Below are 57,533 nucleotides of genomic sequence, written 5' to 3'. Positions count from 1 at the left end.
AAGGTCGTCTGCCCCGGCTTGATGTTGAGTTTTTTCTCAAGCGCGGCCTGAATCCCCTGGTAGCCGTTGATATGGCACACCACGCTGTCGCAATAGCGGATCACGTGGCGACCTACCGGCTGGCGGAAGATCTGGCTGTAGAACGTGGCAACACCTTCTACATCGCTTGCCGGAATACCCAGCACATCAGCGATCGCGTAGATCGCCCCATCCGGCACCCAGCCACGCTGTTTCTGAACGATTTTCAGCGCTTCAATGGACGCCGCACGCGGGTCTTCGTAGTGGTGCTTTTCGTGCTCAATCGCTTCACGCTCAGCCGCACTCAGCTCAAAAGCCTCGGTTTGTGGTTGTTGATTCTCGTGCATAATTAGCGGTCCACATCTGACATAACAAAATCGATACTACCCAGATGGACGATTAAGTCGGACACCAGGCTGCCACGTACCGCTACCGGGATCTGCTGCAGGTGCGCATAGCTCGGGGTGCGGATACGGGTACGGTAACTCATGGTGCTGCCATCGCTGGTCAGGTAGTAACTGTTGATACCCTTAGTCGCTTCCACCATCTGGAAGGACTCGTTTGCCGGCATAACCGGACCCCACGAAACCTGCAGGAAGTGGGTGATAAGGGTTTCGATATGTTGCAGCGTGCGCTCTTTCGGCGGCGGCGTCGTCAGCGGGTGATCCGCTTTGAACGGGCCTTCCGGCATGTTATTGAGGCACTGCTCAAGGATGCGCAGACTCTGGCGCAGCTCTTCAACTTTCAGCATCACGCGGGTATAGCAGTCGGACACGCCGCCGCCAACCGGGACTTCAAAGTCAAAGTTTTCGTAGCCAGAGTACGGACGCGCTTTACGCACGTCGAAATCAATACCGGTCGCGCGCAGCGCAGCACCGGTACAACCCCAGTCCAGCGCTTCTTTCTTACCGTAAGCGGCAACGCCCTGCGAACGGCCTTTCAGAATGGTGTTACGCAGTGCGGCTTTCTCGTAAGAATCCAGACGTTTTGGCATCCAGTCGAGGAAGTCACGCAGCAGCTTGTCCCAACCGCGCGGCAGATCGTGTGCCACACCGCCGATACGGAACCAGGCCGGGTGCATACGGAAACCGGTGATCGCTTCCACCACGTCATAGATTTTCTGACGGTCGGTAAAGGCGAAGAATACCGGGGTCATCGCGCCGACGTCCTGAATGAACGTGGAGATGTACAGCAGGTGGCTGTTGATACGGAACAGTTCGGACAACATCACGCGAATCACGTTGACGCGATCCGGCGTGGTGATACCAGCCAGCTTCTCAACGGCCAGTACGTAAGGCATTTCGTTTACGCAGCCGCCGAGGTACTCAATACGGTCGGTGTACGGAATGTAGCTGTGCCAGGACTGACGTTCACCCATCTTTTCAGCGCCACGGTGGTGGTAGCCGATGTCAGGTACGCAGTCGACGATTTCTTCGCCATCAAGCTGCAGCACAATACGGAAAGCACCGTGAGAAGACGGGTGGTTAGGACCGAGGTTGAGGAACATGAAGTCCTCGTTTTCGGTACTACGCTTCATACCCCAATCTTCAGGTTTGAAGGTCAGCGCTTCCATTTCCAGATCCTGTTTGGCTTTAGTCAGCTCAAACGGATCAAATTCGGTCGCACGCGCCGGGTAGTCTTTACGCAGCGGGTGACCTTCCCAGGTATGCGGCATCAGCAGACGCGTCAGGTGCGGGTGACCTTCGATATCGATGCCAAACATTTCCCAGGTTTCACGCTCGTACCAGTTGGCGTTCGGGAACAGTTTGGTGAAGGTCGGTACGCGCAGATCGTTTTCAGACAAAGCCACCTTGAGCATGATATCGCGATTGCGTTCAATGGAAATCAGGTGATAGAAAACGGAAAAATCCGCGGCAGGTAACCCTTCGCGGTGCGTACGCAGACGTTCGTCCATGCCGTGTAAGTCAAACAGCATGACGTAAGGTTTCGGCAGTCTCTTTAAGAAATCGCCAACTTCCAGTAATTGTTCACGCTTGACCCAAACAACGGGTACCCCGGTGCGAGTCGCCTGAACGGTAAAGGCATCCGGCCCAAAACGGTTGCGCAGTTCGCCAATGACCGGGTCATCAAGGTGATCCCGTGTTTGCCATACGGCGTCTTGCGCGGTTAAGTCGGTCATATTGTTCACCATTGCAAATGGTCCGTGGTGGTCGGCAGTGCTTCGCGCTATTTATGTAGTGATAAGCGAAGGAAGTGCTGCTGCCGACAGGCGCAAATTAAATCTCGTCTGGTGTACGAAGATTCGTTACAGCAATACGTTCGCCGCGTTTACGCTCGCGTTCTGACTGCATATTGGCGCGATAAACGCCCTGATCGCCAACCACCCAGGAGAGCGGACGGCGTTCTTTGCCAATGGAATCTTGCAGCAGCATCAGAGCCTGCATATACGCTTCTGGGCGCGGCGGACATCCCGGGATGTACACATCGACCGGAATAAATTTATCAACGCCCTGCACCACAGAATAGATGTCGTACATACCGCCGGAGTTGGCGCATGCGCCCATGGAAATAACCCATTTCGGTTCCAGCATCTGATCGTAGAGGCGCTGAATAACTGGCGCCATTTTGGTAAAGCAGGTTCCGGCTACGACCATCAGGTCAGCCTGACGCGGCGATGCACGCAGTACTTCCGCACCAAAACGGGCCACATCGTGCACGGCGGTAAACGAGGTCACCATCTCAACGTAGCAGCAGGAAAGGCCAAAGTTATATGGCCAAATTGAGTTTTTACGGCCCCAGTTAACCATGTCATGCAGTTTGCCCATGAACACGTTTTTGTTAACTTCTTGTTCCAGGGGGTCGGTTACGATCTCCTGTTTTTGCAGGGGGTAACGGTCGTTCTCACCGTTAGGATCTATGCGGGTGAGCGTATAATCCATCTTAATGCCTCGCGGTTAGCGTTGACGATTAGCGATACTGTTCGTTTCCGGGTTCATACGCTCGCGGCGTGAACGCGCGGGCGTCCAGTCCAGCGCGCCAATACGCACCAGATAAACCAGACCTGCCAGTAACACAAAAATAAAAATTGCAGCTTCCACAAAGCCAATCCAGCCGCTTTCACGGATAGAAGTTGACCATGCGAACAGATACAGCGCTTCAACGTCGAAGATAACGAAGAACATGGCTACCAGATAAAACTTGGCAGACAGGCGCAGGCGGGCGGTGCCGACCGAGTCGATACCTGATTCAAACGGCACGTTTTTAGATCTCGCGCGTGCGCGACCCCCTAAAAACCAGCCGCCGACGAGCATCAGGCAGCACAGGCCAATGGCAACGATAAGAAAGATAGCGAATGCCCAGTGATGAGCGATGATTTCAGTGGATGTTGACATACTCATTGCTTACTCATCAAAAGTAGCGCCAAATTCTCTGCTCTTTTCGGCAGATGAACGCCACATCGATTCATGGGGAGGAATAAAAAAAACCTTACAATCACTGTGAAAAATCATTTTATACAGCTAATTGATGGGGTTTTTTACTCCTTTCTATAACCTTTTGTCAACTTTAACAAAAGTTTCCTCACATTATTTTACACTGTTCCAACCTCATTAACATAAAGTGCTCTTTAGACCTATTTCGATTGCATCATCGGTCATTTTTAATGTTGTTGAATCGTGTCCGTAGTGAAGTAAAAAAGATAATACACGTCTATTTTGACAGGAATTCACCCAGATGCCTCCCCCTAAATGGGAGTATTTTCTTGATCTGTGACACGCTTTTGTTAATTCACCATAAAAAACAGCAACAATTTCTCTAGTTTTTTAACATGGAAACATTTAACAACTCAGCTGATTATTTTTCATCCTATTGTCAGTCAGTTTTTTTACCTGCTGATTTTGTTAAGTTTTAGTATATGAATGAACAGAAAGCAGTAATATTTGCATAAAAAAAGAGCCGCTGGATGTTTTTTCATCATCAGTGGCTCTTTTTTACACTTACATTTTAAAACGTTTTTTTGTGACGCTTTACTCAAAGTCGCCTTCAACAATCAGCGAGTCATCTCCCCCTTCAGGGGTAAACTGATTGTATTGCCAAGGATTTTGATATGTCTGCATCGACTTAAAGATAACCTGAGCTAATTCATTTTGCGTGGCCGGATCGCTGCACAGCAGATACTCGGTATCAGGCAGAGGTGGCAATCCGTCTGCCGCACCCAGTACGCGTAAATCAGGGCTCATCATTTCGACAGGACGGGCAGTAACGCCCAGCCCTGCTTTTACCGCCGCGCGGACCGCAGGCAATGTTGAAGCGACATAGGCCAGACGCCACGGGATCTGTGCTGCATTCAACGTCGCTAGCACGATATCGCGAAACGGGCTGGGATCATCCAGCAGAACTAGCGGCACCGGTTCCCCTTTTTGCAGGATATATTCGGCTGCGCAATACCAGTGCGTCGGTGAAGTCCGCAAATTCAGGCACTCAAAATCGCCAGGTCGGTTAGTGGTGACCACTAAATCCACTTCTTGCGACTTAAGCATCTCCACCATGTAGGCATTGCGTTTCACTCTTACATCCAGTGCAAGTTTCGGATAAACCGAACTTATACGGTTAAGCAGAAAAGGGAGTATGGTATCGGCGGATTCGTCAGAAGCACCGATAGTTAACACCCCCTGAAGATTGTTAAACATCAATGATGAGCATGCCTCATCATTAAATCGCAGTATTTTCCTGGCGTAACCCAACAACTGGATACCATGTTCGGTCAGCAGTTTGTTGCGTCCATGGCGCGCGAACAACTCTTTCCCCACAAGTTGTTCAAGACGCTGCATTTGCTGACTTACCGCAGACTGAGTTCGACATACCGCAGCTGCCGCAGCCGCAAAGGTATTCAGGTCGGCAACAGCAACAAAGGTTCTCAGCAGATCGAGGTCGAGGTTAATTATCGGACGATTTGCATTTATCATAGTTTTTCACTTACTCGCGGGTCATACCGGGTTAATGCTGTGCATTCAGAATCAAACAACTCCATTTGTAATGTGCCTCCCTTCAGTTTCGCTTAGTGTAACCAAGTGAAAATAAGGATGTATTTGGTTTAACAAACGAAACAATTCTCTTTCTGAGCTATTTTAATACCCATGATATTCATCGGAATATAGCAACGAGAAAGAGCCGTATTTTTAGCTGCTGGATGATTCTGACTAATGGGAAACATGTAAATTTTGTAAATTTAAAAAATAGTTAACGAACAATAATTTACACATTAAAAACTAACTTTTCAGGATGTTAGGAACAACCAACAAACATTTGAATTATCGTAAAATTCGTACTACACACCATTTCATAGGAGTTATCTTAACCTAAAACCACTATATTTATAAGTGTTATCGCGAATAATTCCGGGCAAATTGGTGTTATGTCAGTGCAACGGTTTTCGTATTATTGGCCCACTCAATTTGATGTCGTTTAAATAATAAATAATAATTAATTAAGAATCTCTCAATTCATTAATTATGCTTAACAATGGATTCACACCGCATCACGCAGGGATCAGACCGATAACAGATTTCGCAGGCAAAACCTCAGTATTTTCGAAATACGCCATTCAGCTGAGATCTCGGCTACCTTTTTCTTTACAGGCCTAACTTTTTTATGCCAGACAAATCACCATGCCAACACTAACAAAGCAAAATATAAACCACTAAAAACACAACAACCCAGATTATTACTCTACAAAAATCATATTATTTAGTTATTAACAGTGAATTATAATCCTCCTGCTTTCCAAAATCTTCTACTAGAGACCCTTCAAAACTCACCGTCGTGGGAGTACATTGTGCTGGGCTGACTTCCACGGCAGGGAGTGGCATTCACAGCTAAAAAGGTCAACGTTCATGTCCCCCATTGAAAAATCCAGCAAATTAGAAAACGTCTGTTATGACATTCGCGGCCCGGTTCTGAAGGAAGCAAAGCGCCTGGAAGAAGAAGGCAACAAAGTTCTGAAACTGAACATCGGCAACCCTGCGCCTTTCGGGTTTGAAGCGCCAGATGAAATTTTGGTGGATGTGATCCGCAATTTGCCAACTGCGCAAGGATATTGCGATTCCAAAGGCCTTTATTCAGCCCGCAAAGCAATCATGCAGCATTACCAGGCCCGTGGGATGCGCGACGTAACCGTGGAAGATATCTATATCGGTAACGGCGTATCTGAATTGATTGTGCAGGCCATGCAGGCATTGCTAAACAGTGGGGACGAAATGCTGGTTCCTGCACCTGATTATCCACTGTGGACGGCGGCGGTTTCGCTCTCTGGTGGTAATGCCGTGCACTACCTGTGTGACGAATCGTCAGACTGGTTCCCGGACCTGGATGATATCCGCGCCAAAATTACGCCGCGTACCCGTGGGATCGTCATCATCAACCCAAACAACCCTACTGGCGCGGTGTATTCTAAAGAGCTGCTGATGGAGATTGTTGAGATTGCCCGCCAAAACAATCTCATCATCTTTGCGGACGAGATTTACGACAAAATTCTTTACGATGACGCCGAGCACCACTCAATTGCGGCAATGGCCCCTGACCTGCTGACTATTACCTTTAACGGCCTGTCAAAAACCTATCGTGTTGCCGGTTTCCGCCAGGGCTGGATGGTACTGAACGGACCGAAGAAACATGCCAAAGGGTATATCGAAGGCCTTGAGATGCTGGCTTCTATGCGCCTGTGTGCCAACGTTCCGGCACAACATGCCATTCAAACCGCACTGGGTGGATATCAGAGCATCAGCGAATTCATCATGCCTGGCGGACGTCTGTATGAGCAACGTAACCGCGCCTGGGAACTGCTTAATGACATCCCCGGCGTCTCTTGCGTAAAACCGCGCGGTGCGCTGTATATGTTCCCGAAAATTGATGCTAAACGCTTCAATATTCATGACGACCAGAAGATGGTACTCGACTTCCTGTTGCAGGAAAAAGTACTGCTGGTCCAGGGGACGGCATTCAACTGGCCGTGGCCGGATCATTTCCGCATCGTCACGCTACCGCGTATTGACGATATCGAAATGTCGCTGAGTAAATTTGAGCGTTTCCTGTCAGGGTATCGCCAGCTGTAACCACGCAAAGTGCTGCCGGGTTTGCATCCGGTAGCACTCTCTGCGCAAAATACCGTTACTGAAGTCACTGAGTAAGGGTCGTTATGAAGCAGAGCCACTTTTTTGCCCACCTCTCCCGTCTGAAACTCATTAACCGCTGGCCGCTGATGCGCAACGTGCGCACCGAAAACGTGTCCGAACACAGTCTGCAGGTTGCCATGGTTGCCCATGCGCTGGCCGCAATTAAAAACCGTAAATTTGGTGGTCAGGTTAATGCTGAGCGTATTGCCCTGCTGGCGATGTATCACGATGCGTCAGAGGTGTTAACCGGCGATCTCCCTACCCCAGTGAAATATTTTAACTCGCAGATTGCTCAGGAATATAAAGCGATAGAGAAAATTGCCCAACAAAAACTGGTCGATATGGTTCCTGATGAGCTGCGCGATATTTTTGCGCCACTCATTGATGAACATGCCTTAAGCGAAGAAGAGAGGTCGATTGTTAAACAGGCCGATGCCCTGTGCGCGTATCTGAAGTGCCTGGAAGAACTCTCCGCCGGTAACAACGAATTTCTGCTGGCGAAAACACGTCTGGAAAAAACGCTGGAGTCACGACGAAGCGAAGAGATGGACTACTTTATGGACGTGTTCGTCCCGAGTTTTCACCTCTCATTAGATGAAATCAGTCAGGATTCTCCATTGTAAGTTTGCGACAACGTTACCTTTGTAGGCCGGATAAGGCGTTAGCCGCCATCCGGCACATAAAAATCAAAACGGAAACAGCATCGGGATCATCACCACGCACACCACCATCACAATGATGGTAAACGGCACGCCAATTTTTACGAAATCGCTAAAGCTGTAGTTACCCGGCCCGAGCACCAGTGTGTTTACCGGTGAAGAAACTGGCGTCATAAAGGCTGCGGAAGCCGCCATCGCAATCACCATCGCAAAAGGATACGGCGAAACGCCCATAGACTTTGCTGCCGCCAGCGCAATCGGCGCCATCAGTACCGCCGTCGCAGTGTTAGAGATAAATAACCCAATGGTCGCGCACAGCACGAACAGGCAGCCCAGCATCATATACGGGCCGTACCCTCCACCAACGTCTATTAACCCTTTAACCACCAGATCAACACCGCCCGTTTTCTGTAATGCCAGCGCAAAGGGCATCATTCCGACAATCAAAATAATACTTGGCCAGTGAATGGCTTTATAGGCGCTTTCGGCATCAATGCAACGGAATTTTCCCATCAGCAAACAGGCGATAATCGCGGCAACCGTATTAGGAATTTCATCGGTGAGCATTAACGCGACCATCAGCACCAGACAGAAAATCGCATGCGGCGCCTGGCTGTGCGCCGGGGAGGCTTCACTAACTTCCACGGGCATATTCAGCACCACGAAATCGCGCCCTTTTTGCCCCAACAAAGTGATGAGTTTCCAGTTCCCCACCACCAGAATAATATCGCCCATCAGCAGCGGCTCATTGACGACCGCCCCGTCCAGCGCCGCACCATCACGCTTCAGTCCGACGACATTCAGACCATAACGTGTGCGAAAGGCGATTTCCCGTACCGTTTTGCCGATCAATTCCGATTCAGGGATCAATGAAATCTCGGCCATACCCACATCAAGCGCCTGCTCAGAGAAGTATTCGCCACGCAGCACCATTGGCTCCAACAGTTGCTCGCTGCAAAATTCACGCAGGTCAACGTCGGCCGCTGACATATCGATCAGCAATACGTCACGGGCACGAAACTCAGAAACCCCGTTAACATCAACAATCACGCGGCGAAAACGCCGCCAGCGTTCAACACCAATCACGTTTGCCCCGTAGCGCTCACGCAATTTCAGGTCATCCAGACGTTGGCCAATCATGGGAGAACCCGGGCGAATCGCCAGGCGACGAGCACGCCCTGTCAGGCGATATTCTTTAATCAGGTCGCGAAAGGTCCGGCGCTTCCAGCCGTCTCCCGGCAGCCCGGAGTCTTCGCCTTTCAGCATAAAACGCATCACCAGCATATAAATTATGCCGAGAACCAACACCACCAGCCCCAGTGGGGTTACGCTAAAAAAGCTAAAACCGTTAAGTCCTTCACGTAACAATTCACTGTTGACGACCAGGTTCGGCGGCGTTGCCACCAGCGTCATCATGCCGCTTATCAATCCGGCAAAGCTCAATGGCATCATCAGGCGTGAGGGGGAGATTTGCATGCGCATGGAAACGCTTAAGACAACCGGAATAAAGATGGCGACCACACCGGTCGAACTCATGAAGGCACCAAGTCCGGCTACGGTTATCATCAGCAACACCAGCATTTTGACTTCACTACTACCGGCGACCTTCACCAGCCAGGCACCCATTACCGTCGCCACGCCGGTACGCACCAGGCCGTCGCCGATAATGAATAAAGCCGCTATCAAAATAACGTTAGGATCGCTGAACCCGGAAAAAGCCTCTGTGATGCTCAATGTTCCGCTCAGAACAAAGGCAATAATGACCAGCAAAGCGACCGCGTCCATACGCACTCTGCCAGTTGCAAACAAGACGACGGCAATCGCCAGCAATGAGAGAACCCATATCAATTCACCGTTCACAACATATCCTTGTTAAATGAGAGGGATGGACTGATTCTGCCATAAAAAAGCCCCAACAATCTGGGGCTAAATCATGATCAGGTATTTCTTATAACGACCACATTTCCGTTGGGTTGTTTGGTCACAGAAATATGTTCCAGACTGGTCAGCGAAAAATCAACTTCGTCCAGACGCGGCGTATCCGCTGGCGCGTTAACCGCGATGACATGGCACCCAGCCGCCAGTCCTGAAAGCACCCCGGCGGGGGCATCTTCCACCACTGCACATTCCTGCGGTGCCAGGCCCAGAAGCTGAGCGCCTAACAGATACGCGTCTGGTTCTGGTTTCCCTCTCTTTACCCGCTCGGCGGTGACAAACACTTCAGGAGCAGGAAGCCCAGCAACACGATGGCGCGCCCGTGCGACCGGCATGGAGCCGGAGGTCACAATCGCCCATGGAATACCCGCTTTATTGAGATGGTTGAGTAAATCAACAGCCCCCGGCAGCGCGGTGATCCCGGCAGTTTCCGTCGCTTCGATCTGCTCCAGACGGGTAAATTCCGCGGCGATCTCTGCCTCAGACTTGCCCACCATAAAGTGTCGCAGGGAGGTAATGGCCTGCTTACCATGAATAAAGCCGAGTACCTCGGCGTGATCGAGGCCGAAGCGATCGGCCCAGTTGCACCACGCACGCTCTACTGCGGGTAAGGAATCGACCAGCGTTCCATCCAGATCAAACAGAAAACCTTTGCACTGCACGCTCGCCCCCTCAGGCATTAATGATTTGGTTAATTTCATTCGCGCTCAGGTGATACTGACGCGGGCAAGAGTGCCAAACATTCAGCATACGCTGATATTTTTCCCACATTGGGGTCTGGGCGTTGAAGCCATGCGTACCCGCATCAAAGTGGGTGTAACGACCTTCCACATTGACCATAAAACGAACATACCCGAGGAAACGGGCTTCCGTTGCAGCGTCAAAACCGAGGAAGGTCACGCGACGCTCATCAATAGCCTGTGCATCCTTAAGATTAGTCCAGGACACATGTAATGCGTGATACATCTCCATAATATCGATAATCGTACGACAGGTTTCTTCCGTCAGCTCACCAAACTCACGATCCAGCTCACGCATCTGCAAGCCGTAACCGCGTTCAATAATCGTCTGCAAACGACGATAACGCTCGGCGTTAGTTGGATCGAGCATAGTCATCATTTTGTACTGATTCGACAAAATCAGACGTTGAGCGTTGGTCATTTCCATTTGGGACTCCTGTATCACTACTACTGCGATGAAAAAAAAGAAGGCATCATGTGCCTTCTTTTATATGCGTAATCAGGGGTCAATTACAAATCATCAAGGAAAGTTTTATCCAGTTGTTTGAAGGCGCGCTTAAGCGTGTCAGCCAGCGCCTGGTAATCCGGCTTTCCTTCTACCGGAGAGAGCGCCTGCCCAGCTTCTTGCAATTTACCCCGAACTTCGTAGAACCAATTGAGAATTGAAGGCGGCAGCGGCGTTACAGAACGTTTTCCCAGCCACCACATCCCCTGCATCGGCAGGCTAAGCGCAAACAGCGCAGTCGCTACGGCCGGGCCCAACTGCCCCCCTAACGCAATTTGCCAACATAAGGTGAAGACGGCGATAGGCGGCATAAAACGGATCGCGTAACGCGTCATGCGGATCACGCGGTTCTCAACAAACACGGGCGCAAGGCGCTTTTCCATTGGCCACGTCTTTGCATAGTGCTGCCCCCGGCGAAACAAGCTAAAAAAATTGACGGAGCGATTATCCGGTGTCGACATGGCGGTTACCTCAACTTCACATATAAAAATTAAAAAATTTGTGCAAAACAACAACTATAAGGGACATCGTTCAAAACATTTTGTCTTTGATACCCACATTCAGGTATCCTGTGCCGGCCTGTAAGGCCTGTAGTCCAAAATCATTGAGTCGTCAAATTGGCATACATTATGCCATTGCCTGAAAAATACGCAAAATGACATAGACTCAAAGGTATTTATTCCATCGTGCCCAAAAAGACTATGGCGCATGATGTTAATCATAAACGTCGGTGTCATCATGCGCTACGCTCTATGACTCCCTGACGTTTTTTTAGCCACGTATCATAAATAGGTACTTCCATGTCGAGTAAGTTAGTACTGGTTCTGAACTGCGGTAGCTCCTCACTGAAATTTGCCATCATCGATGCAGTAAACGGTGAAGAATACCTCTCTGGTTTAGCCGAATGTTTCCATCTCCCAGAAGCACGTATCAAGTGGAAAATGGACGGCGGTAAACAAGAAGCGGCTTTAGGTGCAGGCGCCGCTCACAGTGAAGCGCTGAACTTTATCGTTAACACTATTCTGGCACAAAAACCAGAATTGTCTGCGCAATTGACCGCTATTGGTCACCGTATCGTACACGGCGGTGAGAAGTACACCAGCTCTGTGGTTATCGATGATTCCGTTATTCAGGGCATCAAAGATTCTGCCTCTTTCGCACCGCTGCATAACCCGGCTCACCTGATCGGTATCGCAGAAGCGCTGAAATCCTTCCCTAATCTGAAAGACAAAAACGTGGCTGTATTCGACACCGCGTTCCATCAGACTATGCCGGAAGAGTCTTACCTCTATGCTCTGCCGTACAGCCTCTACAAAGAACACGGCGTTCGTCGTTACGGCGCACACGGTACCAGCCACTTCTTCGTCACTCAGGAAGCGGCAAAAGTACTGAACAAACCGGTTGAAGAGCTGAACATCATCACTTGCCACCTGGGCAACGGCGGTTCTGTATCTGCTATCCGTAACGGTAAATGTGTTGATACCTCCATGGGTCTGACCCCACTGGAAGGTCTGGTGATGGGTACACGTTCCGGTGACATCGACCCGGCGATCATCTTCCACCTGCACGATACCCTGGGCATGAGCGTTGACCAGATCAACAAAATGCTGACCAAAGAGTCCGGCCTGCTGGGTCTGACCGAAGTCACCAGCGACTGCCGTTATGTTGAAGATAACTACGCTACTAAAGAAGACGCTAAACGTGCAATGGACGTTTACTGCCACCGTCTGGCGAAATACATCGGTTCTTACACTGCGCTGATGGATGGTCGTCTGGATGCAGTTGTCTTCACCGGTGGTATCGGTGAAAACGCAGCGATGGTTCGTGAACTGTCTCTGGGCAAACTGGGCGTTCTGGGCTTTGAAGTTGACCACGAACGTAACCTGGCCGCACGTTTCGGCAAATCTGGTTTCATCAACAAAGAAGGTACCCGTCCTGCGCTGGTTATCCCAACCAACGAAGAACTGGTTATCGCGCAAGACGCGAGCCGCCTGACTGCCTGATTTCACACCGCCAGCCTAGCTGGCGGTGCTGTTTTGTAACCCGTCTAAATTGGCGGTAACGAAAGAGGATAAACCGTGTCCCGTATTATTATGCTGATCCCTACCGGAACCAGCGTCGGCCTGACCAGCGTCAGCCTTGGCGTGATCCGCGCAATGGAACGCAAAGGCGTTCGTCTGAGCGTCTTTAAGCCGATTGCTCAACCGCGTGCCGGTGGCGATGCGCCAGACCAGACTACCAGCATCGTCCGCGCTAACTCTTCTCTGCCAGCCGCCGAGCCGCTGAAGATGAGCCACGTTGAATCTCTGCTGTCCAGCAATCAGAAAGATGTGCTGATGGAAGAGATCATCGCGAACTACCACGCGAACACCAAAGACGCTGAAGTTGTACTGGTTGAAGGCCTGGTCCCAACCCGTAAACATCAGTTCGCGCAGTCCCTGAACTACGAAATCGCGAAAACGCTGAACGCGGAAATCGTCTTCGTTATGTCTCAGGGTACCGACACCCCAGAACAGCTGAACGAGCGTATTGAACTGACTCGCAGCAGCTTCGGCGGCGCGAAAAACACCAACATCACCGGCGTAATCGTTAACAAACTGAACGCACCGGTTGATGAGCAGGGCCGTACTCGCCCGGATCTGTCCGAGATTTTCGACGACTCTTCCAAAGCGAAAGTGATCAAAGTTGATCCGGCTAAACTGCAAGAATCCAGCCCGCTGCCGGTTCTGGGCGCGGTGCCATGGAGCTTCGATCTGATCGCTACTCGTGCAATCGATATGGCGCGTCACCTGAACGCCACCATCGTTAACGAAGGCGATATCAACACCCGTCGCGTGAAGTCTGTGACGTTCTGCGCACGCAGCATTCCGCACATGCTGGAACACTTCCGCGCAGGCTCCCTGCTGGTAACTTCCGCAGATCGTCCTGACGTGCTGGTTGCAGCATGCCTGGCGGCCATGAACGGCGTGGAAATCGGTGCCCTGCTGCTGACTGGCGGCTACGAAATGGACGCGCGCATCACTAAACTGTGCGAACGTGCATTTGAAACCGGCCTGCCGGTATTCATGGTAAACACCAACACCTGGCAGACCTCTCTGAGCCTGCAGAGCTTCAACCTGGAAGTTCCGGTTGACGATCACGAGCGCATTGAGAAAGTCCAGGAATACGTTGCTAACTACATCAACGCTGACTGGATTGAATCCCTGACTGCGACCTCTGAGCGCAGCCGTCGTCTGTCTCCGCCAGCGTTCCGTTACCAGTTGACCGAGCTGGCGCGCAAAGCGGGCAAACGCGTTGTTCTGCCGGAAGGCGACGAACCGCGTACCGTTAAAGCAGCAGCCATCTGTGCTGAACGTGGTATCGCAACCTGCGTACTGCTGGGTAACCCGGATGAGATCACCCGCGTTGCAGCCTCTCAGGGCGTTGAACTGGGCGCTGGCGTAGAAATCGTTGATCCAGATGTGGTTCGCGAAAGCTACGTTGCTCGCCTGGTCGAACTGCGTAAAAACAAAGGTATGACCGAAACCGTTGCCCGCGAACAGCTGGAAGACAACGTGGTTCTCGGTACCCTGATGCTGGAGCAAGACGACGTTGACGGCCTGGTTTCTGGTGCAGTACACACCACCGCGAACACCATCCGTCCGCCGCTGCAGCTGATCAAAACTGCGCCGGGTAGCTCCCTGGTGTCTTCCGTGTTCTTCATGCTGCTGCCGGATCAGGTTTACGTTTACGGCGACTGCGCGATCAACCCGGATCCGACCGCAGAGCAGCTGGCAGAAATCGCGATTCAATCCGCTGATTCCGCAATTGCCTTCGGTATCGAACCGCGCGTAGCGATGCTCTCTTACTCCACCGGTACTTCTGGTGCAGGTAGCGACGTAGAGAAAGTTCGCGAAGCAACCCGTCTGGCGCAGGAAAAACGTCCTGACCTGATGATCGACGGTCCGCTGCAGTATGACGCCGCCGTTATGGCTGACGTAGCGAAATCCAAAGCGCCGAACTCTCCGGTTGCAGGTCGCGCTACCGTGTTCATCTTCCCGGATCTGAACACCGGTAACACCACCTACAAAGCGGTACAGCGTTCTGCCGACCTGATCTCCATCGGGCCGATGCTGCAGGGTATGCGCAAGCCGGTGAACGACCTGTCTCGTGGCGCGCTGGTAGACGATATCGTCTACACCATCGCACTGACCGCGATCCAGTCTTCCCAGCAGCAGTAATCTGCCGAGTGTGCCGGATCTCTTATCCGGCAACACATCTGCTTATCAAACCGGAAATAGCTGATATTTCCGGTTTTTTTATGTCTGTTTCCCCTTTGGCATAATCTGAAATATTTGCCTGAATGCGCTGCATCAATGAATAACCATTCTTCTGTTCGCATACTTACTCTCTTTTGCGTTGCAACAGGGATAGTCTTTCATGTCAGCAGTAACAGAATCACAGCCAGCTAAAAAATGGGCGATGCCCGACACGCTGGTGATTATTTTTTTCGTCGCCATTTTAACCAGTCTGGCAACATGGGTTGTTCCCGTCGGGATGTTCGATAGCCAGGAAGTTCAGTATCAGGTTGATGGACAAACCAAAACCCGTAAGGTGGTTGACCCCCATTCCTTTCGTATTCTGACCAACGACGCAGGTGAAGAGCAGTATCACCGGGTGCAGTTATTCACCACCGGAGATGAACGCCCAGGCCTGATGAATTTCCCGTTTGAAGGATTAACCTCCGGCTCGAAATTCGGTACCGCTGTGGGCATCATTATGTTTATGCTGGTCATTGGCGGCGCATTCGGCATCGTTATGCGTACCGGCACCATTGATAACGGCATCCTGGCGCTCATTCGCCATACGCGGGGCAACGAGGTCCTGTTTATCCCAGTGCTGTTTATTCTCTTCTCCTTAGGCGGCGCGGTGTTTGGCATGGGGGAAGAGGCTGTTGCCTTTGCCATTATCATCGCGCCTTTGATGGTACGGCTAGGTTACGACAGTATCACCACCGTTCTGGTTACCTATATCGCGACTCAGATTGGTTTCGCCAGCTCATGGATGAACCCATTTTGCGTGGTGGTCGCGCAAGGTATTGCGGGAGTACCGGTGCTCTCTGGTTCCGGGCTACGCATCGTGGTCTGGGTGATCGCTACACTAATCGGGCTGACCTTCACGCTGGCCTATGCGGCGCGTATCAAAAAGAATCCGCTTTTGTCCCGGGTACATGAATCCGACCGCTTCTTTCGCGAGCAGCAGGACGAGGTCGTGGAACGACGCTTCACGCTGGGCGACTGGTTAGTGCTACTGGTGCTGACCGCGGTGATGATTTGGGTTGTCTGGGGCGTTATCGTCAACGCGTGGTTTATTCCTGAGATCGCCAGTCAGTTCTTCACGATGGGTCTGGTGATTGGCATTATCGGCGTCGTGTTCCGGCTCAACGGCATGACGGTCAACATCATGGCCTCCTCATTCACTGAGGGTGCACGAATGATGATTGCCCCTGCCCTGCTGGTTGGTTTTGCCAAAGGCATTTTACTGCTGGTCGGTAATGGAGAGGCGGGTGAAGCCAGCGTGTTAAACACTCTGCTGCACAGCATTGCCAATGGCATCAGCGGGCTGGATAACGCCATCGCGGCGTGGTTTATGCTATTGTTCCAGGCAGTATTTAATTTCTTCGTCACTTCCGGCTCTGGTCAGGCCGCGTTAACCATGCCGCTACTGGCACCGCTGGGCGATCTGGTTGGCGTAAACCGTCAGGTCACGGTCCTGGCCTTCCAGTTTGGCGACGGATTCAGTCATATTATCTATCCGACGTCAGCATCTCTGATGGCTACGTTAGGCGTTTGTCGGGTGGATTTTCGTAACTGGCTGAAGGTAGGTGCTACGCTGTTGGGACTGCTGTTTATTATGTCCAGCGTGGTGGTGATTGGCGCGCAGATGATGGGTTACCATTAAAAAGTGTGCGTCCGGCCTACTCGATTTCTCGACGCAGTAGGCCGGATGAACAGAGTTTACTCAGCTTCTTCCTGCTTTTCGGCTTTCGCCCCTTCATTCTTGGCGTTGCGGGTCATCCACAGCGCCAGGGCTTTCAGGGAGTCCGGTGTAAATTCGTCGCAGCGCGCGGTAATTTCTTCCGGCGTCAACCAGCAAACTTCACTGACCTCATCTTCCTGAAGCGCAAACGGTCCGTGGGAAACGCAGCTAAACAACCCACCCCATACGCGACAGTTCTGGTCTTCAAAGTAAAACTGACCATGCTCGGCAAACGGCACGCCCGCAATCCCCAGTTCCTCTTCTGCTTCACGACGCGCTGATTCCAGCATCTGCTCGTCAGCCTGAACCACACCGCCTGCGGTGGCATCCAGCATGCCGGGCAAAAAATCTTTTGTCTCAGTGCGACGTTGAACCAGAATTTTGCCCATACCATCATGCACAACGATATACGTTGCACGATGGCGTAAGCGTTGCGCCCGCATTTGTTCCCGGCTGGACTGTGCAATGACTTCGTTGTCTTCATTCACAATATCCACCCATTCAGTACTTGCCAAACGACGCTGTTCCACCATCAGGAAACCTTCTTTTTTCTGGCGCTCTTACGGCGCGTTTATGTTTGTGGGGTAAATTACGGATTAATCTCGACCTGTGCAATAACACTTTGATCATTGAGTGCCATTACGCTGAGAACATTATCATCCAGAATCCCGTAACTTGCCGCAAAGCCCCCTTTCGGGATGCTTACCGAGCCGGGATTGAAATGATAGATATCCTCGCGCCGCTCAGCAACCGGCAGATGAGTATGCCCATAAACCAGAACATCGCCCGCATTGAGCGCCGGCATATTTTGCGGGCCAAAAAGGTGTCCGTGCGTCAAAAAGAGTCGCTGGTTTTCTGTCAGAATTTGCTGCCACGGCGCAGTCATCGGAAAATGCAGGAGCATCTGATCCACTTCGCTATCGCAATTACCACGCACCGCAATAATTCGCGATGCCAGCTCATTCAGCCGTTCAGCAACCTGCGCAGGTGCATAGCCTTCTGGAAGCGCATTACGCGGCCCGTGGTTTAAAACATCACCCAATATCACCAGCCATTGCGCGCCGCTTGCAGCAAACCGTTCGAGTACGCGTTCCGTGGCTGGCAACGAACCATGAATGTCCGATGCGAACATCAGTTTCATCACTCACTCCTCGCTGAAAATTACCTTGTAATGATACTGGATTACGGCCCGTTTTTCAGCAGGAACGCTTCGCTGAAAGCGCGATAAAACGCTGTACTGAGGCGCGCTGCCACTGGAAGGTGGCGTATTCCGCAAGCGCTTCTGGAACCTCATCGCCATTCAGGACCAGGCGATTAAGCATTAGCGCTAAATCACAGTCCGCGATACACCATTCACCAAATAAATTCTGCTTACCGTGGCTCAGTAAACTACTCGCAGTAGCGAACAGTTTTTCCGCACTGGCTTTTCCCGCTTCGCTTAACGGTCCTTTCTTCACGCCAGCAAAAACGACATCTGTTGATCGTTCCTCACGGATAGGCATTAAATCGCTGCGGATCCACGCCTGAACCTGGCGCGCCCGAGCGCGCTTTTGTACATCGTGTGGGTAGATACGCTCCCACTGTGGCGGTGCAAAGCTCTCTTCCAGGAATTCCGTAATCGCTGATGATTCGCTCAGTTCAAAACCATCGATCTCAAGAACCGGTACGCGGCGCGTCAAGGCGTAACCTTGCCATGAAGGATGCAAGTGTTCACCACTATTGAGATCAACGGTTTTCAGCGTAAAAGGTAGCCCTTTCTCTTGCAGAGCAACATAAACAGACAGCACGTAAGGGGAGAAAAAATTGGCATCTGACCACAGCGTAATTGCAGATTTGCTCATAATGTCCTCTGAAGTGTATTGGCTTGCCTTCAAAATATAGAGTCTTTCTCTCGCTGTCACTTGATGAAAACTCACGCACGCCAACAGGCTCTATACTTGTAATGACCCGGTTCATGACAAAACGGATGCTGAAAATGATCGATCTCTATTACACGCCATCGCCAAACGGTCACAAAATCACGCTGTTTCTTGAAGAGGCACAGCTGCAATACCGTCTGATTCATGTCGATATCAGCAAAGGTAGCCAGTTTCGCCCCGATTTTCTGCAGATCTCGCCGAACAATAAAATCCCGGCCATTATCGATCATGCCCCGGTGGACGGCGGAAGGCCCATCAGCCTGTTTGAGTCCGGAGAAATTTTACTCTATCTGGCGGAGAAGAGCGGTAAGCTGCTCAGCGGTGAATTACGCGAACGCCACACCACGCTCCAGTGGTTGTTCTGGCAGGTCAGCGGTCTGGGTCCTATGCTGGGGCAGAATCATCATTTCAGTCATTACGCTCCGCAAACGATCCCTTACGCTATTGAAAGATACCAGGTTGAAACCCAGCGCCTGTACAACGTGATGAATAAACGTCTGGAAACGTCACCCTGGCTGGGAGGCGATCACTACAGCATTGCTGACATTGCCTGCTGGCCGTGGATCCACGCCCATCAGCGTCAGCGCATCGATCTCGACAACTATCCGGCAGTCAATAACTGGCACGAACGCATCCGTACGCGTCCCGCCACGGAACGCGCCATGCAGCAAGCACAGAGTGAGAAGCGGTGACGCAATTCGGTTCTCGTGTATCATGCAGAGGTTCATACATGGAGGAAACCTGCAATGTCACAACCTGACGCCATTATTCGTATAAAAAACCTTCGTCTGCGCACCTTTATCGGCATCAAAGAAGAGGAGATCCTTAATCGCCAGGATATCGTCATCAACATTGCCATTCACTATCCGGCAGACAAAGCCCGTACCAGCGAAGATATCAACGACGCGCTGAATTATCGCACTATCACCAAAAGCATCATTGCCCACGTGGAGGGTAACCGCTTCTCATTGTTAGAAAAATTAACTCAAGATGTGCTCGATATCGCACGCGAACATCACTGGGTCACTTATGCTGAAGTGGAGATAGATAAACTTCACGCATTGCGTTATGCCGATTCAGTATCAATGACGCTGAGCTGGCAGCGCTAAAACGTAACCCGGGAGGCGACATGCAGATTCTGATTACCGGCGGTACTGGCCTGATTGGACGTCATCTGATCCCCTGCCTGCTGGAACTGGGGCATCAGATAATCGTAGTGACACGTACCCCTGATAAGGCTCGTCAGATTCTCGACTCTCGGGTCACGTTATGGAAAGGACTGGAAGAGCGGCAACATCTCAATAATATTGATGCCGTGATTAACCTTGCCGGAGAGCCTATTGCAGATAAGCGCTGGAGCGCACAGCAAAAGGAACGCTTGTGCCAGAGCCGTTGGGGCATTACGCAGAAACTGGTCGATTTAATCAATGCCAGCGAGACGCCGCCCTCAGTGTTAATCTCCGGTTCCGCTACCGGTTACTACGGCGATTTGGGCGAAGTTGTGGTTACGGAAGAAGAGCCACCGCATAACGAATTTACCCACAAGCTGTGCGCCCGCTGGGAGCAAATTGCCAGCACTGCGCAAAGCGACAAAACCCGCGTATGTATGCTGCGTACCGGCGTGGTACTGGCCTCAGCAGGCGGCATTCTGGCAAAAATGGTCCCGCCGTTTCGTCTTGGCTTAGGCGGCCCGATCGGTAACGGACGCCAGTATATGGCCTGGATCCATGTTGATGATATGGTCAACGGAATTATCTGGCTGTTGAATAACGATCTACGCGGTCCCTTCAATATGGTTTCGCCATACCCGGTGCACAATGAGCAGTTTGCCCACGCGCTGGGTCACGCTCTGAACCGCCCTGCCATTCTGCGCGTTCCCGCCACCGCTATGCGACTGCTGATGGGGGAATCGTCAGTACTGGTCCTTGGTGGGCAACGCGCATTGCCCAAACGCCTGGAAGCTTCCGGTTTTACGTTTCGCTGGTACGATTTAGAGGAAGCGCTGGCGGATGTCATCCGATAACCCCTAAGCGCTATTCACAGTCGCCGTTGTGGTGGTAAGGTTATAGACCAGATTTCCGCAATGGCGACGTTATGGCGATAATATCGACTCCCCGACTTACCCTTTCTTTGTTTCAATTTTCTGACTGGTCATTTTTCCAGAAACTCCGTGAATGTCCTGAAGTCATGCGCTATATGGGCAACATCGCCCCGGCGAAAGATACCCGGCTGTTATTCGCCAGACGTCTGGCCGCACAGCACACTTTCGTCATCCGCGAGCATAACAGCCCAACGCCACTCGGCGATATTGGTCTGCAAATCAGCCATCTTTACCCGCATGAAGCCGACCTCGGCTACGCCATCATGCCACAGGCTCAGGGGAAAGGTATTGCCAGCGAAGCCGTCCGCGCGGTGTGCCAGTATGCCTTCGAGCATGCAGGTGTGACGGCGATAAACGCATACGCGCTGGCGGATAATAAAGGTTCAATCCGTATTCTGGAAAAGACAGGCTTTGTACGTACGCAGGTACTGGAAAAGGCGTATGAGATTGACGACATCGCCTACGACGACTGGGTGTTTCGGCTGGAGTGCGACGCGCTAAAATTGTAAGCCCGGAAAGCGTAGCGCCTCCGGGCAGGTGATTTACTTCAACGAACCTTTGAGGAACTGCTGCAAACGCGGGCTTTGCGGATTACCGAATACCTGTTCCGGGTCACCCTCTTCCTCAATTTTCCCCTGATGCAGGAATATCACGTGCGTGGAAACATGACGGGCAAACCCCATTTCGTGGGTCACCACCACCATGGTTTTCCCCTCTTCAGCCAGCTGTTGCATAATGCGCAGCACTTCCCCCACCAACTCAGGATCAAGCGCCGACGTAGGTTCATCAAACAATAACACTTCCGGTTCCATCGCCAGCGCACGGGCAATGGAAACACGCTGCTGCTGACCACCGGACAGGTGCACCGGATATTTGCCCTGTGCGCGCTCATCAATGCCCACTTTAGCCAGATACTTCACCGCACGGTCGCGAGCTTCCTGCTTGCTCAGCCCCAACACCTGAATCGGCGCTTCCATGACGTTTTCCAGCACCGTCATGTGGCTCCACAGATTAAAGTGCTGAAAAACCATCGTCAGACGCGTACGCAGCAGGCGTAGCTGATTTTTGTCCGCAACCTTCAACTGGCCGTCTTTGTCGCGCACCAGACCAATGTTCTGACCACTGACGACAATCGACCCGGCACTCGGTTTCTCGAGAAAGTTAATGCAGCGCAGGAAGGTACTTTTACCGGAACCTGACGAGCCAATAATGCTGATAACATCACCCGCGTTGGCCTGCAGCGATACCCCTTTTAGCACTTCATGTTCGCCGTAGTGCTTATGTAAATCGATAAAGTTTAATTTATTTTCAGACATCGTGTTACTCGAATCATTTAGAGGATACATGCTGCAACCAGCGTTTTTCCGCTTTACGGAACAGACTGATCAGGACATACGAAATAATCAAATACAGCACAGCGGCAATACCGAATGCGGTAAACGGCTGATACGTTGCCGAGTTGATATCGCGAGCGATTTTCAACAAATCAGGCACCGTTGCAGTAAATGCCAGCGCCGTTGAGTGCAGCATTAAAATAACTTCATTGCTGTATGCCGGCAGCGCAATACGCAGCGCGGAAGGTAAAATAATGCATCGATACAGTTTGAATGACGAGAAACCGTATGCGCGCGCAGCCTCAATCTCACCGTGAGGCACGGAACGGATAGCCCCGGCGAAAATCTCCGTGGTATAGGCGCAGGTATTCAGCGTCAGCGCCAGCACGGTGCAATTCAGCCCGCTGCGGAAAAACGCGTTGAGGAAGTCCGTGCCTTTAACTATCTCCAGCGTATACATCCCGGAATAAAACACCAGTAGCTGAACGTACAGCGGCGTCCCACGAAAAATATAGGTGAATAGCCAGATGGGAAACTGGATAAATTTGTTACTGGAAACGCGACCAATCGCCAAAAAGAGTGCCAGTATTCCGCCCATCACTACTGACGAAATCAAAAGCCACAGGGTGATAGCGACGCCAGTGTAGCGATATCCGTCGGTCCACAGCAGGGACTTCCAGTACTCCTGAATAATCTCGATCACAGGTCAGCCCTCTTCACACCCACGGAATAGCGGCGCTCAAGGTACAGCAGCACACCATTAGAAACAGTGGTAAACACCAGATAGATGACCCCGCACACGACGGCAAAATAGAACGGCTCCCAGGTACTCTTCCCGGCAAGCTGAGTCGCTTTCACCACGTCTTCAAGTCCAAGCAACGATACCAGCGCCGTAGCCTTAAGAATAACCTGCCAGTTATTACCGATTCCCGGTAAGGCATATCGCATCATCGCCGGGAACATAATGCGACGAAATATTTGTGAGCTGGTAAAGCCAAACGCCGTCGCGGCTTCAATATGGCCTTTTGGTACAGCCATAAACGCACCGCGAAAAGTTTCGGTAAAGTAGGCACCGTAGATGAATCCAAGGGTGATAATGCCCGCAACCATCGGATCAATATCAATCTGGCCGATACCGATGGCATCGGTAATGGTATTCAGCGCGATTTGCAATCCGTAGAAGATGAGCAGCATTAAGACCAGATCGGGCACACCGCGGATTAGCGTTGTGTACCCTTCGAAAATAAGCCCCATTGCCCGGCTTTGCGACAGCTTTGCTGCTGCGCCGACAAGACCTATCAGAACCGCCAGTACCACCGAGCTGAGTGCCAGCTCCAGCGTAACAATTGCGCCCTGTAAAATAACACCTGAAAAGCCATACAACATGCTGCCTGTCCTGTCGTGTGTGGTGGAGTAGTAAGCCTCTTTTGATTTCAGACTAACCGTTAAATGCCGGATGGCGGCTTTGCCTTATCTGGCCTACAAAATCACCGTAGGCCTGATAAGCGCGGTGCCATCGGGCATAAATTCAACGCGTCAAAAATCTACGGGCTTTATCAGCACCTGCGGTAATTAACCGCCGTAAACATCAAAATCGAAGTACTTTTTCGCCAGCTTCTCGTAAGTACCGTCAGCTCGCATTTCGGCAAAGGCTTTGTTCAGCGCTTCGCGCAGCTCGTTATCGTCTTTGCGCAGTCCCATACCGGTACCCACGCCGAACAACTTCTCGTCTTTCACAGACGGGCCGCCGAATTTGTAATCTTTACCGACTGGCTGTTTCAGGAAGCCTTCGCTAGCCGCGACTTCATCCTGGAACGCGGCGTCAATACGCCCGGCAGTCAGGTCAGAATAGATATTGTCCTGCCCCTGATAAGAGACAATCTCAATACCTTTTGGCGCCCAGTGTTCGTTGCCGAACGTTTCCTGGGTAGTGCCCTGCAGCACACCAACACGTTTACCTTTCAGCGACTCAATGGTCGGCTGAATAGCAGAATCTTTAGCGACAACCAGACGCGAATCGGCTGCATAAAGCTTGTCGGTAAATGCGATTTCCTGCTGACGTTTTTCAGTAATGGAAAGCGAGGACATGATGGCATCAATTTTCTTCGCTTTTAGCGAAGGGATCAGCGCGTCCAGAGGGTTTTCCACGAAGGTACATTGCGTATTGATACGTTTGCACAGCTCTTTAGCCAGATCGATATCAAAACCGACTAATTCACCCTGCGCATTCTTCGATTCGAACGGCGCATAAGTAGGATCGGTACCGATACGAATTTTTTGCGGAATGGCTGCAAATGCTGCGGTAGCACTGGAGAAAGCCAGAACCAGAGAAAGAGACAACACCAGTTTTTTCATAACTATCCTCAACAGACTGTCTTTTATAGGGGATCTTTACAGGACCAGGTGCAGTTATCGTGCCATTAATCAGGCCGACAAGGCAAAGCATTCTACCCTGTCGGCGGTATTTATTTGCATGAAAAGCGCTTAAGTATGCACTCATGCCTATTAAGGCAGCGATAAAAGCGCCAAAACAGTGCACTGAATTTATTATGCACCGAAATGGTTACCCGCAATGGTGCAGTCAATTCCCCACGCCGCTGTATTAATCGCCGTAGACATTAAAATTAAAATATTTGCTCGCCATTTTGTCGTAGGTGCCGTCTTTACGCAGTTCGCCCAGCGCTTTGTCGAAAGCGGCTTTCAGCTCTGTATCATCTTTGCGCAAGCCAATCCCGGTTCCATCACCAAAGTATTTTTTATCTTTCACCGACGGACCGGCAAAAGCGTAATCCTTACCAGCAGGCTGCTTCAGGAAGCCTTCGCTGGCCGCGACTTCATCTTGTAATGCCGCGTCCAGACGGCCTGCCGTCAGGTCAGAATAGATGAGGTCCTGGTTCGCATAGGCCACCACGTCCACGCCTTTGCTGCGCCAGTTGTCATTGGCATAGGCTTCCTGAGTAGAGCCTTGCAGGACGCCAACGTGTTTACCCTTGAGGGAATCCAGAGTCGGCTGAATTGGGGAACCTTTCGCGGCGATCAGACGTGAGTCTGCAGCGTAAAGTTTGTCTGAGAACGCAATCTCTTGCTGACGCTTTTCGGTGATAGAAAGCGAGGAGATGATGGCATCAATTTTTTTCGCTTTCAGCGATGGGATCAGCGCATCAAAGTCGCTGGCAACCCAGGTGCATTTGATCTGCATGCGCTTACACATCTCATTTCCCAGATCGATATCAAAACCGACAAAGTCGCCTTTGGCATCTTTAGAGGAAAAAGGAGCGTACGTTGTATCTGTACCAATACGAACCGTCTGCGGAAGTGCTGCGTAGCTGGCCGCGGTAGCGGAGAGTCCTACCAGCAAAGACAAAGCAAGAACCGTCTTCTTCATACATAACCCTCAAGTAGCGTAATTTTATTATGTTTTACGTTGTGTTGTGTGTTTGCAGACTTTTTCATGCAGGTCTTATGCCATTTTAGCGTCGATGAGGATATTCGACGTTAAATGTGTTAATAAAACGTTGCAATAATGTCCCGATTTTGAAGATAGCAGGTCTGGCGGTTGAACCGCAGCGTTTCGTTGAGTTTTAACGAATTAAATGTTGAGGATATGATCGCGGTTACAAAATTGCCCTGAAACAGGGCAACCGATGATTCTTTGCACGCTGATGGAACGGCTTACGCCCCTTGCCAGCGGGTGAACAGGTCCTGCGGAAGGGTAATATCAAACTGGTCAAGCACGCGATTAACCGTTTGATTAATCACATCATCGAGCGTTTGCGGACGATGATAAAACGCCGGGACAGGTGGCATAATTACCGCCCCAATTTCTGCCGCCTGCGTCATCAATCGCAAATGCCCCAAATGCAGCGGCGTTTCGCGTACACACAGCACCAACGGACGACGTTCTTTCAACACTACATCTGCCGCACGGGTAAGCAACCCATCGGTGTAACTGTGGACGATGCCAGAAAGCGTTTTGATTGAACAAGGCAGGATAACCATTCCGGCGGTCTGAAAAGAGCCGGAGGAGATACTGGCGGCGATATCACGGGTATCGTGATTCACATTTGCCAGCGCCTGCACGTCGCGCACAGAGAGGTCCGTTTCCAGCGCCAGCGTCTGCCGGGCAGCGGCACTCATCACCAGGTGGGTTTCCACATCAGTGACGTCACGCAATACCTGCAACAGGCGCACGCCGTAAATTGCCCCGCTTGCACCAGAAATACCAATGATGAGTCGTTTCATGTGTAATCGCCCTTACTTGCTCAGGGCCGACTTTGCAGGAAATTACGGTGAGTTGCAAGCAAGGGCGCAGGTTGCGTCCTTGCCTGCGAGCAAACATTAACCTTCGTTGTGCATCTCAAGGTTTTCCGCTTCGTTCTGACGCAACACCGCTTTGGCATCGTCATTACGCAGGGAGTCGAGGAAATCGAGATATTGCTGGTCGACGTCTTTAGTAACGTACACGCCGTTAAACACTGAACATTCAAACTGCTGAATATCCGGGTTCTCAGCACGGACAGCTTCAATCAGATCGTTCAGATCCTGGAAGATCAGACCATCTGCGCCGATTATCTGGCGAATCTCGTCCACTTCGCGACCATGCGCAATCAGCTCCGTCGCCGTAGGCATATCGATGCCATAAACGTTCGGGAAGCGAATTTCCGGGGCGGCAGAGGCCAGATACACCTTCTTCGCGCCAGCTTCACGCGCCATCTCGATAATCTGTTCTGAAGTAGTGCCGCGCACGATGGAGTCATCCACCAGCAGCACGTTTTTATCACGGAATTCCGCACGGTTAGCGTTCAGCTTACGGCGCACAGATTTACGACGCAACTGCTGGCCCGGCATGATAAAGGTACGGCCCACATAGCGGTTTTTCACAAACCCCTGGCGGTACGGCTTACCGAGAATACGGGCAATTTCCAGCGCGATATCACAGGAGGTTTCCGGGATTGGGATTACTACATCGATGTCCAGATCTTCCCACTCACGGGCAATTTTTTCGCCAAGCTTAGTCCCCATATTCACACGGGCGCTGTAGACGGAAATCTTGTCGATAAAGGAGTCAGGGCGAGCGAAGTAAACGTATTCAAACAGACACGGATTGCTCACCGGGTTATCAGCACACTGACGAGTAAACAGCTGGCCTTTTTCGGTGATGTACACCGCTTCGCCAGGTGCTACGTCGCGCAGGAATTCAAAGCCCAGCGTATCCAGCGCTACGCTCTCAGACGCCACCATGTACTCGGTACGGCCATCGCCAATATCGCGTTTGCCCATCACCAGCGGACGGATACCGTTAGGGTCGCGGAAGGCAACCATGCCGTGACCGATAATCATCGCCACGCAGGCATAGGCGCCGCGAATCTGGCGGTTGGTTGCCGCAATAGCAGCAAAAATATTGTCGGCTTCCAGCGGGTAATGGCGGAAGTTATCCAGCTCGCTGGCGAAAATATTCAGCAGAATTTCAGAATCTGAAGTGGTATTGATGTGGCGGCGCTTTTCTTCAAACAGCTTTTTACGCAACTCATGCGCGTTGGTCAGGTTGCCATTGTGGGCAAGCGTAATGCCATACGGTGAGTTGACGTAAAAAGGTTGAGCTTCGGAGGCGCTGGAGCTGCCAGCCGTTGGGTAACGCACATGACCGATGCCCATATTGCCCTGCAAACGCTGCATATGGCGCGCTTCAAAAATATCGCTCACCATTCCATTTGCTTTACGCAAGCGGAAGCAGTTGTTGGCATCAATGGTGATGATGCCCGCAGCATCCTGACCACGATGCTGGAGCACCGTTAACGCGTCATAAATCGACTGGTTTACCGGCATAACACCGGCGATACCGACAATACCGCACATACGTCTTTTCCTCGTTCAGCAACGACCCAAAGTTTATACTTTGGGCAAGAAACTTGACGAGCTTTGCAGATAGTCAAAGAACCATCTGATGATGAAACTGAACTGCGGGATCAGCTGTGACTTACCCCAGTCTTCACTTTTCGACAGACCGGTAAAGGTATCGAGAAAGAACAGTATGGCGGCGACGATCAATGCTCCACGCAAAGCACCGAAGCAAATCCCCAACACTCTGTCGGTACCCGACAGTCCTGTTTTCTCTACCAGTTGGCCTATCACAAAGTTAACGATAGCGCCGACGATAAGTGTCGCGATGAACAGTATCGCGATAGCAATCCCATTTCGAACCAGTTCGTCTTCAAAGCCCGTAAACCAGACAGACAGGTAAGTGTAGTAATGGCTGGCGACAAAGAAAGCACAACCCCAAGTCACCAACGATAATGCTTCACGAACAAAGCCACGGATCAGGCTAACCAGACAGGAAAAACCAATCACCGCGATAATGGCGTAATCAATCCAGACCATATGTGTCCCACGATTTTACGCCCTGTCGTCCTGTTCGGGGCGCATTCTAACAGAAAAAGAAAACGTTTGCGTAGGGATTTCCTTTCCACGCGTAAATAAAAATGGCGCTGAAAAAATCTTCAACGCCATACGATTTTATGCCTCTTCGGGCACTGCCGGATGGCGGTGTAAACACCTTATCCGGCCTACATCAGAGCAACGTAACGCAATCCCTTAGTTAGGGGTATACCCCATCACCACCCCGCTCAAACCAGAGATCTTCTGCAGCTCGCCCAGCGAGTTCTTCAGCTTATCTTTGGAGGCGTCAGGCCCTACGAGAATGCGGGTTATTTTACCCTGCACCGGCGTTGACGGGGAAGTATATACCCGGAAGCCCGCGCCACGAAGTTTACCCACGATCTCATTGACCTTATCCGCGTTTTTCAATGCACCGAGTTGTACAACGTACGCTTTGCCGGTTGGCGCTGGCGCTTCCTCAGCGGCCGGTTTCGGCGCTGGAGTCGGTGCCGGCGTTGGCGTCGGGGCGACGGCAACAGGCTGCGGCTTCGGTTTAGGTTTCGGTGGTTCCACAGGCGCAGGAACAGGATCTAACTCCGCGCTGTTTGCCGTCGTCAAACGTGATGGATCCAACGATGGCGCGGCAGCATCACCCGCACGCACCTCTTCTGCCGCCCCTTCCGGCGGCTGAGTCGGCAGCGCCTGCGTTGCTGCAGGCATCATGTCTGGTTCATCGCGATCGCCGGGTTTAGGCACCAGTGGGATCGCTGCAAATTCATCCTGATAATGCTTTTTCTGCCCGTCAAGCAGCCCGGGAAGCACAATTACCCCGAGCGCGACCAGCACAATTGTGCCGACTAATCGGTTCTGAAACTTACTCGCCACCGCTTCTCCCCACGTCTATTACTTCCATGACATGTGCGACAGTGTGAAACGATCCACACACCAACACGGTATCTTCTGGCTTCGCCTCAGCCAGTGCCGCAGTCCATGCCTGCGCCACGCTGTCATAGGCGCTGCCTTTGCCCAGGTGCTCCAGCAGCTGTTCTGCCGTTGCTCCACGCGGCCCTTCCAGGGGCGCACAGTACCAGTCGTCAACCACGCTTTTCAGCCAGGCCAACGTACCGGCAATATCTTTATCATGTAGCATACCGATAACCGCAAGTACACGCCCGCTTTTCACTAACTTTTTCAGACGTCCAGTCAGATACTCCGCCGCATGCGGGTTATGGGCAACATCAAAAATCACCCGCGGCGACTCGCTCACAATCTGGAAGCGCCCCGGTAAAATCGCTTGTTCGATACCGTCACGAATAGCCTGCTCGCTGACGTTAAGGCCGCTTGCGCGCAGTGCAGCCAGTGCGGTTGCAGCATTAGGTTGTGGCACCTGCGGCAACGGCAGGTGCGCCAGCGTTCCATGAGCATCAGTAAACGACCAGTCGTTCTCCGTGACCGCATAGCGCCAGTCCACACCGCAACGTTGCAAAACCGCCCCGCACTCCTGAGCGACATCCGCGATGGTGTAAGGCATTTCCGGTTCGCCGACGATGGCCGGTTTCTCTGCGCGGAAAATTCCCGCCTTCTCACGACCAATACTTTCGCGATCCGGGCCCAGCCAGTCAGTATGGTCAAGCGCAATACTGGTGACTACTGCGACATCGGCATCGACGATATTGGTGGCGTCAAGGCGGCCGCCTAACCCCACTTCCAGAATAACGACATCCAGCTGGGCCTGTTTAAACAGCCAGAGTGCCGATAACGTACCGTATTCAAAGTAGGTCAGGGAAATGTCACCCCGTGCGTCTTCAATCTCAGCAAACGAGGCGGTATGGGCTGATTCCGGCAGTTCACGCCCCTGCACGCGTACGCGTTCCGTGTAGCGCACCAGATGAGGCGAACTGTACACCCCAACTTTATAGCCTGCCGCAGTCAGCACAGATTCCAGCGTACGACAGGTTGTGCCTTTCCCATTGGTTCCTGCCACCGTAAAAACAAATGGCGCAGGTTTCAACACACCCAGTTTACGCGCCACCTGACTGACACGTTCAAGGCCCAGATCGATGGTTTTACTGTGCAGGTTTTCCAGATAAGAAAGCCACGACGCCAGGGGCGACGCGGCTTGAGGGATACGTTTATTGTCCATGATGCCTGTAGATTCTTTACGTTGAGAAAAGCAAAAGGGCAGCGCCAACCGGCCTGCCCTTTTTTACACGTTGTTTTCCACGTTGCAGATGCGTTGGCTGTACTCGCTCTCCCGAATCACTTACCGGTGTAAGCTCATCGGGATCAACGCTCTTCTCGCCTGCCTGCAACCCGAAACCCATAGCGTAAACTATCAGGCCTCTGGTTCCTGATCGGGAACCGGAGGTACCACTTCGCCTTCACGCGGCTCATCCGGATTCGGCGCAGGAAGATTCATCAGCTTCGCCAGGATGCTTGCCAGTTTCAGACGCATTTCCGGACGGCGAACGATCATATCGATAGCGCCTTTTTCAATCAGGAACTCGCTGCGCTGGAATCCCGGCGGCAGTTTCTCACGTACGGTTTGCTCGATAACACGCGGACCAGCGAAGCCGATCAATGCTTTCGGTTCTGCAATGTTGAGATCGCCCAGCATCGCGAAGCTTGCGGAAACACCACCCATTGTTGGGTCGGTCAGTACAGAAATATACGGTAAACCGCGTTCCTGCATTTTCGCCAGCGCAGCAGAGGTTTTCGCCATCTGCATCAAAGACATCAACGCTTCCTGCATACGCGCCCCGCCAGAAGCAGAGAAGCAGATCAGCGGACAGTTGTCTTCCAGCGCCTGCTCAACGGCACGGACAAAACGCGCGCCGACCACAGAGCCCATGGAGCCGCCCATAAACGCGAACTCGAATGCCGCAGCAACGACCGGCATACCGTGAAGTGTGCCTTTCATCACCACCAGCGCATCTTTCTCGCCAGTTTCTTTCTGCGCAGAAGCCAGTCTGTCTTTGTATTTTTTGGAGTCACGAAACTTCAGCACGTCTTTCGGCTCAAGCTCGCTACCCAGTTCCACAAGAGAACCTTCATCTAACAGGCTATGCAGGCGATTGCGCGCCGACATGCGCATATGATGGTCACACTTCGGACAGACCTCAAGATTACGTTCCAGCTCAGCACGGTATAAAACCTGACCGCAGCTATCACACTTGGTCCACACCCCTTCAGGAATGCTTGCCTTGCGGGTGGGAGTAATGTTGCTTTTAATTCGTTCAATCCAGCTCATTGGTGACCTTTCTGCCTGAACCCTAGTCAGCTTTGTTATAAGGGGCGCATAATGCCATTTTTGCCCCTAACAGACCATGAATGTTGCACATTAAAACATAACAGCCCGAAACTTTGGATAAAAAAGTGGTCGAACCGCTGAGTTACTTTCTATTTTGCAGCCCGTGACGCAGCACGCTTATGGCGAATTACTTCAATCACCCCCGGCAATACGGAAAGGACGATAATCGCCACAATCAATAATTTCAGGTTTTCCTGGACGATCGGCAGATCGCCGAACAGGTAGCCTGCGTAGGTGAACAACAATACCCACAGCAGTGCACCGACGACGTTATACATCGCAAAGTGACGGTAGGACATATGTCCCATACCGGCAACAAACGGCGCAAATGTACGCACGATAGGCACGAAACGCGCCAGGATAATCGTCTTACCGCCATGACGCTCGTAGAACGCATGGGTTTTATCCAGGTAGCTGCGGCGGAAAATTTTGGAGTTCGGGTTACTGAAAAGTTTTTCCCCGAACAATCGACCAATCGTGTAGTTCACCGCATCGCCCACAATCGCCGCCACAATCATCAGTGCCACCATCAGATGAACATTGAGATCGTTGGTTGGCAGCGCAGAAAGCGCCCCCGCAACAAACAGCAGCGAGTCCCCAGGCAGGAAGGGTGTCACCACCAGCCCGGTTTCACAGAACAGGATCAGAAACAGAATGGCGTATACCCAGATACCGTATTCCGCAACCAGCTCCGCCAGGTGCACATCAATGTGCAGGATAAAATCGATAAGAAAGTAAATCAGGTCCATAGTTTTGCCTTTATACGACTCAAATTAGTCCGCCAGAAATAGCGGGCCCATAGGCGGTTTTGGCAGGTCGAACCGGTCTGGGTAATCTACCGCAACCAGATACAGTCCTTCCGCTTTCGCCGTTGCCGCTGCCAGCGTCCTGTCCTTTGCCGCTAACAGTTCTGCTATCCAGCTCTCCGGCTGGTTGTTGGCGCCAACTTCCATCAGGCTGCCGACAATATTCCTGACCATATGATGTACAAAGGCATTCGCTTTAATATCCACCACCACATATGCACCGAAACGTTCGACGTTAATGTGCATCACGTTTCGCCACGGCGTGCGCGACTGACACTGCACCGCTCGAAACGAGGTAAAATCATTTTCGCCAATCAGACACTGGGCCGCACGATGCATTCGCTCAGCGTCCAGCGGTTCATAGTAATGGGTTACCCCTTTACCCAAAACCGCAGGGCGCAACCGATGATTGTAGATGATGTAGCGATAACGGCGAGCCGTGGCGCTAAATCGGGCATGAAAATCATCGGGTACAGCTTTAACCCAGCGCACAGCGATGTCACCAGGTAAATTCGCATTTACCCCCAGTGTCCAGGCCGCATCTTTACGCTGGGCAGTGGTTTCGAAATGCACGACCTGCCCAGTGCCATGAACGCCCGCATCCGTGCGTCCTGCACAAAAAACATTGATGCGCTCATTCGCCACCTGAGAGAGCGCTTTTTCCAGTTTTTCCTGAACGCTACGCACTTCGTTCTGGCGCTGCCAGCCATAATATTTGCTGCCGTCATACTCAATGCCCAGCGCAATTTTATGGGTTGACGGCTGTTGCTGGTCAGACATTAGTACAGGTACTCCTGCACCAGTTTTTCCGCAATTTTCACCGCCATTAACGCGCCGCCAAAGCGAACGTTGTCCGCCACAGACCAGAACTGAACTTGCTCTGGCATACCGTAATCATTATGCACGCAGCCAATAGAAAGGTGCGGCGTGCCCGATGCATCGCCAACCTGGGTCGGGAAATCGGTCTCTTCCGACAACACCACGTCTTCACCGCGTGAAAACGCATCGCGCGCTTCCTCCGCCGCCAACGGACGCAGGGCCTCAAAATTCACCATCTGCGCGTGGCCATAAAATACCGGGGACTGCACGATGCTGGCAGAGATGAGCAGGCCGTCATCCTGCATAATTTTGCGCACTTCATCAACGATACGACGTTCTTCACGCACGCTACCTTCACGATCGGGCAGCATCGGCAGCATGTTGAATGCCAACTGACGGCCAAAGAAATCATCTTCGTCAATCGGGATGCCATTAAGCAGTTTCGCACTCTGTCCTGCCAGCGCATCCACCGCTTTTTTGCCATGAGCGGAAGCTGAGATAATATTGGTCACCGTAATACGCGAAAGCCCACCGTCATCAATCAACGGTTTCAGCGCAGACAGCAGTTGGCTGGTCAGACTGTTAGGCACCGCAATCACATTGCGGTTACGGTAATCCGCCAGCACGAACGGATTAACGTCCGGAACCACCAGCGGAACGTCAGGCTCGAGCGCGAACAGACCGCTGCTGTCAATCACCAGACAACCCGCATTAGTGGCTTCTTCTACCCATGCGGCGGTGGCTTCAGCGCCCGCAACAAAAAATGCCAACTGTGCCTGCGTCCAGTCAAAGTCTGAAACGTCCTGCACTATGACCGATTTACCGTTAAAACGCAGATGCTCACCGGCGCTTTCATTACGCGCCAGCGCATAAATTTCACCGACCGGGAACTGGCGTTCAGCCAGCGTATCGAGCAGGGCTTCGCCTACGGCGCCCGTTGCGCCCAGAATGGCAATATTCCAGCCTTCAGACATGGTGATTTACTCCAAGAAATACGTAAGCGTCCCTGTCGCATTATTCGACAGGGAGCATTAAGAAGACATTAATGTGCCGGATGATGAACAGCGTTAAAACCCAGCTTACACAATAAGGCAGCAGCCGTTGCGTCGTCACACATCACATATAAAGACGACCATTCACGACGCTCAAGGTAATTTTTACGCAGTTTATCAAACTCACCCGGAATTCCAGCGACTTTACGCAACGGCGCATCATCGCGGCGCACATCATACACTAAATGCACGAGCCTTTTCAGCGTTGGCTGATCTAACGGGCCATGCAGGGTAATACGACCAAATTCCGGTGCGGGTAACAGGGTACTGAGCGCAACGTGCTGCTCGTGACCAATAAACTTACTATAGGCCTCAAAGACCTGCGTGGTACCACGCGCTTTTCCTTCGAGGGTATACCCGGCAATGTGCGCCGTACCGATATCAGCTTTCTCCAGCAACGCCACATTGAGATCCGGCTCTCCTTCCCAGACATCCAGCACAACGCTCAGCGACTGACCGGCATTCAATCGGTTCAGCAATGCCGTATTGTCGATGACCGGCCCACGGCAGGCGTTGATCAGAATAGTGCCCGGCTTCAACCGGCTAATCAGCGCGTCATCCGCCATATGCAGCGTTTTGTACGGCCCATCTTTAAACAGCGGGGTATGGAAAGTCAGCACATCGGCTTGCTCAACCAGTTCATCCAGCGAGCAGAAATTGCCTTCGTCACCGCGATCGGCTCGCGGTGGATCGCACAGCAGCGTGCGGATCCCCAACGCTTCCAGACGCGCCTGCAAACGCCCGCCCACGTTCCCCACACCCACAATGCCTACGGTGCGATCGCGTAACGCAAACCCGTCGCGCTCCGCCAGCATCAGCAATGCTGAAAAAACATATTCTACGACCGCTATTGCGTTACAACCGGGTGCGGCGGAAAAACCGATCCCCGCCTGAGCAAGCCAGGCGTCATCCACATGGTCTGTGCCAGCGGTTGCCGTACCGACAAATTTAACCGGTTTTCCGCCAAGCAGTGATTCATTTACTTTCGTCACCGAGCGCACCATTAAAGCATCCGCATCATCCAGTTCAGCAACGGGAATCGGACGGCCGGGAACCGCTTTGACCTCCCCCAAACGACTGAACAGTTCGCGGGCATAGGGCATATTTTCATCAACGAGGATTTTCACGTCTTTCGCACCTGTTTGAGAACGAGAGTTAACCGGGCAAGTGTGCCATAATCTCGCCGCCAGGCATACTGCGAGACCTGGTCAGCACAGATTTAAGGAACAGAGATGATGCAGCCCATTTCAGGTACGCCCGCACGCCCTCCCGGCGAAGGCCAAAATGCCCCTTCCGCTGCGGGTGAACAACCGTTATCCACACAACAACGTACTGTGCTGGAACGGCTAATTACCCGTTTGATTTCACTCACCCAGCAGCAAAGTGCTGAGGTGTGGGCCGGAATGAAGCACGATCTGGGCGTCAAAAGTGATACGCCGCTGCAGTCACGTCACTTTCCAGCCGCTGAGCAAAACCTGAATCAACGGCTGGGGGTTGCTCAGCAAAATCATGTGAATCGTCAGGTGCTTTCGCAGCTCACTGAATTACTGAGCCAGGGAAATAACCGCCAGGCAGTCAGTGATTTTATCCGTCAGCAGTATGGGCAAACGGCGCTCAGCCAGCTCACGCCTGAGCAGCTGAAGAACGTGCTCACACTGCTGCAGCAAGGGCAGCTTTCGATACCGCAGCCGCAGCAGCGCCCGGCTACCGATCGCCCGTTGCTGCCCGCAGAGCACAATACGCTGAACCAATTGGTTACCAAACTGGCGGCGGCCACGGGAGAATCCGGGAAGATGATCTGGCAGTCGATGCTGGAGTTGTCTGGCGTAAAAAGCGGTGAGCTGATCCCTGCCAAACAGTTTACGCACCTGGTCACCTGGCTGCAGGCGCGCCAGACGCTCAGCCTGCAAAGCGCCCCGACGCTACAAACGCTCCAGGCGGCGCTGAAGCTGCCATTAGAGCCGAATGAGCTGACAGCAATAAAAGAGTACGCACAGCAGACGTATCAGATCCAACCACAATCGATTCTGACCACGGTGCAGGTGCAGGACTTGCTCAATCAAATTTTCCTGCGGCGCGTGGAACGAGAACGCGAGCTCAGCGATCCGCGCCATCTGCAGCCCATTTACAGCCCGTTCGCGCCGATGATTGAAACGGTTAAATCTCTGTCGGCACGACCGGGACTGCTGTTTGTTGCGTTGATAATTGCGTTAACCATTTTCTGGCTGGTCGCCTAACCTTTACGCAGCGTAAGCAACGTTACAATAATCCCCACCACGGCAGATATCGCCCCGGCAAGGAACACTGAGGGATAACCGTACGCGGTGGCCAGCACCCCGGCGACCGGACCGCTTATGCCGTAGGAGATATCCTGAAACGCGGCGTAACCGCCCAGCGCCGTCCCACGAACCTGCGCAGGCACTCGCTTCACCACTTCGACGCCCAAGGCCGGGAAGATAAGCGAACACCCGGCCCCGGTTAATGCCGCCCCGAGCAGCGCAATCCAGGCAGATGGGGCCTGCCACAGCAGAATCAGCCCTGCGGTTTCCACCAGCAAAGAGACAACGGCAACCTTCACGCCGCCGAAACGGTCCGGCATCCAGCCAAACAGAATGCGCATCAGCACAAATGCCCCACCAAACGCAGTCAGGGTGAACCCCGCCATCGTCCAGCCGTTGCTGACAAAATAGAGTGAAATAAACGTACCGATCACCGCAAAGCCAACGCCCTGCAGCGCCAGGCCCAGGCCCGGTTTCCAGATAAGCCCTACCACGCTCCATAACGAAGGACGTTCTCCTGCATGCGCAGGCACTTTGCGTACAGTGCCGTTGAATGCCCATGCCAGCAGCGGTAATACCATCGTCGTCCCGGCCAGCGCTGCAAAGCCAAAGTGGCTGTGGATCAACAGGCCCAACGGTGCACCGGCGGCCAGCGCGCCGTAAATCGCCATTCCGTTCCACGACATCACCTTACCGGAGCGTGTTGGGCCGACCAACCCCAACCCCCAGGTCAACGTTCCAGTGAGCAGCTGGCTTTCGCCAAAACCGAGGATCAAACGCCCGACGATTAACAACGCAAATTTTACAGGGACAGAAACTGGCAATAGCGCGGCTAAAAGCCACGCCGCGCCCGCCAGCCCACAGGCAAACATCCCCTGTAGCGCCGAGCGTTTAGCACCATATTGATCGGCTAAGCGCCCGGCGTAGCCGCGCGTTAATACCGTTGCCAGAAACTGTACGCCTACGGCGATACCGACCATGGTATTGCCATAGCCCAGTTCCTGATGCACAAACAGAGGAATCACGGGCAAAGGTAGGCCGACCGTCATATAGGTCAGGAAAACCGCAAAAGCGATACGAAACAGCGAAAAGTTCGCCGAAGGTGTTTTTTCTTGTTGGGTTACAGCTGTCATGCGTTACTCCAAAATGCAGAGTAAGGCGAGGAATGTCCACGCCCCCTCTACCTGACTATCAGGATTAAGGTGCGTTGGATAACGTTAAACGCTTACGCATTATCAAGAGGATAATGTTGAAGCTGGAGTCTGCCTGTAAACCCGATCGATTGTCAACGATATAAAAAAGGGAGCCTGACGGCTCCCTTTACTGTACAGCATGAGCCGGATATAAGATCCGGCACACTGTCTTATGCTTTCAGCTTACGCATAACCAGAGTTGCGTTAGTGCCGCCAAAGCCGAAGCTGTTGGACATCACGGTAGTCAGCGCCTGCTCGGTCGGTTTGGTCACGATGTTCAGACCTGCCGCCTGCTCATCCAGCTCTTCAATGTTGATGCTCGGCGCGATAAAGCCGTGTTCCAGCATCAGCAGAGAGTAGATAGCTTCCTGCACACCAGCCGCACCCAGAGAGTGACCGGTCATGGCTTTAGTCGCAGAGATGGCCGGGCTGTTATCACCAAACACTTCACGGATTGCACCCAGCTCTTTCACGTCGCCTACCGGAGTAGAGGTACCGTGAGAGTTCAGGTAGTCGATCGGGGTGTCTACGCCGTGCATCGCCATCTGCATGCAACGTACTGCGCCTTCGCCAGACGGAGCAACCATGTCTGCGCCATCGGACGTTGCGCCGTAACCGACGATTTCCGCGTAGATATGCGCGCCACGTGCCAGCGCATGCTCCAGCTCTTCGACCACGACCATACCGCCACCACCAGCGATAACGAAACCGTCACGGTGCGCGTCATAGGTACGGGAAGCTTTGGATGGATCGTCGTTGTATTTAGTAGACAGCGCGCCCATTGCGTCGAATTCACACGCCATTTCCCAGCACAGCTCTTCGCCGCCGCCAGCAAAAACGATATCCTGTTTGCCCAGCTGAATTTGTTCTACCGCGTTACCGATACAGTGCGCAGATGTCGCACAGGCAGAGCTGATGGAGTAGTTTACGCCGTGGATTTTGAACGGCGTTGCGAGGCAGGCAGAAACGCCGGACGCCATCGCTTTGGTGACCACATACGGGCCAACCGCTTTCAGACCACGCGGGCTACGCATTGCGTCAGCACCGAACACCTGAAAACGCGGGGAGCCGCCGCCGGAACCTGCAATCAAGCCAACGCGCGGGTTGTTCTGGTAATCTTCTGCTGCAAGGCCGGCATCAGCCACTGCCTGTTCCATAGAAAGGAATGCATAGATGGATGCGTCGCTCATAAAGCGCACTACTTTGCGGTCAATGAGGCCAGTGGTATCCAGTTTTACGTTGCCCCAAACGTGGCTACGCATGCCGGAGTCCTTCAGCTCCTGAGAGAAAGTGATCCCTGAACGTCCTTCACGCAGAGATGCCAGGACTTCCTGCTGGTTATTACCGATGCTGGAAACGATGCCCAAGCCAGTAATCACTGCACGTTTCATTCAATACCTCTGTAAGTCGCACTATTTTAAAGTTTCGAGTGGCACAATAGCGTACACTTGTACGCCGAACAAGTCCGATCAGCCATTTAGTGTGGAAATTTGCGCAGCCAGGCACTCATCGCTAAGATCGGGGCACAGCCTGCCAGACGAGTAACTTACGTGAAACAATACGCTATACAACCTGCAAACCTTGAATTCAACGCTGAGGGTACACCTGTTTCCCGAGATTTTGACGATGTCTATTTTTCCAATGATAACGGGCTGGAAGAGACACGTTACGTCTTTCTCGGCGGGAATCATCTCGCCCAGCGATTCCCTGCGCATTCACGTCCCCTCTTCGTGGTGGCAGAAAGCGGGTTTGGCACCGGACTTAACTTCCTGACACTCTGGCAGGCATTTACCGATTTTCGCGATACCCATCCCGAAGCTACCCTGGAAAGATTACATTTCATCAGCTTTGAAAAATATCCACTGACGCGCGAAGATTTAACCTTAGCCCATCAGCACTGGCAAGAACTTGCCCCGTGGGCCACGGCGCTGCAAGAGCAATGGCCGCTGCCGCTGGCGGGATGCCATCGCCTGCTCCTTGATGAAGGACGTATCACGCTGGATCTGTGGTTTGGCGATATTAACGAACTGACCAGTAAGCTCGATGACTCCCTGAATCAAAAAGTGGATGCCTGGTTTCTGGACGGTTTCGCGCCTGCAAAAAATCCGGATATGTGGACGCCAACGCTGTTTAACGCAATGGCCCGTCTGGCTCGTCCCGGCGGTACGCTGGCAACCTTCACCTCAGCGGGCTTTGTGCGTCGGGGATTGCAGGAAGCCGGATTTACGATGCAAAAATGCAAAGGCTTTGGTCGCAAACGCGAAATGCTCTGTGGCGTAATGGAACAGACGCTGACGCTTCCCTCCTCGGCGCCGTGGTTTGCACGTACCGGAACAGATAAACGCGAAGCCGCCATTATTGGCGGGGGGATTGCCAGCGCATTGCTGTCGTTGGCGTTACTGCGTCGCGGTTGGCAGGTCACTCTCTATTGCGCCGACGATAACCCAGCCGGGGGTGCATCCGGCAATCGCCAGGGCGCGCTTTATCCGCTACTCAGCAAGCATGACGCGGCCATTAATCTCTTTTTCCCCACCGCGTTTACCTTCGCTCGTCGACTGTATGACGCCCTCCCCGTTGAGTTCGCGCATGACTGGTGCGGTGTGACACAACTGGCGTGGGATGAAAAAAGCCAGCAAAAAATCGACCAAATGCTGTCCCTTGAATTGCCTGATGCGCTCGCCATCAGCGTTAACGCAGAGCAGGTTTTACAAACGACCGGCGTAGAAACCGGATGCGGCGGCATTCAGTACCCTGCCGGAGGATGGCTGTGTCCGGCACAGTTAACCGCCGCCGTATTCGACTACGCCGCAACGCTGGGATTACGCACCCGGTATCAACATACGCTGGCCTCGCTGTCTCGGCAGACAGAACACTGGCAATTGACGTTTTCCAGTGGCGACACCGCCACTCACGCTGCTGTAGTTATGGCTAACGGGCATCGCATTAACGGCGTTGAGCAAACGCAGTCGCTTCCGGTGTACTCCGTAGGCGGTCAGGTGAGTCACATTCCTACCACGCCTTCGCTTTCAGCGCTGCGTCAGGTGCTGTGCTATGACGGCTACCTCACGCCACACAACCCGCAAAACCAGCAGCACTGCATTGGCGCCAGCTATCATCGCGGAAGTGAAGAAACGGTGTATCGCGCGGACGATCAGCAGCAAAACCGTCAGCGCTTAATAGATTGTTTCCCGAATGCCTCGTGGGCAAAAGAAGTAGACATTAGTGGCAATGCCGCCCGTTGTGGAGTGCGCTGCGCCACGCGCGATCACATGCCGATGGTCGGCAACGTCGCGGATTATGACGCCACGCTCAGCCAGTATGCCACTCTTGCCGAAGACAAAGTGCACGCCGTAAACGCCCCGGTGTATTCCGATTTATTTATGTTAGGTGCGCTGGGCTCGCGCGGGCTGTGTACTGCCCCGCTGTGTGCAGAAATTCTTGCATCGCAAATGAGCAATGAACCCATACCAATGGATGCCAACACACTGGCAGCGCTGAATCCGAATCGTCTGTGGGTAAGGAAGTTATTGAAGGGTAAAGCGGTGAAATAAGATACCATCTCGCCATTGCCTGATGGCGCTACGCTTATCCGGCCTACAACTCCCGTCCGCGTAGGCCGGATAAGACGCCTTCGCGTCGCCATCCGGCACAATCCACTGCAATTATTATTGCGTTGCCTTCTGGAACAGTGTGTCCCACATCTCTTTCACTAACGCCTGGTCACGCGGCGAGAGTTCGCCTGCGCTGATGGCTTTTTCCAGGCTGCTGGTCACATTGGCGTACAATGCCTCAGCGGAATGGTCCTCGCCAGCATCCAGCTCAGCCACAGCCAGCGTCAGGTGCCCACGCAAATAGCCACTGGCAAACAACTCATCATCGCTGGCGTGCTCTACCATATCGTCGATTAATGCCAGAATGCGTGATTCAAACTCCGCGATCATCTTATTTCCTCATTGTAAACGTGGCAGCGGCTTCAGTTGAGCGCTTCGGGCCACGGGAATTGTTCCGCCGTAAGTTCAGGCGTGTGATAATAATTCTGTAACGCGTTAATGAAACGCGCCGGACGTTCAGGGATCCCTTTTTCCAGGTACTCCATCACCTGAGCATGAACACGGCGCTGGAATACCACGCGATCCGGTTCAAAGTCCCCCTCCAGATTGTCGCAACTGACGTTAAACGGGTAGCCCGCCGCCATGCAAAACAACCAGTCAAACGCCTGCGGCTTCACTTCCACATCTTCAAACTGGCATTGTGTCTTCGCGTCGCGTCCGTCCGGGCAGTACCAGTAACCGAAATCGACCAGTTCACGACGGGCTTTACCGGCGATGCACCAGTGTGAAATTTCGTGTAACGCACTGGCGTAATAACCATGCGCAAAAACGATACGGTGATACGGTAATTCCGCATCCGCTGGAAGGTAGATCGGTTCGTCGTCGCCTTTAATCAGACGGGTATTAAATTCATCGGCAAAGCAGCCGTTAAAAATCTCAATTAACTGTTCGTAGTGATGCGTATTATTCATTAGTTCATCCCCAGCCAGTGGAGAATCTCCTGTCCATGATTATCATAAAGTAGCTTGGCGCTCATAACGGCGGAGACAATAACGATCATTGGCCGAATGAGTTTTTGTCCTTTGCTGAGTACCAGTCGAGAGCCCATCCGTGCGCCAATAAACTGGCCAATGAGCATCACAAAACCTGTCGCCCAAATCACTTTGCCGCCGAGAGCAAACAGCAACAACCCGCCGATATTCGAGGTGGCATTTAATACTTTGGCGTGGGCCGTCGATTTCGCCAGGTTGTATCCGCACAGCATGACAAAAGCCAGCGCGTAGAACGACCCCGCCGCCGGACCAAAAAAACCATCGTAAAAGCCGACGCAGCCTCCGGCCACCAGCGCGAAAGGCAAACCGTGCAGTCGGCGCTGTCGGTCCTCTTCCCCGATTTTCGGCATCAACAGAAAGTAAAGGCCAATACAGATAACCAATACTGGCAGGATCTGGCGCAGAACATCTGACTGCACGTGTTGAACCAACAGCGCGCCACTCATTGAGCCGATAAAGGTCATGAAGATATTGAGCTTCTGATCCGCCAGATTAACCACACCCCGACGAATAAAATAGAGGGAGGAAGAGATAGATCCCCCGCAGGCTTGCAGCTTATTGGTCGCCAGCGCTTGCGCAGGTGGCATCCCGGCCGCCATCAATGCCGGGATGGTGAGTAGACCACCGCCTCCGGCCAGAGAATCAATAAAACCTGCCAGCATCGCCACAAAAAAAAGCACACCTAACAGCAGTGGCGACACCATAAACAGAGAGGCAAAATGATCCATTAGAGTACATGCTCGTCCAGTAGCGCCTGGCAGGAAGGCGGCAACGGCGGCGGTGTCTTCTTCTCAGGCTTGGTGGTTCCAGGTTTTGGAGGTTCGAACCAGCTTTGCAGCTCTGCGCCACAGCCGTCACCCGGTGGCGGTAACGGTTGATCTTCACACTCAAGGCTGTCGGCAGGGCAACGTAACCGCACGTGCATATGCGCACGATGCTGGAACCACGGCCGCACTTTACGCAACCAGTCCCTGTCGGTCCCTGCATCCAGACAAAGTTGTTGCTTAATCGCCGGATTCACGAAAATACGCGTTACTTCATTATCTTTTGCAGCCAGCCTGATCAGGCTGAAAATCTCCGGTTTCCACAGTGACGGCACAACACGTTTGCCATCCTGTGAGACCAGATCTAACGCCTGCGGCCGCAGCAGTTGCGACTGGGTCCAGCGCGTTTTCGGCAGTTGCAGGAAAATATCCACATCCAATCCCGTCTGGTGGCTGGCGTGACCGCCATTGAATCGCCCACCGGCCGGCATACCCATATCGCCGATTAACACCGTGCCCAGCCCCTGACTATTGGCCTGATTACTCAGACGCTGGATAAACCTCACCAGATCCGGATGGCCAAAGTAACGACGCTGATCGGTGCGCATCACCTGATAGTGTTTTGACTGGACAGGCAGCGTATCTGCGCCAACAATACAGCCATTGGAAAACGCGCCGATAGACTGCGCGCTGCCCGCAACCGGATGGGTAATTTTCTGCCAGGGCGTCGCCGCCAGACAGGCGGTACTGGCAAACAGAGCCAGCGCCGCAAGTGCCGTTTTTTTCATCTCTTACCAGCGTGGAATATCGGTCTTCACGTCCGCATTTTGCGCCCGCTGACGCAGCAGGTGATCCATCAATACGATCGCCAGCATCGCCTCGGCGATCGGTACGGCGCGGATCCCTACGCACGGATCGTGGCGACCTTTAGTGATCATTTCGACTTCTTCTCCAAAGCGGTTAATAGTGCGCCCAGGAACGGTAATACTGGACGTCGGTTTCAGCGCCATATGAGCAATGATTTGTTGCCCGCTGCTGATCCCGCCCAGAATGCCGCCCGCATGGTTACTCTGGAAACCTTCTTTGGTGATTTCGTCACGGTTCTGACTGCCGCGCAGCGCAACAACGTCAAATCCATCGCCAATCTCAACGCCCTTAACGGCGTTAATGCTCATCAGCGCATGGGCGATGTCGGCATCCAGGCGGTCGAATACAGGTTCGCCGAGACCCGCAGGTACACCGCGTGCAACAACGGTCACCTTAGCTCCGATGGAGTCACCTTCTTTCTTCAGCCCGCGCATCAGTTCATCCAGCGCTTCGAGTTTATCCGGGTCCGGGCAAAAGAACGGGTTAAGTTCCACCTGGGACCAGTCTTTAATCTCCAGCGGAATATCCCCCATCTGCGTCAGGCAGCCGCGGATCTCAACGCCGAATTTTTCCGCCAGATATTTTTTGGCAATCGCTCCGGCCGCCACGCGCATCGCTGTTTCACGTGCGGATGAACGTCCGCCGCCACGGTAGTCGCGCAGGCCATATTTTTGCTCATAGGTATAGTCGGCGTGTCCCGGACGAAAAACGTCCTTAATCGCGCCGTAATCCTGTGAACGCTGATCGGTATTTTCGATCAGCAGGCCAATGCTGGTGCCTGTGGTAACGCCCTCGAACACCCCGGAGAGGATTTTCACCTGATCCGGCTCACGACGCTGCGTAGTGTAGCGCGATGTGCCCGGACGGCGTCTGTCGAGATCGTGCTGCAGGTCAGCTTCTGTCAGAGAAATGCCCGGCGGAACACCATCGACAATACAACCGAGCGCCAGCCCGTGTGATTCGCCGAAAGTGGTTACGCGAAAGAGTTGCCCAATTGTGTTTCCTGCCATCACGGCTCCGTTATGCGTGTTGTGTATGTGCGCGTGTAATTAGTCTTTATAAATGCTGAAGTGCTCGCGAGCAGCAACTAACTGCTCTTTGGTCAGCATAAATACGCCGTCACCACCGTTGTCGAACTCCAGCCAGGTGAACGGTACATCCGGATACTGCTCCATCAGATGTACCATGCTGTTTCCGACTTCACAAATCAGAATACCGTTATCTGACAGGTAGTCTGGGGCGTTCCCCAGAATGCGGCGGGTAAGTTTCAGCCCATCGCTGCCGGACGCCAGACCCAGTTCAGGTTCGTGACGATATTCGTTTGGCAGATCGGACATATCTTCCGCATCGACATACGGCGGGTTGGTCACAATCAAGTCATACTGGACTTTCAGCAGATCGCGGAACAGATCGGAACGGATCGGCGTGACGTGATGGATCAGACCGTGTTCTTCAATATTGTGTTCAGTCACCGCCAGCGCGTCAGTGGAAATATCCACCGCATCGACTTCGGCTTCCGGGAAGGCATAGGCGCAGGCAATGGCAATACAGCCGCTGCCGGTACACATATCGAGGATATGCTGCGGTTGCTCATTAATAAGGCCCGCAAAGCGGTTATTGATAAGCTCGCCAATCGGTGAACGTGGAACCAGCACGCGTTCATCAACATAAAATTCATGCCCGCAGAACCAGGCTTTGTTGGTCAGATAAGCAACCGGAATGCGCTCGTTGACGCGGCGAATCACGCGTTCAACAATACGATGACGCTCGCTGGAGGTCAGACGCGCGGTACGCATATCTTCTGGAATATCCAACGGCAAATAAAGTGACGGCAGCACCAGTTGTACGGCCTCGTCCCATGGGTTATCCGTGCCATGGCCATACCAGATGTTCGCCGCGCTAAAACGGCTGACCGCCCAACGCAACATGTCCTGAATGGTATGCAGTTCACTCACTGCTTCATCGACGAAAATTTTATCCACGTATTCCTCCAGGGCATGCTCGTATTAATTTCGGCGGCTAGTTTGCCACGAAGACGGCGATAAATCAGCATTCACACGGGGCCTGAACGCGAAAATTGCGTTTTAAGCGATCGGATGCCCGCCGAGTCGGGTTAAACTAACGGAAAATAAAAGTTGAGACTCTCGAATGAAAAAGAAAACATCGCTCAGCGAGGAGGATCAGACGCTGTTTCGCCAGCTGATGACCGGCACGCGTAAAATTAAACAGGACACCATTGTTCACCGACCTCCACGTAAAAAAATTGCCGAGGTTCCGGTTAAAAGGCTGCTACAGGAGCAGGCTGATGCCAGCCACTATTTCTCGGATGAGTTTCAGCCGCTGCTGAATACGGACGGCCCGGTAAGATACCTGCGCGCCGACGTCAGCCATTTCGAACTGAAGAAAATGCGCCGTGGCGATTACTCTCCAGAGCTGTTTCTCGATCTGCATGGGCTGACCCAGCAACAGGCCAAACAAGAGTTAGGCGCGCTGATTGCCGCCTGTCGCCGTGAACATGTGTTTTGCGCCTGCGTGATGCATGGCCACGGAAAACATATTCTGAAACAGCAGACGCCGCTCTGGCTGGCCCAGCATCCGCACGTAATGGCCTTTCATCAGGCACCGAAGGAGTACGGTGGCGACGCCGCGCTGCTGGTGCTGATTGAAGTGGAAGAGTGGCTACCGCCCGAACTTCCGTGATGCAGAAAGACAAAAAGAGCCGCATTTGCGGCTCTTTGATTTTCCGGGTGGCTGCTGCGCCTTATCCGGCCTGTTTAAATCGCTTTTGCCATTTTCAGGTTACACGGGCTCATTTGCCAGTTAAAAGTACCCTTCCCGCTCTCATCAAGCGTAACGCTGGCAATCGCTGATGTGGTAAACATCGGCGGTGTTTCACCTGGGCAAAGCTCAGACACCAGATATCCCACTAAAGGCAAGTGAGAGATAACCAGTGCGGTGGCGATACCTTCATTGGCCAGAGCCTGTAAATAGGCGCTGACCAGACCGACATCGCCGCAGGGAGTCAGCTCCGGCAAAACATCCACACCGGTTGGCAGGTTCATACACTCCCCCACCACATCCAGCGTTTGTTCGGCTCGTAGGAACGGGCTCACCAGAACACGTTCGATATCCACTTTTTGACCTTTCAGCCAGTTCGCCATCAGGCGAGATTCGTCACAACCACAGGAGGTTAAGGGACGAACCGAATCACTGGCGGCATCGAGGGCCGCGTCGCCGTGACGCATGATAAAAACTTGCATATTGCACCGCTTTTGTTAACCAGAATCACCACTACCTTTATTCACAGCCCCTATTGGCTGTGGTAACGATATGGTGGCCGGCATTGTGCCTTATCCATTCACCGAATGAAACGCTGTTTTTTACCTCAACGGCGTAAGTATAGTCAATCTCTGTTTACATTTTGAGCGCGACCCATACATTCAGTGCGGATTCATCCTACCTTTGACCTCATGAATTCAGGTCAGTTTCCCCAATATTCCAGAATCTTTCACTGCGTTCCGCCATCTGCAATAACTGCTCACACGGTGTAAACCGCGAGCCGTACTGCGTGGTCAGCCGTTGCAGAACCGCAACCACTTCACCCGCGCCGAGAGAATCCATATACCGGAACGGGCCGCCGAGGAATGGCGGAAAACCAATACCAAATACAGCGCCGATGTCGCCATCACGTGCGCTGCGGACTATCTTCTCGTCGAAACAACGGGCTGCTTCATTGAGCATTAACATAACGCACCGCTCTGCTACCTGCGCGGCGGAAAGTCGGCCCTGACCCTGGACGCCAATAAGCGTATAAATTGCAGGGTCGACCTGTTTTTTGCTTTTACGCCCTTTCGCACCATAAAGATAGAAACCCCGACCATTTTTTCTACCTTTGCGATCGTCATTCAAAATTGAAGCAACAACATTTGCAGGCGCGCTAAAACGTTCTCCATATGCAGCCTCAAGCACTGGTATAATTTTAGTGCCCGTATCAATTCCAACCTCATCCAAAAGTTGGATTGGCCCAACTGGAAAACCAAACTTAACCAGCGCGGCGTCTATGGTTTCGACCCGCTCGCCTTCGGTCAACATACGAATCGCTTCGTTAATATAAGGCGCTAAAATGCGGTTAACGTAAAAGCCGGCCTTATCTCTCACCACTATCGGCGTTTTACCCTGTTTTTTCGCTAACTTAACGGTAGTTGCAATTGTCTGCTCAGAGGTCGTGGCATGCGGGATCACTTCGACCAACGGCATTTTTTCCACCGGACTAAAAAAGTGTAAACCAATCACTTGTTCGGGCCTTGCAGCGTTCGCAGCAATATCGCTAATGGGCAAAGATGAGGTGTTAGAAGCAAAAATGGTATGAGGTGCGCAATTTTGCTCAACTTCTGCCACCATCCTTTGTTTTAGCGACAGATCTTCAAACACGGCTTCAATAATTAGATCGCGATGCGCAAAGCCACGGTAGTCGATCGTTCCCGAAATCAGCGCCAGTTGTTTATCGCGTTCGCTGGCTTTGATATGACGGCGGCGAACCTTCGTTTCAAGCTGATCCCAGCTGTACTTCAGCGCGTGGTTGATTCCCTTAGCGTTTATATCTTTGATGCGCACAGGCAAGCCGCCTTTACAGGCCGTCACGTAGGCAATACCACCGCCCATCAGACCGCCGCCCAAAATACCTACGCTGTTTAGCGGGCCAGGTTTCGCATCACTTCCGGGATCTTTTTTCACATCGGTGTTGGCAAAAAAGATGTGCCGTAACGCCTGAGACTGGGATGTCATCGCCAGCTCACCAAACGCACTGGCCTCAGCGTCGTAACCGCTACTGCTGCCTTGCGCTAGCCCGGTTTCGATGACCTCAAGGATACGTTCTGTTGCAGGGTAGTTACCTTGCGTTTTTTGCACCGTCTTTTTACTGGCCATGCGGAACAACAGCGCCCGCCCCAGCGGCCCCGCCAACACTCGCTCTCTCACGGGCAGTGTTCGATGCGCAGAACTGTCCTTTTTAGCCAGTTCTACGGCCGCTTCCAGCAAAATGGAATGCGGTACAACTTCATCCACTAAACCAACTTTCAGCGCCTGTTTTGCGCGTAATTGTTTTCCGGTGAGGATCATATCCAGTGCGGTACTGACGCCAATCAGGCGCGGCAGCCGCTGCGTACCACCGGAGCCTGGCAACAAGCCAAGTTGTACTTCCGGTAAACCCAGAACGGTTTTAACATCATCGGTACAAATACGGTTGTGGCACGCCAGTGCCATCTCCAGGCCACCGCCAAGGCATGCGCCATGAATCGCGGCGATAACCGGGATCGGCAAGGCATTAATTTCCGCCATCATCTGCTGCCCCTGACGGGCCAGCGTTTCGGCTTCCTGCGCGCTACGACAACTACCAATCATGTTGATATCCGCCCCGGCAATGAAGTTATCGGGTTTAGCCGAAATAAACACCACGCCGCGCAATGCTTTGTTATCGCGGATTTGTTTCAGAATGGCCCGTACCTGAGAAGCAAACTCCGCTTTCAGGGTGTTCATTTTCTCTCCGGGCACATCAATGGTGACAACAGCAACGTTATCCAGACGTACGTTTAGTGTAAAAGCCGATGCCATTTCCATTATTCCGCCTCCAGAACCATGGCTGCACCCAAACCACCAGCTGCACAGGCGGTCACTAAACCAAAACCACCGCCACGACGTCGTAACTCATGTAGGGTTTGAGTGATCATGCGCGCACCGGTAGCGGCGAAGGGGTGTCCATAGGCAATCGATCCACCCAGCACGTTAAATTTACTGTCATCAACTTCGCCAGTGGCATGTGCCCTGCCCAGCACGTCGCGGGCAAAACGTTCGCTACCCAACAACTGAAGATTCGCCAGCGTTTGTGCGGCAAAAGCTTCATGCATGTCGATCAGGGTTAAATCTGCCATCGTCAGACCCGCTCTCTCCAGGGCTAGCGGCGTTGACCACGCTGGTCCCAGCAGCATGTCCTGCCAGACATCGATGGCGGTAAAAGCAAAACTACGCAGGTATCCCAGCGGCACCAGCCCCAACTCTTTCGCACGCGACTCCGTCATCATGATCACGGCGGCTGCGCCGTCCGTTAGCGGGGTACTGTTTGCTGCGGTGACAGTGCCGTGCTTGCGGTCAAACGCCGGACGTAGTTTGGCGTAATCGGCCAGCGTAGAGTTGCCGCGAATATTGTTATCTTCTGAAAAAGGATCTTTAAACGGTGGCGCGTAGGTAGTCATTACCTCATCTGCCAGCTTTCCTTCAGCCCACGCCTGAGCGGCACGCTGATGAGAGCGGTGCGCCAGAGCATCCTGCTGTTCTCGGGTAATACCATAGGTTTTGGCCATTTGCTCAGCCGTATCCCCCATACGCAAACCAGTGGAATACTCGGCGACGGCTGGCGGCACAGGCATCAGGTCACGTAAACGCAGTCGGGAAAAGAGTTTAAGGCGTTGACCGGTTGTCCGGGCCTTATTGACATCCACCAGCACCCGCGCCAGCTTTTTACTAACGCCAATAGGCAAGACTGACGATGAGTCCGCACCACCCGCAATTCCCGCACGAATAGACCCCGCCATCAGGCTTTCCGCGACATTCGCCACTGCCTGAAAACTGGTCGCGCAGGCTCGGCTTACGCTATAGGCATCCGTATGCACATTCATGCCGGTTCCCAGCACGATTTCACGAGCAATATTTGGCGCTTCAGGCATTTGCACCACCTGACCAAAAACCAGTTGCTCAATCACATCAGCAGGTATTTCGCTGCGCGCCAGCAGCTCACCGACGACCATTTTTCCTAAATCAACGGCGGGAATGCCATGAAACGCGGTAGCCTGACGAGCAAATGGCGTACGCAATCCACTTACAATGGCAATACGGTCGCCCTGGCGGGTAACCAGCGGTAAAGCCTGACTCATAACACTCCCCTGTAAAAAATAAAATAAGTGGTCTGACCTGATCATAGTCTTAACCAATTTTTTACATTTAGCCAAGCGGAGAGAAAAGAAAGTGGGAGCTAAGACACAGTGAATAATCACTGACAGTTACGAAAAAGCCCTTGCTATCAGATAGCAAGGGCTTTTGCAGAGGGGGATTAACGCAGGCCCAGCTGGAAGATCAGCGTTTCAGCTTCACAGGCAAAAACAAAGTCGATATCCAGACGCACACCTTCTGACTCTTCAGTAAAGGTCGAGGTGATTTGGCAAGGCTCAGATTCCACGCCACGCGCCTTTTCAGTCAGAGCGGCCAGCGTTTCTTCTGCCTCTGCGCGGTTCGCGAACACACGGCTGTAGGACGCGGTGCAATCGGAGTTGTCCATGATGGTGCCAACATCCATACAGCAGCAAACCGGGGTTTCATCAGCACTGCATTTACTCATTGTAGATTTCCTCTGTATTCGCACCTGAGGTGCCAGATAAACGATAGGGATATTTTACGCTCCCATTATTCGCCTCTCCAGTCGTTAATTGTATGAAATGCGATAAGTGACCGAAATCACACTTAAAAATGATCTAAAACAAAAATCGCCCAAACAGGTGAGTGCGCACCCCCGCAATTTTGCCAGCTGGATCGCGTTTCTCTGATCAAATTTGAAAATATTTATAAACATACTTGCAACATTCCAGCTGGTCCGACCTATACTCACGCCACTGGTCTGATTTCTAAGTCGTACCTCAGACCCTACACTTCGCGCTCCTGTTACGGCATGTAACATTGTTTGTATAAAAATAAATCTATGAGGTTATGGTCATGAGCCAGAAAACCCTGTTTACAAAGTCTGCTCTCGCAGTCGCAGTGGCAATTATCTCCACACAGGCCTGGTCTGCAGGCTTTCAGTTAAACGAATTTTCTTCCTCTGGCCTTGGCCGGGCATATTCGGGTGAAGGCGCAATTGCAGATGATGCAGGTAACGCCAGTCGTAACCCGGCACTGATTATGATGTTCGATCGCCCTACTTTCTCAGCAGGTGCGGTGTATATCGATCCAGACGTTAATATTTCCGGTAAATCGCCATACACCGGACGCAGCACTGATGCGGACAACATCGCGCCTACGGCGTGGGTTCCCAATGCTCACTTCGTGATGCCTATCAACGAACAGTTTGGTTGGGGTGCTTCCGTTACCTCAAACTATGGCCTGGCTACCGAATTTAACGACAGCTACATCGTCGGTGAATACGGCGGTAAGACCGACCTTAAAACGGTCAACCTTAACCTGAGCGGCGCCTACCGTCTGAATGATAGCTGGAGCTTCGGTCTCGGTTTTAACGCCGTTTATGCTGATGCAAAAATTGAACGTTATTCTGGCGAGCAGACGGCTGCATTACCGAAGGTCAGCAACAAAATTGCCAGCCTGAAAGGGGACGAATGGGGCTACGGTTGGAACGCCGGGATTCTGTACGAACTGGATAAAAATAACCGTTATGGTTTAACGTACCGTTCTGAAGTTAAAATTGATTTTGATGGCGATTATAAGAGTGGCATCCGTACCCAGGCGAATGCTATACCTGGCGCTGGCACTACATTCCCATGGGGAACGACCAATGCCACTGTCCCGGGTTCTCTGACACTTAACCTTCCTGAAATGTGGGAATTGTCAGGTTATAACCGTATTGCACCACAGTGGGCTATCCACTACAGCATGGCCTATACCAGCTGGAGTCAGTTCCAGGAGCTGAAAGCCACAGGTTCCAATGGACAGACACTGTTCTATAAAGAAGAAGGCTTCAAAGATTCTTACCGCATTGCATTGGGTACGACTTACTATATGGATAAAAGCTGGACGTTCCGTACCGGTATTGCTTATGACGATAGCCCGGTTCCAGCAAGTAAGCGTTCCATCTCGATTCCGGATCAGGATCGCCTGTGGTTGAGTGCAGGTACAACTTATGCGTTCAATGACGATGCCTCTATCGACGTCGGTGTGTCTTACATGCACGGACAAAAAGTAACAGTGCAAGAAGGCAAATATACTTTCGACTCTGAAGGTAAAGCCTGGCTGTTTGGTACAAACTTCAACTACGCATTCTGATTTTCTTCAGACGTAAAAAAGGTGAGCTTTTTAGCTCACCTTTTTATTTGCCCAATTCCTTACTCAGAATCGATCTCTTTTAAATCATCCTGAATATCTTTCGCGTTCGGGTTTTCTTCTGGTTTGAGTTTCCCGCCGTTCGCAATAAAGTCATGACGCTGGAAGTAAGCTTCACGCACCATGATGTAAGGATCAGAAGACTGACGCAGCAGACCATCAGAGTCGAGCAATTGCGCGCGAGTTTCAATCCCTTCAACCGTCCATTTGCCTATCGACAACGGCCAGGTCAGCCAGGACAGTACCGGATACAGGGTATCGACCATATCGCCGCCGTCATCACGCAGCGTGAAACTACCGTAGAATGGAAGCTGCATATACGGTCCGTAACCAACATCATAGTGGCCTAACGTACTGCCAAAGCGGTGTGGTTCAACGCGCTGCAACTTCGGATTAGCCATACCAGCCACATCGATAAAGCCGCCCATACCTAACAGGGTATTCAGGAAGAAACGGGTAAAGTGCACCATCCCCTGATAAGGATCGCCTTGCAGGAAATAGTTGACCATGACGGCCGGCTCTTCAAGGTTCCCCGTAAAGTTGCTTAAACCATTACGCGCTGGCTGCGGAACATAATCTCGCCAGGCAACAGCTACGGGTCTAACAACGTATGGATCTAAAACATTAAAGTTGAAGTTGTACATGGTGCGGTTGAACCCTTCAAATGGATCCGAACGCCCCTGCTGTTCAGTACCGGAGCTCGCACACCCCACCAAAAGTGTGGTTCCCAGCGCAAGCGCCGACAGGCGAAGCTTCATAAGTGTCTCCCTGTGTTTTATGGCTATCGCTGATTGCCATCCATGACGGAACGATGACGTATCCGCCTGTTTAGATGTGAGCGATTGTAACAGCACGTCAAATGATGTCTATATACCCTGTCTTACTGATTTGATCATAGCCTGGTAATGCGCACTCCGCGGCGGTTCTATTCTAACTAACCCGATAAAAACAAACGTTACTATTTTTGCTATCTCAGACTTTCTCCCGCTGATTTTCGGACAAAAGCCGCTACGCTTTAGCAATACGTGCTTATTCAGGATTAGGCTATGAATGACATCAAGAAAGATAAGATCGATCGACACAGCGACGAGCTCGAGGTGGAAAGCGATGAAAAGCTAACAGGGACAAAGATAGAGCTTGATGAGGACAGACTCCCCTCCCGCGCCATGGCAATCCATGAACATATTCGCCAGGATGGAGAGAAAGAGATGGAGCGTGACGCGATGGCGCTACTGTGGTCAGCCATCGCAGCAGGACTGTCGATGGGCGCCTCATTGCTGGCTAAAGGGATTTTTCACGTACAGCTGGAAGGCGTGCCAGGGGGATTTTTACTCGAGAACCTCGGTTATACCTTCGGCTTTATTATTGTCATTATGGCCCGCCAGCAACTCTTTACCGAAAATACCGTCACCGCTGTACTGCCGGTGATGCAAAACCCTACCCTCGGCAATTTTGGCCTGTTGATGCGCCTGTGGAGCGTGGTTCTGCTGGGTAATATTATTGGCACCGGGGTTGCCGCATGGGCGTTTGAACATATGCCGATTTTTGATGAAGAGACCCGCGATGCTTTTGTCAAAATTGGTATGGATGTGATGAAAAATACGCCAACAGAGATGTTTTCCAACGCCATCATTTCCGGCTGGTTAATTGCCACCATGGTGTGGATGTTTCCAGCTGCCGGGGCGGCAAAAATTGTGGTCATTATTCTGATGACCTGGCTGATTGCGTTAGGTGATACCACGCATATCGTCGTCGGCTCGGTGGAAATTCTCTATTTGGTCTTTAATGGCACGCTGCACTGGAGTGATTTTTTCTGGCCCTTTGCGCTACCAACGCTCGCCGGGAATATCTGTGGCGGAACGTTTATTTTCGCGCTGATGAGCCATGCGCAGATCCGCAATGATATGAGCAACAAACGCAAGGAAGAAGCCAGGTTGCAAGCAAAGCGTGATGAGCAAAAGCAGAAAAACCAGAAAAAACAGGCCTGAATGGTGACTGTTTGAGCAGTCGGGCGGCCTGAGACTTACCGTTGTGAGTAAAAAACGCTATACTCGTGCCGCTTCGTCCCCTTAGTTAAATGGATATAACGAGCCCCTCCTAAGGGCTAGTTGCAGGTTCGATTCCTGCAGGGGACACCATTAAGTCATTTCACACCACTTCAGTTCACTTCACAACATCAGCAATACCAAGCCTTTCAACAGAAACCACACTTACACAGCGTTCAATTACCTTCATGACATTACAGCACTCTGATGGTATAAGTGATGGTATTCATCAGTTCGATATCCAGATACCATCAATTACCTCTTGAGGGGGTGCCATTTATGGCTATAAACGAGCTTTCACCCAAACAGATCGAGAATGCCAAGCCACGAGACACCGATTACAAAATAACCGATGGTGGCAGTCTGTACCTCTTGGTCAAAAAAACGGGTGGCAAATACTGGCGCATGAATTATCGCTTTGCTGGTAAACAGGCGACATTAGCATTGGGCGTGTATCCGGATGTTCCACTGACAACAGCACGTAAACGCAGAGATGAAGCCAGACAGCTTCTTGCCGACGGCAAAGATCCACGTGAAGCAAAAAAAGCTGAAAGCACTGAACCAACGTCACCGACTTTCGAGGCTATAGCCCGTGAGTGGCACGGCGGAACGATGGGACATCCTGAGTGGAAAGAGATCACCCGTAATAAAATATTGAGGGAAATGGAAAACCACATATTTCCTCTCATCGGTAGTAAACCCATCGACAGCTTAAAAACACGGGATCTGCTACCTTTGCTTATCAGCATGAACGAACAAGGCATTGGTGCTACTACGGGAAGAGTAAAGACAACGATGAGCAGCGTATTCCGCTATGCGGTTCAGCGTGGAATAGTCGAGTACAACCCAGCTCACGACCTGAAAGGTGCTTTGACGAGTCCTAAAACTAAACACCGCCCCGCCCTTCCTCTGGATCGCCTGCCAGAATTGATGACGAAAACTGCAACATACACAGGCAGATCTCTCACCAAACTCGCAGTATTACTATCTCTTCATACGTTTGTTCGCTCCAGCGAACTTCGCCACGCTCGCTGGGACGAGATAAATTTTGATACTGCCATGTGGACAATCCCTGGTCAGCGAGAAGAAATCGCAGGTGTAAAATTCTCTGAACGTGGGGCTAAAATGGGCAGTGGGCATTCAGTACCATTGTCTTCGCAGGCAATTGACGTATTGAAATCGATTAAAAGCATCAGCAATGAGTACACACTGATTTTTCCTGGCGATAGCAACCCCTATAAGCCTATGAGTGAGAACACGGTTAATAAAGCGCTCCGTACTATGGGTTATGATACTCAGGCCGATGTTTGCTTACATGGTTTCCGGGCAATGGCCTGCTCTGCTCTTACCGAATCAGGATTGTGGTCACGGGATGCCGTAGAGCGGCAAATGAGCCATCAGGAACGTAATGAGGTACGTGCGGCTTATGTTCATCTGGCGCAGCACATGCAGGAGCGCCGCCGAATGATGCAGTGGTGGTCAGACTATCTTGAAGCAAACTCTGATCAACATGTTGCACCATATGACATGAAGAAATTACGGGTTGTTGGCAATTAACCGAACAAACTGGGGCTAGCCCGGTCAGGCGAAAAGCAGTAACACCTGATGCCTGCCTCAGTTTTTATCAGATGCGCAAGAGGATGAGGTGATGGATAGCAACGTCTGGAAAGAGAACCGAATCGCGCCTTTAGAATACTGCTCATTCGAAAGAGCTGCTAAATTGCTCAATTGCGAATGTGAAGACTTAATTCACTGGAATAAAATAGGTGCTATCTCAATAGCTTTTGAGCCTAAAAATTTACCTGGTGATTTGTCTGTTAGCTTTTACGAAAATGCCGCTGATAATATTGAACGATATAACCTCTCGTACAATATCACAGCCGAGTTGGGTAATGACTCCAACTTATTGATAGTGTTTTATGTTCAGATAATGCCCGATGACTTTGTCATGCAGCTCCACCGATT

The 57,533-nt window shown here is 52.1% G+C and carries 56 protein-coding genes and 1 tRNA gene (1 of these 57 running past the window's edge); 16 read left to right on the top strand and 41 right to left on the bottom strand.

Features of this window, described 5'->3' with window-relative positions:
- From nuoE to lrhA, 5 genes are all read right to left on the bottom strand, one after another.
- Positions 1 to 365, bottom strand: the 5' portion of a protein-coding gene (nuoE, locus tag OGX92_RS00665) for an NADH-quinone oxidoreductase subunit NuoE (RefSeq protein WP_003028069.1). Its footprint begins 136 nt before the window's first position; only the first 365 of its 501 coding nucleotides appear in the window; the start codon lies at positions 363 to 365; its stop codon lies off the left edge, out of view.
- A gap of 2 nt (positions 366 to 367) precedes the next feature.
- Positions 368 to 2,170: an NADH-quinone oxidoreductase subunit C/D gene (gene nuoC / locus OGX92_RS00660; protein ID WP_003834757.1), complete on the bottom strand. Its 1,803-nt coding sequence runs from the start codon at positions 2,168 to 2,170 to the stop codon at positions 368 to 370.
- Between the two features lie 85 nt (positions 2,171 to 2,255).
- Entirely contained in the window at positions 2,256 to 2,918 is a 663-nt protein-coding gene (nuoB, locus tag OGX92_RS00655; RefSeq protein ID WP_003028075.1) for an NADH-quinone oxidoreductase subunit NuoB, read from the bottom strand.
- A gap of 15 nt (positions 2,919 to 2,933) precedes the next feature.
- Positions 2,934 to 3,377, bottom strand: coding sequence for an NADH-quinone oxidoreductase subunit NuoA (nuoA, locus tag OGX92_RS00650; protein WP_003028077.1), 444 nt, complete (start codon positions 3,375 to 3,377; stop codon positions 2,934 to 2,936).
- 627 nt (positions 3,378 to 4,004) lie between these two features.
- Positions 4,005 to 4,943 carry a transcriptional regulator LrhA gene (lrhA, locus tag OGX92_RS00645; RefSeq protein WP_003834760.1) on the bottom strand — a complete coding sequence of 313 codons (939 nt, stop codon included), beginning with the start codon at positions 4,941 to 4,943 and terminating at the stop codon, positions 4,005 to 4,007.
- A 927-nt stretch (positions 4,944 to 5,870) separates the two neighbouring features.
- Between lrhA and alaA the strand changes: the two genes are divergently transcribed.
- Both alaA and yfbR read left to right on the top strand, forming a co-directional pair.
- A complete protein-coding gene (alaA, locus tag OGX92_RS00640; RefSeq protein ID WP_003028082.1) occupies positions 5,871 to 7,088 on the top strand; it encodes an alanine transaminase AlaA in 1,218 nt (405 codons plus the stop codon).
- 83 nt (positions 7,089 to 7,171) lie between these two features.
- Positions 7,172 to 7,771, top strand: coding sequence for a 5'-deoxynucleotidase (yfbR, locus tag OGX92_RS00635; protein WP_003028083.1), 600 nt, complete (start codon positions 7,172 to 7,174; stop codon positions 7,769 to 7,771).
- A gap of 63 nt (positions 7,772 to 7,834) precedes the next feature.
- On the opposite strand, the gene OGX92_RS00630 is transcribed toward yfbR, so the two are convergent.
- From OGX92_RS00630 to yfbV, 4 genes are all read right to left on the bottom strand, one after another.
- Positions 7,835 to 9,667: an SLC13 family permease gene (locus OGX92_RS00630; protein ID WP_286586115.1), complete on the bottom strand. Its 1,833-nt coding sequence runs from the start codon at positions 9,665 to 9,667 to the stop codon at positions 7,835 to 7,837.
- Between the two features lie 77 nt (positions 9,668 to 9,744).
- On the bottom strand, positions 9,745 to 10,422 hold the full coding sequence (locus OGX92_RS00625) for a sugar phosphatase (protein ID WP_008785348.1): 678 nt from the start codon (positions 10,420 to 10,422) through the stop codon (positions 9,745 to 9,747).
- On the bottom strand, positions 10,415 to 10,909 hold the full coding sequence (locus OGX92_RS00620; protein ID WP_003028086.1) for a YfbU family protein: 495 nt from the start codon (positions 10,907 to 10,909) through the stop codon (positions 10,415 to 10,417). The genes OGX92_RS00625 and OGX92_RS00620 overlap by 8 nt, the downstream gene beginning before the upstream one ends.
- Positions 10,910 to 10,992: 83 nt before the next feature.
- Positions 10,993 to 11,448 carry a terminus macrodomain insulation protein YfbV gene (gene yfbV / locus OGX92_RS00615; protein ID WP_003028087.1) on the bottom strand — a complete coding sequence of 152 codons (456 nt, stop codon included), beginning with the start codon at positions 11,446 to 11,448 and terminating at the stop codon, positions 10,993 to 10,995.
- A gap of 339 nt (positions 11,449 to 11,787) precedes the next feature.
- Here yfbV and ackA point away from each other — a divergent pair, with 339 nt between their 5' ends.
- The 3 genes from ackA to yfcC all read left to right on the top strand — a co-directional run bounded on the left by ackA (position 11,788) and on the right by yfcC (position 16,927).
- Entirely contained in the window at positions 11,788 to 12,990 is a 1,203-nt protein-coding gene (gene ackA / locus OGX92_RS00610) for an acetate kinase (RefSeq protein WP_003834770.1), read from the top strand.
- 75 nt (positions 12,991 to 13,065) lie between these two features.
- The gene (gene pta / locus OGX92_RS00605; RefSeq protein ID WP_003834771.1) at positions 13,066 to 15,207 is read left to right on the top strand and encodes a phosphate acetyltransferase; all 2,142 of its coding nucleotides are present in this window, start codon (positions 13,066 to 13,068) and stop codon (positions 15,205 to 15,207) included.
- Positions 15,208 to 15,406: 199 nt separating this feature from the next.
- A complete protein-coding gene (gene yfcC / locus OGX92_RS00600) occupies positions 15,407 to 16,927 on the top strand; it encodes a putative basic amino acid antiporter YfcC (protein ID WP_063940562.1) in 1,521 nt (506 codons plus the stop codon).
- Positions 16,928 to 16,983: 56 nt separating this feature from the next.
- Here yfcC and yfcD read toward each other — a convergent pair whose 3' ends face one another.
- From yfcD to yfcF, 3 genes are read right to left on the bottom strand one after another with little or no spacing between them, the layout of a single operon-like run.
- Entirely contained in the window at positions 16,984 to 17,538 is a 555-nt protein-coding gene (yfcD, locus tag OGX92_RS00595; protein WP_003834775.1) for an NUDIX hydrolase YfcD, read from the bottom strand.
- A 56-nt stretch (positions 17,539 to 17,594) separates the two neighbouring features.
- Positions 17,595 to 18,146, bottom strand: coding sequence for a phosphodiesterase (gene yfcE / locus OGX92_RS00590; RefSeq protein ID WP_003834777.1), 552 nt, complete (start codon positions 18,144 to 18,146; stop codon positions 17,595 to 17,597).
- 55 nt (positions 18,147 to 18,201) lie between these two features.
- Positions 18,202 to 18,846, bottom strand: coding sequence for a glutathione transferase (yfcF, locus tag OGX92_RS00585; protein WP_003834778.1), 645 nt, complete (start codon positions 18,844 to 18,846; stop codon positions 18,202 to 18,204).
- A 134-nt stretch (positions 18,847 to 18,980) separates the two neighbouring features.
- Here yfcF and yfcG point away from each other — a divergent pair, with 134 nt between their 5' ends.
- From yfcG to OGX92_RS00565, 4 genes are all read left to right on the top strand, one after another.
- Positions 18,981 to 19,616 (top strand): GSH-dependent disulfide bond oxidoreductase, encoded by a 636-nt coding sequence (gene yfcG, locus OGX92_RS00580; protein ID WP_003834779.1) that lies wholly within the window; start codon positions 18,981 to 18,983, stop codon positions 19,614 to 19,616.
- Between the two features lie 54 nt (positions 19,617 to 19,670).
- Positions 19,671 to 20,033 (top strand): dihydroneopterin triphosphate 2'-epimerase, encoded by a 363-nt coding sequence (gene folX / locus OGX92_RS00575; protein WP_003028107.1) that lies wholly within the window; start codon positions 19,671 to 19,673, stop codon positions 20,031 to 20,033.
- Between the two features lie 20 nt (positions 20,034 to 20,053).
- On the top strand, positions 20,054 to 20,947 hold the full coding sequence (locus OGX92_RS00570; protein ID WP_003834782.1) for a TIGR01777 family oxidoreductase: 894 nt from the start codon (positions 20,054 to 20,056) through the stop codon (positions 20,945 to 20,947).
- Between the two features lie 71 nt (positions 20,948 to 21,018).
- Complete coding sequence (locus tag OGX92_RS00565; protein WP_074170577.1) at positions 21,019 to 21,534, top strand: GNAT family N-acetyltransferase; 516 nt, start codon at positions 21,019 to 21,021, stop codon at positions 21,532 to 21,534.
- 33 nt (positions 21,535 to 21,567) lie between these two features.
- Here the strand turns inward: OGX92_RS00565 and hisP are convergent, their stop codons facing one another.
- The 15 genes from hisP to pdxB form a co-directional block, all read right to left on the bottom strand.
- Positions 21,568 to 22,341 (bottom strand): histidine ABC transporter ATP-binding protein HisP, encoded by a 774-nt coding sequence (gene hisP / locus OGX92_RS00560; RefSeq protein ID WP_286586113.1) that lies wholly within the window; start codon positions 22,339 to 22,341, stop codon positions 21,568 to 21,570.
- Between the two features lie 13 nt (positions 22,342 to 22,354).
- A complete protein-coding gene (hisM, locus tag OGX92_RS00555; RefSeq protein WP_003028116.1) occupies positions 22,355 to 23,062 on the bottom strand; it encodes a histidine ABC transporter permease HisM in 708 nt (235 codons plus the stop codon).
- Entirely contained in the window at positions 23,059 to 23,745 is a 687-nt protein-coding gene (locus tag OGX92_RS00550) for a histidine ABC transporter permease HisQ (RefSeq protein WP_003028118.1), read from the bottom strand. Before OGX92_RS00550 ends, hisM begins: the two co-directional genes overlap by 4 nt.
- A gap of 186 nt (positions 23,746 to 23,931) precedes the next feature.
- Positions 23,932 to 24,714: a histidine ABC transporter substrate-binding protein HisJ gene (hisJ, locus tag OGX92_RS00545; RefSeq protein ID WP_003028120.1), complete on the bottom strand. Its 783-nt coding sequence runs from the start codon at positions 24,712 to 24,714 to the stop codon at positions 23,932 to 23,934.
- A 247-nt stretch (positions 24,715 to 24,961) separates the two neighbouring features.
- Positions 24,962 to 25,744: a lysine/arginine/ornithine ABC transporter substrate-binding protein ArgT gene (gene argT, locus OGX92_RS00540; RefSeq protein WP_003834788.1), complete on the bottom strand. Its 783-nt coding sequence runs from the start codon at positions 25,742 to 25,744 to the stop codon at positions 24,962 to 24,964.
- A gap of 287 nt (positions 25,745 to 26,031) precedes the next feature.
- Complete coding sequence (locus OGX92_RS00535; RefSeq protein WP_003028125.1) at positions 26,032 to 26,601, bottom strand: UbiX family flavin prenyltransferase; 570 nt, start codon at positions 26,599 to 26,601, stop codon at positions 26,032 to 26,034.
- A gap of 96 nt (positions 26,602 to 26,697) precedes the next feature.
- Positions 26,698 to 28,215 carry an amidophosphoribosyltransferase gene (purF, locus tag OGX92_RS00530; protein WP_003028127.1) on the bottom strand — a complete coding sequence of 506 codons (1,518 nt, stop codon included), beginning with the start codon at positions 28,213 to 28,215 and terminating at the stop codon, positions 26,698 to 26,700.
- 33 nt (positions 28,216 to 28,248) lie between these two features.
- Positions 28,249 to 28,737: a colicin V production protein gene (gene cvpA, locus OGX92_RS00525; RefSeq protein WP_003028129.1), complete on the bottom strand. Its 489-nt coding sequence runs from the start codon at positions 28,735 to 28,737 to the stop codon at positions 28,249 to 28,251.
- Positions 28,738 to 28,950: 213 nt separating this feature from the next.
- The gene (dedD, locus tag OGX92_RS00520) at positions 28,951 to 29,619 is read right to left on the bottom strand and encodes a cell division protein DedD (protein ID WP_003834793.1); all 669 of its coding nucleotides are present in this window, start codon (positions 29,617 to 29,619) and stop codon (positions 28,951 to 28,953) included.
- Positions 29,609 to 30,877: a bifunctional tetrahydrofolate synthase/dihydrofolate synthase gene (gene folC / locus OGX92_RS00515; RefSeq protein WP_063940566.1), complete on the bottom strand. Its 1,269-nt coding sequence runs from the start codon at positions 30,875 to 30,877 to the stop codon at positions 29,609 to 29,611. The genes dedD and folC overlap by 11 nt, the downstream gene beginning before the upstream one ends.
- 192 nt (positions 30,878 to 31,069) lie before the next feature.
- On the bottom strand, positions 31,070 to 31,984 hold the full coding sequence (gene accD, locus OGX92_RS00510) for an acetyl-CoA carboxylase, carboxyltransferase subunit beta (protein ID WP_003834797.1): 915 nt from the start codon (positions 31,982 to 31,984) through the stop codon (positions 31,070 to 31,072).
- 149 nt (positions 31,985 to 32,133) lie between these two features.
- Entirely contained in the window at positions 32,134 to 32,793 is a 660-nt protein-coding gene (locus OGX92_RS00505; protein ID WP_003028140.1) for a DedA family protein, read from the bottom strand.
- Positions 32,794 to 32,817: 24 nt separating this feature from the next.
- The gene (truA, locus tag OGX92_RS00500) at positions 32,818 to 33,630 is read right to left on the bottom strand and encodes a tRNA pseudouridine(38-40) synthase TruA (RefSeq protein ID WP_003028142.1); all 813 of its coding nucleotides are present in this window, start codon (positions 33,628 to 33,630) and stop codon (positions 32,818 to 32,820) included.
- Positions 33,630 to 34,643 carry an aspartate-semialdehyde dehydrogenase gene (locus OGX92_RS00495; protein WP_003834801.1) on the bottom strand — a complete coding sequence of 338 codons (1,014 nt, stop codon included), beginning with the start codon at positions 34,641 to 34,643 and terminating at the stop codon, positions 33,630 to 33,632. The genes truA and OGX92_RS00495 overlap by 1 nt, the downstream gene beginning before the upstream one ends.
- A 68-nt stretch (positions 34,644 to 34,711) precedes the next feature.
- On the bottom strand, positions 34,712 to 35,848 hold the full coding sequence (gene pdxB / locus OGX92_RS00490) for a 4-phosphoerythronate dehydrogenase PdxB (protein WP_079939919.1): 1,137 nt from the start codon (positions 35,846 to 35,848) through the stop codon (positions 34,712 to 34,714).
- Between the two features lie 108 nt (positions 35,849 to 35,956).
- Between pdxB and flk the strand changes: the two genes are divergently transcribed.
- On the top strand, positions 35,957 to 36,958 hold the full coding sequence (gene flk / locus OGX92_RS00485) for a flagella biosynthesis regulator Flk (protein WP_063940593.1): 1,002 nt from the start codon (positions 35,957 to 35,959) through the stop codon (positions 36,956 to 36,958).
- Here the strand turns inward: flk and OGX92_RS00480 are convergent.
- Together OGX92_RS00480 and fabB are read right to left on the bottom strand one after the other, a co-directional pair.
- The gene (locus tag OGX92_RS00480; RefSeq protein ID WP_003834805.1) at positions 36,955 to 38,133 is read right to left on the bottom strand and encodes an MFS transporter; all 1,179 of its coding nucleotides are present in this window, start codon (positions 38,131 to 38,133) and stop codon (positions 36,955 to 36,957) included. The two genes, flk and OGX92_RS00480, sit on opposite strands and share 4 nt — an antisense overlap.
- A 230-nt stretch (positions 38,134 to 38,363) precedes the next feature.
- Complete coding sequence (gene fabB / locus OGX92_RS00475; protein ID WP_046670107.1) at positions 38,364 to 39,584, bottom strand: beta-ketoacyl-ACP synthase I; 1,221 nt, start codon at positions 39,582 to 39,584, stop codon at positions 38,364 to 38,366.
- Between the two features lie 159 nt (positions 39,585 to 39,743).
- On the opposite strand from fabB, the gene mnmC reads away from it, so the two are divergent.
- Positions 39,744 to 41,744: a bifunctional tRNA (5-methylaminomethyl-2-thiouridine)(34)-methyltransferase MnmC2/FAD-dependent 5-carboxymethylaminomethyl-2-thiouridine(34) oxidoreductase MnmC1 gene (gene mnmC, locus OGX92_RS00470; RefSeq protein ID WP_286586111.1), complete on the top strand. Its 2,001-nt coding sequence runs from the start codon at positions 39,744 to 39,746 to the stop codon at positions 41,742 to 41,744.
- Between the two features lie 114 nt (positions 41,745 to 41,858).
- On the opposite strand, the gene OGX92_RS00465 is transcribed toward mnmC, so the two are convergent.
- From OGX92_RS00465 to prmB, 6 genes are read right to left on the bottom strand one after another with little or no spacing between them, the layout of a single operon-like run.
- On the bottom strand, positions 41,859 to 42,134 hold the full coding sequence (locus tag OGX92_RS00465; protein WP_003028163.1) for a YfcL family protein: 276 nt from the start codon (positions 42,132 to 42,134) through the stop codon (positions 41,859 to 41,861).
- 32 nt (positions 42,135 to 42,166) lie between these two features.
- Positions 42,167 to 42,715, bottom strand: a complete 549-nt coding sequence (locus OGX92_RS00460) for an elongation factor P hydroxylase (RefSeq protein ID WP_003834819.1) — start codon at positions 42,713 to 42,715, stop codon at positions 42,167 to 42,169.
- Positions 42,715 to 43,524 carry a sulfite exporter TauE/SafE family protein gene (locus OGX92_RS00455; RefSeq protein WP_003834821.1) on the bottom strand — a complete coding sequence of 270 codons (810 nt, stop codon included), beginning with the start codon at positions 43,522 to 43,524 and terminating at the stop codon, positions 42,715 to 42,717. Before OGX92_RS00455 ends, OGX92_RS00460 begins: the two co-directional genes overlap by 1 nt.
- Complete coding sequence (gene mepA / locus OGX92_RS00450; RefSeq protein ID WP_063940571.1) at positions 43,524 to 44,348, bottom strand: penicillin-insensitive murein endopeptidase; 825 nt, start codon at positions 44,346 to 44,348, stop codon at positions 43,524 to 43,526. Before mepA ends, OGX92_RS00455 begins: the two co-directional genes overlap by 1 nt.
- A 3-nt stretch (positions 44,349 to 44,351) precedes the next feature.
- Positions 44,352 to 45,437, bottom strand: a complete 1,086-nt coding sequence (gene aroC, locus OGX92_RS00445) for a chorismate synthase (RefSeq protein ID WP_003834825.1) — start codon at positions 45,435 to 45,437, stop codon at positions 44,352 to 44,354.
- 39 nt (positions 45,438 to 45,476) lie between these two features.
- Positions 45,477 to 46,409, bottom strand: a complete 933-nt coding sequence (gene prmB / locus OGX92_RS00440) for a 50S ribosomal protein L3 N(5)-glutamine methyltransferase (protein WP_003834827.1) — start codon at positions 46,407 to 46,409, stop codon at positions 45,477 to 45,479.
- A gap of 166 nt (positions 46,410 to 46,575) precedes the next feature.
- Here prmB and smrB point away from each other — a divergent pair, with 166 nt between their 5' ends.
- Positions 46,576 to 47,127 carry an endonuclease SmrB gene (gene smrB, locus OGX92_RS00435; protein WP_003839296.1) on the top strand — a complete coding sequence of 184 codons (552 nt, stop codon included), beginning with the start codon at positions 46,576 to 46,578 and terminating at the stop codon, positions 47,125 to 47,127.
- A 74-nt stretch (positions 47,128 to 47,201) separates the two neighbouring features.
- Here smrB and sixA read toward each other — a convergent pair whose 3' ends face one another.
- The 4 genes from sixA to OGX92_RS00415 all read right to left on the bottom strand — a co-directional run bounded on the left by sixA (position 47,202) and on the right by OGX92_RS00415 (position 51,814).
- Entirely contained in the window at positions 47,202 to 47,687 is a 486-nt protein-coding gene (sixA, locus tag OGX92_RS00430) for a phosphohistidine phosphatase SixA (RefSeq protein WP_003028179.1), read from the bottom strand.
- A gap of 208 nt (positions 47,688 to 47,895) precedes the next feature.
- On the bottom strand, positions 47,896 to 50,043 hold the full coding sequence (fadJ, locus tag OGX92_RS00425; protein ID WP_003834835.1) for a fatty acid oxidation complex subunit alpha FadJ: 2,148 nt from the start codon (positions 50,041 to 50,043) through the stop codon (positions 47,896 to 47,898).
- Entirely contained in the window at positions 50,043 to 51,353 is a 1,311-nt protein-coding gene (gene fadI / locus OGX92_RS00420) for an acetyl-CoA C-acyltransferase FadI (protein ID WP_063940574.1), read from the bottom strand. Before fadI ends, fadJ begins: the two co-directional genes overlap by 1 nt.
- Positions 51,354 to 51,529: 176 nt before the next feature.
- Complete coding sequence (locus OGX92_RS00415; protein ID WP_003834838.1) at positions 51,530 to 51,814, bottom strand: YfcZ/YiiS family protein; 285 nt, start codon at positions 51,812 to 51,814, stop codon at positions 51,530 to 51,532.
- A gap of 371 nt (positions 51,815 to 52,185) precedes the next feature.
- On the opposite strand from OGX92_RS00415, the gene fadL reads away from it, so the two are divergent.
- Entirely contained in the window at positions 52,186 to 53,466 is a 1,281-nt protein-coding gene (gene fadL / locus OGX92_RS00410; protein WP_063940575.1) for a long-chain fatty acid transporter FadL, read from the top strand.
- A 59-nt stretch (positions 53,467 to 53,525) separates the two neighbouring features.
- Here fadL and mlaA read toward each other — a convergent pair whose 3' ends face one another.
- On the bottom strand, positions 53,526 to 54,281 hold the full coding sequence (gene mlaA, locus OGX92_RS00405; RefSeq protein WP_003028190.1) for a phospholipid-binding lipoprotein MlaA: 756 nt from the start codon (positions 54,279 to 54,281) through the stop codon (positions 53,526 to 53,528).
- Between the two features lie 288 nt (positions 54,282 to 54,569).
- Here mlaA and OGX92_RS00400 point away from each other — a divergent pair, with 288 nt between their 5' ends.
- From OGX92_RS00400 to OGX92_RS00390, 3 genes are all read left to right on the top strand, one after another.
- Entirely contained in the window at positions 54,570 to 55,511 is a 942-nt protein-coding gene (locus OGX92_RS00400; protein WP_125112645.1) for a formate/nitrite transporter family protein, read from the top strand.
- A 75-nt stretch (positions 55,512 to 55,586) separates the two neighbouring features.
- Positions 55,587 to 55,661: transfer RNA gene (locus OGX92_RS00395), tRNA-Arg, on the top strand.
- 186 nt (positions 55,662 to 55,847) lie between these two features.
- Entirely contained in the window at positions 55,848 to 57,125 is a 1,278-nt protein-coding gene (locus tag OGX92_RS00390; RefSeq protein WP_003028195.1) for a tyrosine-type recombinase/integrase, read from the top strand.
- Between the two features lie 346 nt (positions 57,126 to 57,471).
- On the opposite strand, the gene OGX92_RS23405 is transcribed toward OGX92_RS00390, so the two are convergent.
- On the bottom strand, positions 57,472 to 57,528 hold the full coding sequence (locus OGX92_RS23405; protein ID WP_003032489.1) for an IS1 family transposase: 57 nt from the start codon (positions 57,526 to 57,528) through the stop codon (positions 57,472 to 57,474).
- Positions 57,529 to 57,533: the final 5 nt, after the last annotated feature.

Source organism: Citrobacter sp. Cpo089, assembly GCF_030332695.1.
GTDB lineage: Bacteria > Pseudomonadota > Gammaproteobacteria > Enterobacterales > Enterobacteriaceae > Citrobacter > Citrobacter portucalensis.
This window is presented reverse-complemented; position numbering and strand designations above follow the sequence as displayed.

Bases quoted from the DNA above. Each gene is read 5' to 3' on its own strand.
- OGX92_RS00565 (WP_074170577.1), top strand. From the start codon at position 21,019: ATGGCGATAATATCGACTCCCCGACTTACCCTTTCTTTGTTTCAATTT.
- yfbR (WP_003028083.1), top strand. From the start codon at position 7,172: ATGAAGCAGAGCCACTTTTTTGCCCACCTCTCCCGTCTGAAACTCATT.
- OGX92_RS00460 (WP_003834819.1), bottom strand. From the start codon at position 42,715: ATGAATAATACGCATCACTACGAACAGTTAATTGAGATTTTTAACGGC.
- OGX92_RS00480 (WP_003834805.1), bottom strand. From the start codon at position 38,133: ATGACAGCTGTAACCCAACAAGAAAAAACACCTTCGGCGAACTTTTCG.
- OGX92_RS00455 (WP_003834821.1), bottom strand. From the start codon at position 43,524: ATGGATCATTTTGCCTCTCTGTTTATGGTGTCGCCACTGCTGTTAGGT.
- yfcE (WP_003834777.1), bottom strand. From the start codon at position 18,146: ATGAAACTGATGTTCGCATCGGACATTCATGGTTCGTTGCCAGCCACG.
- aroC (WP_003834825.1), bottom strand. From the start codon at position 45,437: ATGGCAGGAAACACAATTGGGCAACTCTTTCGCGTAACCACTTTCGGC.
- lrhA (WP_003834760.1), bottom strand. From the start codon at position 4,943: ATGATAAATGCAAATCGTCCGATAATTAACCTCGACCTCGATCTGCTG.
- OGX92_RS00495 (WP_003834801.1), bottom strand. From the start codon at position 34,643: ATGTCTGAAGGCTGGAATATTGCCATTCTGGGCGCAACGGGCGCCGTA.
- yfcD (WP_003834775.1), bottom strand. From the start codon at position 17,538: ATGGTGGAACAGCGTCGTTTGGCAAGTACTGAATGGGTGGATATTGTG.
- fadI (WP_063940574.1), bottom strand. From the start codon at position 51,353: ATGAGTCAGGCTTTACCGCTGGTTACCCGCCAGGGCGACCGTATTGCC.
- yfbV (WP_003028087.1), bottom strand. From the start codon at position 11,448: ATGTCGACACCGGATAATCGCTCCGTCAATTTTTTTAGCTTGTTTCGC.
- fabB (WP_046670107.1), bottom strand. From the start codon at position 39,584: ATGAAACGTGCAGTGATTACTGGCTTGGGCATCGTTTCCAGCATCGGT.
- purF (WP_003028127.1), bottom strand. From the start codon at position 28,215: ATGTGCGGTATTGTCGGTATCGCCGGTGTTATGCCGGTAAACCAGTCG.
- folC (WP_063940566.1), bottom strand. From the start codon at position 30,877: ATGGACAATAAACGTATCCCTCAAGCCGCGTCGCCCCTGGCGTCGTGG.
- OGX92_RS00390 (WP_003028195.1), top strand. From the start codon at position 55,848: ATGGCTATAAACGAGCTTTCACCCAAACAGATCGAGAATGCCAAGCCA.
- OGX92_RS00400 (WP_125112645.1), top strand. From the start codon at position 54,570: ATGAATGACATCAAGAAAGATAAGATCGATCGACACAGCGACGAGCTC.
- hisP (WP_286586113.1), bottom strand. From the start codon at position 22,341: ATGTCTGAAAATAAATTAAACTTTATCGATTTACATAAGCACTACGGC.
- cvpA (WP_003028129.1), bottom strand. From the start codon at position 28,737: ATGGTCTGGATTGATTACGCCATTATCGCGGTGATTGGTTTTTCCTGT.
- OGX92_RS00415 (WP_003834838.1), bottom strand. From the start codon at position 51,814: ATGAGTAAATGCAGTGCTGATGAAACCCCGGTTTGCTGCTGTATGGAT.
- OGX92_RS00620 (WP_003028086.1), bottom strand. From the start codon at position 10,909: ATGGAAATGACCAACGCTCAACGTCTGATTTTGTCGAATCAGTACAAA.
- folX (WP_003028107.1), top strand. From the start codon at position 19,671: ATGTCACAACCTGACGCCATTATTCGTATAAAAAACCTTCGTCTGCGC.
- smrB (WP_003839296.1), top strand. From the start codon at position 46,576: ATGAAAAAGAAAACATCGCTCAGCGAGGAGGATCAGACGCTGTTTCGC.
- OGX92_RS00625 (WP_008785348.1), bottom strand. From the start codon at position 10,422: ATGCCTGAGGGGGCGAGCGTGCAGTGCAAAGGTTTTCTGTTTGATCTG.
- sixA (WP_003028179.1), bottom strand. From the start codon at position 47,687: ATGCAAGTTTTTATCATGCGTCACGGCGACGCGGCCCTCGATGCCGCC.
- mepA (WP_063940571.1), bottom strand. From the start codon at position 44,348: ATGAAAAAAACGGCACTTGCGGCGCTGGCTCTGTTTGCCAGTACCGCC.
- ackA (WP_003834770.1), top strand. From the start codon at position 11,788: ATGTCGAGTAAGTTAGTACTGGTTCTGAACTGCGGTAGCTCCTCACTG.
- OGX92_RS00535 (WP_003028125.1), bottom strand. From the start codon at position 26,601: ATGAAACGACTCATCATTGGTATTTCTGGTGCAAGCGGGGCAATTTAC.
- OGX92_RS00570 (WP_003834782.1), top strand. From the start codon at position 20,054: ATGCAGATTCTGATTACCGGCGGTACTGGCCTGATTGGACGTCATCTG.
- nuoB (WP_003028075.1), bottom strand. From the start codon at position 2,918: ATGGATTATACGCTCACCCGCATAGATCCTAACGGTGAGAACGACCGT.
- accD (WP_003834797.1), bottom strand. From the start codon at position 31,984: ATGAGCTGGATTGAACGAATTAAAAGCAACATTACTCCCACCCGCAAG.
- OGX92_RS00465 (WP_003028163.1), bottom strand. From the start codon at position 42,134: ATGATCGCGGAGTTTGAATCACGCATTCTGGCATTAATCGACGATATG.
- alaA (WP_003028082.1), top strand. From the start codon at position 5,871: ATGTCCCCCATTGAAAAATCCAGCAAATTAGAAAACGTCTGTTATGAC.
- fadJ (WP_003834835.1), bottom strand. From the start codon at position 50,043: ATGGAAATGGCATCGGCTTTTACACTAAACGTACGTCTGGATAACGTT.
- nuoC (WP_003834757.1), bottom strand. From the start codon at position 2,170: ATGGTGAACAATATGACCGACTTAACCGCGCAAGACGCCGTATGGCAA.
- hisJ (WP_003028120.1), bottom strand. From the start codon at position 24,714: ATGAAAAAACTGGTGTTGTCTCTTTCTCTGGTTCTGGCTTTCTCCAGT.
- flk (WP_063940593.1), top strand. From the start codon at position 35,957: ATGCAGCCCATTTCAGGTACGCCCGCACGCCCTCCCGGCGAAGGCCAA.
- OGX92_RS00550 (WP_003028118.1), bottom strand. From the start codon at position 23,745: ATGTTGTATGGCTTTTCAGGTGTTATTTTACAGGGCGCAATTGTTACG.
- mlaA (WP_003028190.1), bottom strand. From the start codon at position 54,281: ATGAAGCTTCGCCTGTCGGCGCTTGCGCTGGGAACCACACTTTTGGTG.
- argT (WP_003834788.1), bottom strand. From the start codon at position 25,744: ATGAAGAAGACGGTTCTTGCTTTGTCTTTGCTGGTAGGACTCTCCGCT.
- fadL (WP_063940575.1), top strand. From the start codon at position 52,186: ATGAGCCAGAAAACCCTGTTTACAAAGTCTGCTCTCGCAGTCGCAGTG.
- OGX92_RS00505 (WP_003028140.1), bottom strand. From the start codon at position 32,793: ATGGACCTGATTTACTTTCTTATCGATTTTATCCTGCACATTGATGTG.
- yfcG (WP_003834779.1), top strand. From the start codon at position 18,981: ATGATCGATCTCTATTACACGCCATCGCCAAACGGTCACAAAATCACG.
- yfcF (WP_003834778.1), bottom strand. From the start codon at position 18,846: ATGAGCAAATCTGCAATTACGCTGTGGTCAGATGCCAATTTTTTCTCC.
- nuoA (WP_003028077.1), bottom strand. From the start codon at position 3,377: ATGAGTATGTCAACATCCACTGAAATCATCGCTCATCACTGGGCATTC.
- yfcC (WP_063940562.1), top strand. From the start codon at position 15,407: ATGTCAGCAGTAACAGAATCACAGCCAGCTAAAAAATGGGCGATGCCC.
- truA (WP_003028142.1), bottom strand. From the start codon at position 33,630: ATGTCTGACCAGCAACAGCCGTCAACCCATAAAATTGCGCTGGGCATT.